52 protein-coding genes, 1 tRNA gene and 1 riboswitch (2 of these 54 running past the window's edge) are annotated in these 57,671 nt (G+C 46.8%); of the genes, 38 read left to right on the plus strand and 15 right to left on the minus strand.

All coding sequences use genetic code 11. The features are described from left to right. The 9 genes from Q3O60_RS06595 to Q3O60_RS06635 all read left to right on the plus strand — a co-directional run. Positions 1–615 carry the 3' portion of a sulfite exporter TauE/SafE family protein gene (locus Q3O60_RS06595; RefSeq protein ID WP_305893113.1) on the plus strand. The gene continues 180 nt to the left of window position 1, outside the view, so only the last 615 of its 795 coding nucleotides appear in the window; its start codon lies beyond the left edge, outside the window; its stop codon occupies positions 613–615. A gap of 19 nt (positions 616–634) precedes the next feature. After that, positions 635–1,480, plus strand: coding sequence for a prolipoprotein diacylglyceryl transferase (gene lgt, locus Q3O60_RS06600; protein ID WP_305893114.1), 846 nt, complete (start codon positions 635–637; stop codon positions 1,478–1,480). Continuing rightward, positions 1,477–2,328 (plus strand): thymidylate synthase, encoded by an 852-nt coding sequence (locus Q3O60_RS06605; RefSeq protein ID WP_305893115.1) that lies wholly within the window; start codon positions 1,477–1,479, stop codon positions 2,326–2,328. The genes lgt and Q3O60_RS06605 overlap by 4 nt, the downstream gene beginning before the upstream one ends. An 88-nt stretch (positions 2,329–2,416) precedes the next feature. Continuing rightward, positions 2,417–3,001, plus strand: a complete 585-nt coding sequence (locus tag Q3O60_RS06610; protein ID WP_305893116.1) for a FlgO family outer membrane protein — start codon at positions 2,417–2,419, stop codon at positions 2,999–3,001. Positions 3,002–3,018: 17 nt separating this feature from the next. Beyond that, a complete protein-coding gene (locus Q3O60_RS06615; RefSeq protein ID WP_305893117.1) occupies positions 3,019–3,720 on the plus strand; it encodes a FlgO family outer membrane protein in 702 nt (233 codons plus the stop codon). Next, the gene (locus tag Q3O60_RS06620; RefSeq protein WP_305893118.1) at positions 3,720–4,370 is read left to right on the plus strand and encodes a FlgO family outer membrane protein; all 651 of its coding nucleotides are present in this window, start codon (positions 3,720–3,722) and stop codon (positions 4,368–4,370) included. The genes Q3O60_RS06615 and Q3O60_RS06620 overlap by 1 nt, the downstream gene beginning before the upstream one ends. Before the next feature lie 80 nt (positions 4,371–4,450). After that, positions 4,451–4,525, plus strand: a tRNA-Arg gene (locus tag Q3O60_RS06625). Between the two features lie 333 nt (positions 4,526–4,858). After that, entirely contained in the window at positions 4,859–5,164 is a 306-nt protein-coding gene (locus tag Q3O60_RS06630; protein ID WP_305893119.1) for a helix-turn-helix domain-containing protein, read from the plus strand. Continuing rightward, the gene (locus Q3O60_RS06635; protein ID WP_305893120.1) at positions 5,161–6,420 is read left to right on the plus strand and encodes a type II toxin-antitoxin system HipA family toxin; all 1,260 of its coding nucleotides are present in this window, start codon (positions 5,161–5,163) and stop codon (positions 6,418–6,420) included. Before Q3O60_RS06630 ends, Q3O60_RS06635 begins: the two co-directional genes overlap by 4 nt. 147 nt (positions 6,421–6,567) lie before the next feature. Here Q3O60_RS06635 and Q3O60_RS06640 read toward each other — a convergent pair whose 3' ends face one another. Genes Q3O60_RS06640 through Q3O60_RS06655 form a run of 4 tightly spaced genes read right to left on the minus strand, consistent with a single transcriptional unit; the run spans position 6,568 to position 11,181 of the window. Then, on the minus strand, positions 6,568–7,686 hold the full coding sequence (locus tag Q3O60_RS06640; RefSeq protein WP_305893121.1) for an ABC transporter permease: 1,119 nt from the start codon (positions 7,684–7,686) through the stop codon (positions 6,568–6,570). After that, positions 7,686–8,855, minus strand: a complete 1,170-nt coding sequence (locus Q3O60_RS06645) for an ABC transporter permease (protein WP_305893122.1) — start codon at positions 8,853–8,855, stop codon at positions 7,686–7,688. Before Q3O60_RS06645 ends, Q3O60_RS06640 begins: the two co-directional genes overlap by 1 nt. Continuing rightward, entirely contained in the window at positions 8,855–9,826 is a 972-nt protein-coding gene (locus Q3O60_RS06650) for an HlyD family secretion protein (protein ID WP_305893123.1), read from the minus strand. Before Q3O60_RS06650 ends, Q3O60_RS06645 begins: the two co-directional genes overlap by 1 nt. Before the next feature lie 8 nt (positions 9,827–9,834). Further along, complete coding sequence (locus tag Q3O60_RS06655) at positions 9,835–11,181, minus strand: TolC family protein (RefSeq protein ID WP_305893124.1); 1,347 nt, start codon at positions 11,179–11,181, stop codon at positions 9,835–9,837. 254 nt (positions 11,182–11,435) lie between these two features. Between Q3O60_RS06655 and Q3O60_RS06660 the strand changes: the two genes are divergently transcribed. From Q3O60_RS06660 to recD, 5 genes are all read left to right on the plus strand, one after another. Continuing rightward, a complete protein-coding gene (locus tag Q3O60_RS06660; protein ID WP_305893125.1) occupies positions 11,436–13,238 on the plus strand; it encodes an ABCB family ABC transporter ATP-binding protein/permease in 1,803 nt (600 codons plus the stop codon). Between the two features lie 39 nt (positions 13,239–13,277). Continuing rightward, complete coding sequence (locus Q3O60_RS06665; RefSeq protein ID WP_305893179.1) at positions 13,278–14,462, plus strand: CaiB/BaiF CoA transferase family protein; 1,185 nt, start codon at positions 13,278–13,280, stop codon at positions 14,460–14,462. Positions 14,463–14,538: 76 nt separating this feature from the next. Continuing rightward, positions 14,539–18,054 (plus strand): exodeoxyribonuclease V subunit gamma, encoded by a 3,516-nt coding sequence (recC, locus tag Q3O60_RS06670; RefSeq protein WP_305893126.1) that lies wholly within the window; start codon positions 14,539–14,541, stop codon positions 18,052–18,054. Continuing rightward, on the plus strand, positions 18,051–21,914 hold the full coding sequence (gene recB / locus Q3O60_RS06675; protein WP_305893127.1) for an exodeoxyribonuclease V subunit beta: 3,864 nt from the start codon (positions 18,051–18,053) through the stop codon (positions 21,912–21,914). The genes recC and recB overlap by 4 nt, the downstream gene beginning before the upstream one ends. Beyond that, complete coding sequence (recD, locus tag Q3O60_RS06680; RefSeq protein WP_305893128.1) at positions 21,907–23,994, plus strand: exodeoxyribonuclease V subunit alpha; 2,088 nt, start codon at positions 21,907–21,909, stop codon at positions 23,992–23,994. The genes recB and recD overlap by 8 nt, the downstream gene beginning before the upstream one ends. Before the next feature lie 77 nt (positions 23,995–24,071). On the opposite strand, the gene Q3O60_RS06685 is transcribed toward recD, so the two are convergent. The 3 genes from Q3O60_RS06685 to Q3O60_RS06695 all read right to left on the minus strand — a co-directional run bounded on the left by Q3O60_RS06685 (position 24,072) and on the right by Q3O60_RS06695 (position 26,988). After that, complete coding sequence (locus Q3O60_RS06685; RefSeq protein ID WP_305893129.1) at positions 24,072–24,464, minus strand: type 2 periplasmic-binding domain-containing protein; 393 nt, start codon at positions 24,462–24,464, stop codon at positions 24,072–24,074. A 10-nt stretch (positions 24,465–24,474) separates the two neighbouring features. Beyond that, positions 24,475–25,611: a porin gene (locus tag Q3O60_RS06690; protein WP_305893130.1), complete on the minus strand. Its 1,137-nt coding sequence runs from the start codon at positions 25,609–25,611 to the stop codon at positions 24,475–24,477. Between the two features lie 98 nt (positions 25,612–25,709). Further along, a riboswitch (cyclic di-GMP riboswitch) is annotated at positions 25,710–25,799 on the minus strand. Positions 25,800–25,875: 76 nt separating this feature from the next. Further along, positions 25,876–26,988 carry a flagellar assembly protein T N-terminal domain-containing protein gene (locus tag Q3O60_RS06695; RefSeq protein ID WP_305893131.1) on the minus strand — a complete coding sequence of 371 codons (1,113 nt, stop codon included), beginning with the start codon at positions 26,986–26,988 and terminating at the stop codon, positions 25,876–25,878. Positions 26,989–27,309: 321 nt separating this feature from the next. On the opposite strand from Q3O60_RS06695, the gene Q3O60_RS06700 reads away from it, so the two are divergent. After that, positions 27,310–27,768 (plus strand): LPP20 family lipoprotein, encoded by a 459-nt coding sequence (locus Q3O60_RS06700; RefSeq protein WP_305893132.1) that lies wholly within the window; start codon positions 27,310–27,312, stop codon positions 27,766–27,768. 48 nt (positions 27,769–27,816) lie between these two features. Here the strand turns inward: Q3O60_RS06700 and Q3O60_RS06705 are convergent, their stop codons facing one another. The 3 genes from Q3O60_RS06705 to flgA all read right to left on the minus strand — a co-directional run bounded on the left by Q3O60_RS06705 (position 27,817) and on the right by flgA (position 29,321). Beyond that, positions 27,817–28,245, minus strand: a complete 429-nt coding sequence (locus Q3O60_RS06705) for a flagella synthesis protein FlgN (RefSeq protein WP_305893133.1) — start codon at positions 28,243–28,245, stop codon at positions 27,817–27,819. Beyond that, positions 28,245–28,589, minus strand: coding sequence for a flagellar biosynthesis anti-sigma factor FlgM (flgM, locus tag Q3O60_RS06710; RefSeq protein ID WP_305893134.1), 345 nt, complete (start codon positions 28,587–28,589; stop codon positions 28,245–28,247). The genes Q3O60_RS06705 and flgM overlap by 1 nt, the downstream gene beginning before the upstream one ends. A 90-nt stretch (positions 28,590–28,679) precedes the next feature. After that, the gene (gene flgA / locus Q3O60_RS06715; protein WP_305893135.1) at positions 28,680–29,321 is read right to left on the minus strand and encodes a flagellar basal body P-ring formation chaperone FlgA; all 642 of its coding nucleotides are present in this window, start codon (positions 29,319–29,321) and stop codon (positions 28,680–28,682) included. 218 nt (positions 29,322–29,539) lie between these two features. On the opposite strand from flgA, the gene Q3O60_RS06720 reads away from it, so the two are divergent. The 22 genes from Q3O60_RS06720 to Q3O60_RS06825 all read left to right on the plus strand — a co-directional run bounded on the left by Q3O60_RS06720 (position 29,540) and on the right by Q3O60_RS06825 (position 51,936). After that, entirely contained in the window at positions 29,540–30,469 is a 930-nt protein-coding gene (locus tag Q3O60_RS06720; RefSeq protein WP_305893136.1) for a chemotaxis protein CheV, read from the plus strand. Between the two features lie 18 nt (positions 30,470–30,487). Continuing rightward, positions 30,488–31,324 (plus strand): CheR family methyltransferase, encoded by an 837-nt coding sequence (locus Q3O60_RS06725; protein ID WP_305893137.1) that lies wholly within the window; start codon positions 30,488–30,490, stop codon positions 31,322–31,324. Positions 31,325–31,418: 94 nt separating this feature from the next. Further along, positions 31,419–31,814, plus strand: a complete 396-nt coding sequence (gene flgB / locus Q3O60_RS06730) for a flagellar basal body rod protein FlgB (protein ID WP_305893138.1) — start codon at positions 31,419–31,421, stop codon at positions 31,812–31,814. 2 nt (positions 31,815–31,816) lie between these two features. Further along, positions 31,817–32,239: a flagellar basal body rod protein FlgC gene (gene flgC, locus Q3O60_RS06735; RefSeq protein WP_305893139.1), complete on the plus strand. Its 423-nt coding sequence runs from the start codon at positions 31,817–31,819 to the stop codon at positions 32,237–32,239. 13 nt (positions 32,240–32,252) lie between these two features. Continuing rightward, a complete protein-coding gene (locus Q3O60_RS06740) occupies positions 32,253–32,930 on the plus strand; it encodes a flagellar hook assembly protein FlgD (RefSeq protein ID WP_305893140.1) in 678 nt (225 codons plus the stop codon). 38 nt (positions 32,931–32,968) lie between these two features. Further along, positions 32,969–34,267: a flagellar hook protein FlgE gene (flgE, locus tag Q3O60_RS06745; RefSeq protein ID WP_305893141.1), complete on the plus strand. Its 1,299-nt coding sequence runs from the start codon at positions 32,969–32,971 to the stop codon at positions 34,265–34,267. A gap of 120 nt (positions 34,268–34,387) precedes the next feature. Beyond that, on the plus strand, positions 34,388–35,134 hold the full coding sequence (gene flgF, locus Q3O60_RS06750; RefSeq protein WP_305893142.1) for a flagellar basal-body rod protein FlgF: 747 nt from the start codon (positions 34,388–34,390) through the stop codon (positions 35,132–35,134). A 15-nt stretch (positions 35,135–35,149) separates the two neighbouring features. Then, complete coding sequence (flgG, locus tag Q3O60_RS06755; RefSeq protein ID WP_305893143.1) at positions 35,150–35,938, plus strand: flagellar basal-body rod protein FlgG; 789 nt, start codon at positions 35,150–35,152, stop codon at positions 35,936–35,938. 15 nt (positions 35,939–35,953) lie between these two features. Beyond that, on the plus strand, positions 35,954–36,616 hold the full coding sequence (locus tag Q3O60_RS06760) for a flagellar basal body L-ring protein FlgH (protein ID WP_305893144.1): 663 nt from the start codon (positions 35,954–35,956) through the stop codon (positions 36,614–36,616). An 11-nt stretch (positions 36,617–36,627) separates the two neighbouring features. Next, positions 36,628–37,722, plus strand: a complete 1,095-nt coding sequence (locus tag Q3O60_RS06765; RefSeq protein WP_369812643.1) for a flagellar basal body P-ring protein FlgI — start codon at positions 36,628–36,630, stop codon at positions 37,720–37,722. Between the two features lie 17 nt (positions 37,723–37,739). Beyond that, the gene (gene flgJ, locus Q3O60_RS06770) at positions 37,740–38,729 is read left to right on the plus strand and encodes a flagellar assembly peptidoglycan hydrolase FlgJ (RefSeq protein WP_305893145.1); all 990 of its coding nucleotides are present in this window, start codon (positions 37,740–37,742) and stop codon (positions 38,727–38,729) included. A 47-nt stretch (positions 38,730–38,776) separates the two neighbouring features. After that, complete coding sequence (flgK, locus tag Q3O60_RS06775; protein ID WP_305893146.1) at positions 38,777–40,795, plus strand: flagellar hook-associated protein FlgK; 2,019 nt, start codon at positions 38,777–38,779, stop codon at positions 40,793–40,795. A gap of 10 nt (positions 40,796–40,805) precedes the next feature. Next, the gene (flgL, locus tag Q3O60_RS06780; RefSeq protein WP_369812644.1) at positions 40,806–42,032 is read left to right on the plus strand and encodes a flagellar hook-associated protein FlgL; all 1,227 of its coding nucleotides are present in this window, start codon (positions 40,806–40,808) and stop codon (positions 42,030–42,032) included. 213 nt (positions 42,033–42,245) lie between these two features. Further along, complete coding sequence (locus tag Q3O60_RS06785; RefSeq protein WP_305893148.1) at positions 42,246–43,070, plus strand: flagellin N-terminal helical domain-containing protein; 825 nt, start codon at positions 42,246–42,248, stop codon at positions 43,068–43,070. Positions 43,071–43,127: 57 nt separating this feature from the next. Next, positions 43,128–43,955, plus strand: a complete 828-nt coding sequence (locus tag Q3O60_RS06790) for a flagellin N-terminal helical domain-containing protein (protein ID WP_305893149.1) — start codon at positions 43,128–43,130, stop codon at positions 43,953–43,955. A gap of 233 nt (positions 43,956–44,188) precedes the next feature. Then, on the plus strand, positions 44,189–45,013 hold the full coding sequence (locus Q3O60_RS06795) for a flagellin N-terminal helical domain-containing protein (RefSeq protein WP_305893150.1): 825 nt from the start codon (positions 44,189–44,191) through the stop codon (positions 45,011–45,013). A 68-nt stretch (positions 45,014–45,081) separates the two neighbouring features. After that, on the plus strand, positions 45,082–45,477 hold the full coding sequence (locus Q3O60_RS06800) for a flagellar protein FlaG (RefSeq protein ID WP_305893151.1): 396 nt from the start codon (positions 45,082–45,084) through the stop codon (positions 45,475–45,477). Between the two features lie 12 nt (positions 45,478–45,489). Beyond that, positions 45,490–46,959 (plus strand): flagellar filament capping protein FliD, encoded by a 1,470-nt coding sequence (gene fliD, locus Q3O60_RS06805; RefSeq protein ID WP_305893152.1) that lies wholly within the window; start codon positions 45,490–45,492, stop codon positions 46,957–46,959. A gap of 12 nt (positions 46,960–46,971) precedes the next feature. Beyond that, positions 46,972–47,403, plus strand: a complete 432-nt coding sequence (fliS, locus tag Q3O60_RS06810; protein ID WP_305893153.1) for a flagellar export chaperone FliS — start codon at positions 46,972–46,974, stop codon at positions 47,401–47,403. Positions 47,404–47,409: 6 nt separating this feature from the next. Beyond that, positions 47,410–47,706, plus strand: a complete 297-nt coding sequence (locus Q3O60_RS06815) for a hypothetical protein (RefSeq protein ID WP_305893154.1) — start codon at positions 47,410–47,412, stop codon at positions 47,704–47,706. Positions 47,707–47,724: 18 nt separating this feature from the next. After that, positions 47,725–50,523, plus strand: a complete 2,799-nt coding sequence (locus Q3O60_RS06820) for a 6-hydroxymethylpterin diphosphokinase MptE-like protein (RefSeq protein ID WP_305893155.1) — start codon at positions 47,725–47,727, stop codon at positions 50,521–50,523. Between the two features lie 27 nt (positions 50,524–50,550). Continuing rightward, the gene (locus tag Q3O60_RS06825) at positions 50,551–51,936 is read left to right on the plus strand and encodes a class I SAM-dependent methyltransferase (protein WP_305893156.1); all 1,386 of its coding nucleotides are present in this window, start codon (positions 50,551–50,553) and stop codon (positions 51,934–51,936) included. Between the two features lie 15 nt (positions 51,937–51,951). On the opposite strand, the gene Q3O60_RS06830 is transcribed toward Q3O60_RS06825, so the two are convergent. Next, the gene (locus Q3O60_RS06830; RefSeq protein WP_305893157.1) at positions 51,952–52,422 is read right to left on the minus strand and encodes a GNAT family N-acetyltransferase; all 471 of its coding nucleotides are present in this window, start codon (positions 52,420–52,422) and stop codon (positions 51,952–51,954) included. Between the two features lie 3 nt (positions 52,423–52,425). After that, the gene (pseI, locus tag Q3O60_RS06835) at positions 52,426–53,478 is read right to left on the minus strand and encodes a pseudaminic acid synthase (RefSeq protein WP_305893158.1); all 1,053 of its coding nucleotides are present in this window, start codon (positions 53,476–53,478) and stop codon (positions 52,426–52,428) included. A gap of 482 nt (positions 53,479–53,960) precedes the next feature. Between pseI and Q3O60_RS06840 the strand changes: the two genes are divergently transcribed. Continuing rightward, positions 53,961–55,394, plus strand: coding sequence for a mannose-1-phosphate guanylyltransferase/mannose-6-phosphate isomerase (locus Q3O60_RS06840; protein ID WP_305893159.1), 1,434 nt, complete (start codon positions 53,961–53,963; stop codon positions 55,392–55,394). A gap of 16 nt (positions 55,395–55,410) precedes the next feature. Here Q3O60_RS06840 and Q3O60_RS06845 read toward each other — a convergent pair whose 3' ends face one another. The 3 genes from Q3O60_RS06845 to pseG all read right to left on the minus strand — a co-directional run. Next, on the minus strand, positions 55,411–55,905 hold the full coding sequence (locus tag Q3O60_RS06845) for an STAS domain-containing protein (RefSeq protein ID WP_305893160.1): 495 nt from the start codon (positions 55,903–55,905) through the stop codon (positions 55,411–55,413). Further along, positions 55,902–57,236 carry a SpoIIE family protein phosphatase gene (locus Q3O60_RS06850; RefSeq protein WP_305893161.1) on the minus strand — a complete coding sequence of 445 codons (1,335 nt, stop codon included), beginning with the start codon at positions 57,234–57,236 and terminating at the stop codon, positions 55,902–55,904. The genes Q3O60_RS06845 and Q3O60_RS06850 overlap by 4 nt, the downstream gene beginning before the upstream one ends. Before the next feature lie 80 nt (positions 57,237–57,316). Next, positions 57,317–57,671: the 3' end of a UDP-2,4-diacetamido-2,4,6-trideoxy-beta-L-altropyranose hydrolase gene (gene pseG, locus Q3O60_RS06855; protein ID WP_305893162.1), read on the minus strand. 725 nt of this gene lie beyond the right edge of the window; the window shows 355 of its 1,080 coding nt (coding positions 726–1,080); its start codon lies beyond the right edge, outside the window; the stop codon is at positions 57,317–57,319.

Raw genomic sequence — 57,671 nt, forward strand, 5'->3', positions numbered from 1 at the left:
ATCATGATCACGGCGACTTCATCCATTCGAGCGCATCATAAATGGGGTAATATTCCTTGGCCATTGGCCAGCCGAATTATGCTGGGTGCGTCTATTGGCGCTTGGTGTGTAGGCTATTTGGCTCATCTGGTCGATGGGGTCTGGTTGCAGCGTATCTTTGCGGTAGCTGTCACTTTAATCGCCTTGCGAATGCTTGGCTCTCGCTCTGTTATTGGTAAGCGTGCTTTGCCCGGAAATGCAGTCGTGGTGTGGGTGTCTGGTGTACTGGGGGGCTTAGCTAGTTTACTCGGCATTGGTGGCGGCGCTTTATTTGTCCCAGTGCTGAATTATTATTCAGTTGATATGAAACGAGCTATTGGCTGTGCTGCTGCAAGTGGTGTAGCGATTGCTGTGTTTGGTACCTTAGGCTATGTCATCGCTGGCTGGCAAAGCTATCAGCTTAGTGATGGCTTTCTTGGCTTTATTTATTTACCAGCCATGTTTGGTATTATTGTGACTTCTGTATTTACAGCGCCTATCGGTGCACGTTTAACCCAGCAGTTACCGGTGTTAAAGATTAAACGCTTTTTCGGCGTGTTTTTAATGGCGGTGGCGTTGCGCATGTTTTTTGCCTGACAAATCAATAGGGATCAGTATGTCTAAAGGTTATCTGGATTTTCCGGCCATCGATCCGGTGGCGATATCCATCGGGCCGATTGCGGTGCATTGGTATGGTTTGATGTATTTGCTCGCTTTTGCCATCGCTTGGTGGTTGGCCAACCGCGAAGCAGCTCGACCCAATTCCGGTTGGACTAAGCAGCAGGTCAGTGACTTATTATTTTATGGATTTTTAGGGGTGATATTGGGCGGGCGAATAGGCTATGTCTTATTCTATCAGTTCGATACCTTTGTATCAGATCCTTTATACCTGGTGAAAATTTGGACCGGCGGCATGTCGTTTCATGGCGGTTTACTTGGTGTGCTGGTGACGATGGCCTGGTTTGCTCGTCGCTACAACAAAGATTATTTAAGCTTAGGCGATTTTGCTGCACCATTGATCCCACTTGGGCTTGCTGCTGGTCGGGTTGGCAACTTTATCAATGCCGAGTTGTGGGGGCGCGTGACGGATGTGCCATGGGCCGTGATGTTTCCCAACGCAGGCTTGTATCCACGACACCCATCACAGCTCTATCATGTCGCTTTAGAAGGGATCTTGCTCTTTATCATCATTCTATTCGTGCGTCGTTTTAATCCACCCAAAGGTACCCTGGGCGGTGTTTTTCTACTGGGTTACGGCATGGCTCGATTTACCGTGGAGTTTTTCCGGGAACCAGATGCGCACCTTGGCGTGTTATCGCTGGGAATGACCATGGGACAATGGCTCTGTTTGCCGATGATCGCCGGTGGAATAGGGGTGATTATTTATAGTTTTCGCACCGCTCAAACGAAAGTGAAGCACAGTAGCAAAAACAGTAATAAGCATAGTAAGGGGTCGGCATGAAGCAGTATTTGGCACTCTGCCAGCGTATTATCGAGCAAGGACACTGGGTTGAAAATAAACGAACAGGCAAACGCTGCCTGACGGTGATTAATGCCGACTTGGAATATCAGGTCGCTGCCAATGAGTTTCCGCTGATCACTACCCGTAAAAGTTACTGGAAATCGGCCATTGCCGAATTGCTGGGCTATATCCGTGGTTACAGCAATGCTGCAGATTTTCGAGCCTTGGGCACCAAGACCTGGGATGCCAATGCCAATGACAACACCGATTGGTTAGCCAGCCCGCATCGCAAAGGGCCCGATGACATGGGGCGGGTTTATGGCGTGCAGGGTCGGGCATGGTCAAAGCCCGATGGTGGCGTGTTGGACCAACTGCAAAAAGTAGTGGATGATTTACAGCAAGGCATTGATGATAGAGGTGAAATCATCAGCTTCTATAACCCGGGTGAATTCCATATGGGCTGCTTACGGCCCTGCATGCATACCCATAATTTTTCCCTACTGGGTGATACCTTGTATCTGACCAGTTATCAAAGGTCGTGTGATGTACCGCTCGGCTTAAACTTCAACCAGGTGCAGGTGTTTACCTTTTTAGCACTGATGGCGCAAATCACCGGCCATAAAGCTGGTGTGGCTTACCATAAAATTGTCAATGCCCACATCTATGAAGATCAGTTGGAGCTGATGCGTGATGTGCAGTTAAAGCGCAGCCCCTTTCCCTCACCAAAATTGCTGATCAACCCAGAGATCAAAAGTCTGAAAGATTTAGAGACCTGGGTCACCATGGATGATTTTACGGTCGAAGGCTATCAACATCATGAAGCCATTCAGTATCCATTTTCGGTCTGAGCCGACGGGGTAAGGGCTGACAGTAGTGATATGGCACCGTTCTTGAATAGTACAGTGCATTATCAAAACAACTGATGGATGCAAAACCATGAAAAAATGGTATTTAATCCTTTGTCTGGTCGGCATGACTGCGTGTAGTCAATTGGCGCCAAGGCAAGAAGCTGCCGAGGTCGAGGCAAAACCACGCCTTGATCCTGTGCTTTTTTATACTGAGCGGTTGGCAGAGCAGCTATTTACTGGCTTACCACCATTGCCTCAGGGCCGGGTTACAGCTGTCACCTTTACCGATAGTGAAACCTTGCGACCCGATGCAGCCAATGTGCGGATGCGACATCTAGGCTTGCAGCTGCAAGAAAGTATGCTGACGGTGGCCAGTCAGCTGGGTTACGACGTATCTGAGTTCAGAGCCGGGCAGGGGATCCAGTTGCATGCGCATCACGATGCCTTGCTAACACGAGATGTATCTCAACTGGCAGCAGAGCAATCCATTCGCTATGTCATCACGGGTACCTTATCGCAGCATGAAGATTTTACTATAGTTAATGCGCGACTGGTCGATACAGAATCTAACCGGGTGATCGCAGCAGCGGCTGATCAGATCCCCTCGGCAGTCATAGGCTCTGCCGAGCAGGTGCAACTTCGACAACAAATGATTTATCGCAACTCACAGTAATTTCAGCGGGGGATTCTATGCACAAAATAATCGTAGTGGGGTTAGCAGTATTACTGCTTGCCGGTTGTGCATCGCAACAAAAATGGCAGGATTACCGTGAGCGCGAGCTAAAAGCGGTTGCCACAGAGCCCGCTTTGTCTGATGACGTGAGTTATTACCATACCTTACGCGATGAACAAGCCAGCTATACCAGCAATCGCATTGCTAGTGCCAAACTGCAGCAACGCTATCAGGGAAGCCATCAGGCACATTTGAATCATTACGTGCAAGCGATGATGCATGACTTGGTGGCCGTGATGGACCCACAGTTTGCGGATTCAGTATTTGCGGTAACCAGCTTTGTTTATCTGGATGGCGGCTATGACGATGCGGATTTATTAGGCAATCAGTTGGCAGAAAGCTTTATGCACGAAGTGCATCAGTTTGGCTTGATGCTGATCGACTTTAAAACCACCGATTTTATTCGGGTCACTCCGTCAGGAGACTTCGTGTTTAGCCGAGATTTTCTTGAGCTTCGCGAAGAGCAACCTATCGAATATGTCCTGGGTGGAACCTTGGTACGCCACCAATCGGGCGTCATGGTCAATGCTCGCTTGGTTGGTATTGACTCCAAACGGATTCTTGCATCGGCGCAAGGTTTTATTCCGCAACCGGTGATTGCCGCACTGCAGCCTTCACAGCGCTCCCAGCGTATTTTATTGAAGCAGGGAGCTGAGTAATGCGCTGGGCTTGGTTGTTCGTACTGGCTAGCTTTCTCGTCGGCTGTAGTCAGTTTCCTTTTTGCTCTGAGTGTCAGCAAGCAACCACAGTAGCTGAAGTGAAAAGTGAACCTGTTGATGAGCCTTGGTATCGTGTACCACCACCCAGAGCTGCCGTTGCTGACGATCAGGGTGCAAACCGTGAGCAAGCGGCACTCAACCTGCCAGTATGGCCACAAAACCAAAAGCGTTTGCAACACTATGCTGAACAACTCGCCTATCAATTGGCATCAACCGAAACGCTGCGAGGGCAACGCATTGTTATCAGCAGTTTTGTGGATTTAGATGAAGGCTTGAATCAAAGCAACCCCCTTGGCAATCAGTTATCAGAGATCCTGCGGACGGTGATGCCACAGTATGGCATGGTAGTGATTGAGCATAAGCTCACCAACGCCATTTGGGTTGGTCCACAGGGTGATTTTGCCATGTCACGTGATACCCGCTTGTTAGCCAACCAACTGGAGATGGACGCAGTACTCACCGGAACCATGATAGCCACCGACAGAGGCATGGAAATCCACGCTCGTATTGTTGCGGTCGATAGCCAGCAAATCAGTGGCACTGCCTCCGGCTTTATTCCACATACTGTACTCAATCAAATTCGTCCTTAAGGCTGTTGCGCGGTAAGCCGTTAACTTGTGCATCAGCTGCATTCCTATCAACCCAACATTCTGTTAGAATTCAACGCCATTGCCCTATAGTTAAATGGATATAACGGCCCCCTCCTAAGGGGCAGTTGCAGGTTCGATTCCTGCTGGGGCAGCCATCTTGCACTTTCTTGTAACCTCCGCAAATCCCAAAGCTAATAATCTATATTCGTATTTATTCCGGTAGTTTGATTCCGTTAACTGAGCTGTTTGGATTTGAAAACAGTAATGAACTACCGTCAAATACTAGTAGTCACCAATTATGATCTACAGCAAAAAGTGATCGTTATGACATGCTATTCGGGTGCGCTGCATTAGTAGTTAATCGTTACCACTTATGAATCAGTTTTTTATGAAGCTAAATATTCATTAAATAATAAAATATGAAAATATAGCTTCACTTTTGGTTTGGGTGTATGATTATGGAGTTGATAAATCAGCAGGTGTAAATCATGACTGATAAGAGAAAAGCGACACTATTTCCCAAGCATGAAAAGCAGTTGGCACAATTAGGTGAGAATATACGTTTAGCCGCTAAACGCAGAAAGTTAACTCAAACCCAAATATCGGAGCGTACGGGGCTTTCCAAGCCTACTTTGCGCAAAATTGACCGCGGAGATGGTTCAGTTTCAATCGGTCATTATATGCTGGTTTTATCGGTGCTAGGGCTTTCTGCTGACATGACAAAAGTTGCCGCCGATGATGAGTTAGGCCGTAAATTGCAAGATATTGAACTCCTTAAAGGGAAGGCATTATGAGCCGGGAAGTAGTGGTTTACGCCCATTGGAAAGGTATTCAGCAGCCGTTGAAGGTTGGTTTGTTGAGGGCTGATAAAGTACGTAGTGGTGAACATTTTAGCTTCTCTTATGATACGGCATGGTTAACATCCCCATACGCCCAGCAAATTGACCCCGATCTTCACCTTTATAGCGGGGAGCAACACAGCCAGAATGACCGCAACTTCCGTTCATTTTTAGATTCTTGCCCTGATCGGTGGGGACGTTTGATCATGCAGCGAAGAGAGGCTGTAAGGGCACAACAAGAGAAGCGGAAGCCAAAAAAACTAACTGAAACAGACTATTTGCTCGGTGTTCACGATATGCACCGAATGGGAGCTTTACGGTTTAAGTTGAATGAAAACGGTTCATTCTTAGATGACAACAGTGAATTATCAGCACCGCCAATGGCATCATTGCGAGAATTAGAGCAGGCGGTGTCAGAAGTAGAAAAGCCTGGGATTAACACGACACCAGAATATACTAAGTGGCTGAACATGCTGATTTCTCCAGGGTCTTCACTTGGAGGTGCAAGACCAAAGGCAAGCGTTATTGATGAGTCAGGTGAGCTCTGGATCGCTAAATTCCCAAGCCGTTATGATGATTACGATATAGCTGCATGGGAAATGCTGGTTTACAAACTAGCCATTAAGGCCGGTGTGGATATGGCTGAGTGTGACATTAAACTGCTTAATAGCCATCAACATACTTTTTTAACCAAACGCTTTGACCGCCAGCCTGGTGAACGCTTACACTTTTCGTCAGCCATGACGCAATTAGCCTATTTTGATGGTGAAGAGGGTGCAAGTTATTTGGAGTTGGCAGAATTTTTGATTGAAAATGGTGCCAATACCAAAGCAGATCTGGCTCAGTTATGGCGCAGAATCGTTTTCTATATAGCCGTTTCTAATACAGATGACCATCTCAGAAATCATGGTTTTATCCACACTGCTAAAGGTTGGATTCTATCGCCAGCTTATGACATAAATCCTGTGCCGGATGGAAGCGGGCTGCATTTAAATATTGATGAAATTGATAATCAGCTGGACTTTGAATTGGCTTTTTCCGTGATCGACTATTTCCAACTTAACCGAGAGTCGGCAGAGGCTATCTACCAAGAGGTTGTTCAAGCTGTCGAGCAGTGGCGAGACATTGCTAAAGAACTCAAGATCAGCCGACAAGAGCAGGAAATGATGGCTCCTGCATTTATGGTGAAACGTCTCTCGACTTCCAACTAAGTGCACGGCTTTTTAAACGGGTCATCTAAAGAATTAACCATGCAGAAATTACTGCTGATTGTGGATCTGGAAGTCATATGCTGGGATAGTGATGTCTCCGGTGTAAACCGCAGGCAAAGTTAGGTGCTGACCTTCTTGGCAATCGCTTTATAACCTCTGAGGTCGGTACAGTTTAATACCGACCATTATCATCACCAATGTTAGCGTGCTTAAAACACCAAACTCCCACCATACATCTATAAGTGAGGCGCCAAGCTGGTTAATGCTGACGAAGCCATGGATGCCCGATGTGGTCGGTAATAACCAACGAGCATAATACAGCAGATCAGGTAACGACTCCGCCGGCCAGCTATAGCCAGAGACAAACAACATGGGCACGGATGTGATCAGTAACAGTTGTAAACCACGCTCTCGGGTCTTAAAGAGGCGGCCTAAAATCAGGGCAAAAGCGGAAATACAAAGGCAAAAGACGATGGAGAACGCCAGTAAGGTACCAAAATGGCCTATTTTTGAGTAATGCTGCAGTTGGGTGGCTACGATAAAAAAGTACATCGTATTGAGTAAAGCAATGATGGTGAATGTCAGCAGCATGCCAAAATATGCTTTGCTGCCGGTGGGTAGTTGTTTGAGTTCTGTTTGGCGGCCGAGTAACAAGGTGACGCCAATCAGCAGTGTCTGCTGGATAATCAACACCATGACTGCGGGTACAATCGAGTGGCCATAGCCATCGTGTGGATTAAACAAAGAGCGAGTCTCTAAACGGATCGGTTGCAAACCAGCCATAGCCTGTTGCGTGGATAGGCCCATACTTTGTGCTTTTTGTAAGCTTACTGCGGCTCCCATCATCAGGCTTGCTTCTGTTGCATTCTTTAGTGCTTTGCTGCCAGCCAACAAATAACCACCATGACTGGCAATTTGCACTTCTGCTACCCGGCCTGCCAATAGATCGGTATGAAAGCCTGAAGGAATGATGATCATGGCCATCACATCTCCACGCCATAGCTGCTGCTCTATTGCGCTGGCCTGATCCGTCACTTGTTTTATATCAAGGTTGGGCGACGCAAACAGCAATCGGCTCAGCGCTCGCGATGAATGGCTGTTATCTTGATCAACCAGAATTGTCGGGACGGACTCCACTTGCTCAAAATGATAGGGTAGTGGGTAAAAAAAGGAATACACCAGACCCGCACCAAAAAGCAACAGAATGGCGCCTTTATCTTTGAAGATGAGTTTCCACGTATAAAGACTATACCCCCAAATACTCATTAACGTGCTCCCCAGCTTTCAGGTTTAAATGCAAAGCGACTTAATAGCCAAAAACCCAGACCGCTTGCGACCACAAGCATGGCAAGCAGAATAGCAAGGGGTTGATACACTGCGCTCATAGGGGCTCCCGACATCCATAATTGATTATAGATTTGCAGCCAATGGGTCAGAGGCAAAATACTGGCCCAGTATTGCGCAGCATCTGGCATAGCGACCAATGGGAAGGCCTGACCAGAGTAGGCAAACGCTGGGGCACTGTAAAAGCCAGCGAGGCTCAGTCCCATTCTAAAGTTTCTGGTTGCCGCCACAATAAGCAGGCCCATAGCAATGGCGGCGCTATTCATCAAAACCATGGTCAGCCAAATATTTAGGATATTGCCGCTGTAACTTTGGGGGGCAAGCTGTTGAAAATATATAATAAATAAAGCAGAGTATAGATTGATGACGATGAAAAAAGGCAAAACTTTTGCAGATAAGGCTATCGCAAGAGAGTTCTCTGCCGTTTGTAGCCACTGGCCAGCCGTGCCATCGCGCAACTCCCTGCCTACCGCCGACACCACAAGGATCATCGCGATAATATGAAATAATGCAGGGATCAGGGTGGCAGCTAAAAATACCTCATAATCAGGGCCCTCATTAAACAGAGGGGTAGCATTCACACTGATAGGCATCGCCATGGCTAGACCTGCGTCGATAAAGATCCCTTGCATTTGTAAACGTTCAAGGCCGATAGCGACCCCAGCAGTCAATGCAGCCCCAGATAAATGCCGTTCAATGGTCGAAGAATAGGTTGAATACTGGCTGTTGACCTGCAAAACCAGATCCGCCGGTGTGCCGCTGAAAACCTCAGCTTCAAAGCCTTTTGGTACCACTAGCACCGCGTATACTTTGCGTTTTCGCAGTGCATCTATTGCCTCAGCGTGATCAATGGAACCATGCACCAGTGCTATACCAGGTGCTGCATCTGCAAGCCGAATAAACTGCCGTGATATGCTGGTTTGATCGTAATCAACCACCGCAACAGGCAGGCTGTCTGGTTGGCCTGCTGAGAAGATCCACCATATAAAAACGCACAGCAAGGGCATCATGCCTAGGGTAAGAAATAAGTCACCTTTATCTTTTTTAAGATGACTTAATTCGCGCTTGAGGCTAAGCGCAAAAGCAGCCATTAATCCTCCAGAGCAAGAACAACGGTCATTCCTGCTCTTAGCTGTGCCTTGTTTTCTTTAGGCTTTGCTTCAATTTGAAAGGTCTTCAAATCATAGCCGGGAGTGCCTCGTACTTGCTTCCAGTTTGCAAAGGACGGCAGTGCACTTAGCTTCGTCACGGTAAACTCAAGTTGCTGTTTTATAGCAGGAACATAGGCGCTAAGTTCAGTGCCTGGCATCATGCTATTTAGTTTATCTTCCCGAATATTGAACACTACCCACGTATCGGTAGGGTCAATGATGGTCATGACAGGAAAACCTGCAGGAGCTAACTCTCCCTGACGGATCGCAATGCTCGCCACTTGCCCGGTAATAGGAGAGCGGGCTTGAATTTCGCCTCTAAACGCCTCTACTTCAGCAACAGCTGCAGCTGCCCGTCGATTCTGAGCGGAAATGGCTCTTAATTGCTCTTCTCTGGCTCCTGAAGACGCCATTGTGTAGACGGCTTCGGCTGCTTTTGCTTGATCTGCACTTGCGGCTGCTTTGGCCGTGACTTCATCTAAGTGCTGTTGTGATACCAATCCATCGTTGTATAAATTTTGAATGCGAGCGAGGGTGGTCTCCATGAGTTTTTTTTCAATGAGTGCGCGTTGCCACTCTAAACGTGTCACTTCGATTTCTTCGCTGCGCAGACCCGCTTTTGCTTCATCCTGCATCGCACTTGCGGCATCTTCAGCGGCCTCAGCTTGTGCCAGTGCAGCATCTAACTCTGGGCTAGTTAGCTCAAATAGCAGCTGTCCAGCTTCCACCATATCGCCTTCTGCGACGTGCAGATGAATTATTCTGCCGGGTATTTTGCTGGCGATACGAACTTCACGAACCTCAATATCACCATGTAAAAGTTCCTGTTGTGCTTTTGGCCATAACCACCACAGCAGAGCAAGTAATGAGATGATGATAACTAGAGCAATGATTATTTTTTTGATCTGCATAACATTCCCTAAAACGTAGAGCACATATCGTGCTGTGCCAGCGATGGTAAAATTTCAACAAGAAGCTCCGGTTGCCCCGTGAGCTGAGTTAACTGCGCCAGTGCGCTGATATATAGGAAAGCAGCATTCAGAGCCTTTACTTCGGTAGCGGCTAGCCTGAGCTGTGCATCGGTCACTTCGAGTGAGGTAGCCAGCCCTTCCTCGAACGCTCTATGTTGCAAGCGGCTATGCTCTGTAGCCAGATCAATGTCATGCTGCAGTAACTGAAATTGTTCAAGATGCTCTTGAACCGCACGATATGAACTTTCTATGGCTAGCTTCACATCCGCATCGGCTTGTTCTTTGGTCAGCTTTACCTGTTCTTGCCGCATTCGTGCCGAATCGATACTCGCATTTCTGTTGACAGGGGTCGTGAAGTTGTAGCGCATGCCTACACCCACACTCCAGTCTGGCTCGGTAAGCGGAGTGGCGGAGCGGTTTAAATCATAAGAGGCTGCGACAAAAAACTCGGGGCGCTTTTTCCCTTGTTCAATAGCGATCAACTTAGAGGTTTGTTTCAACTTTTCAGCCAGCTGTTGATAAATAGGGTTGCCACTTCGAGCCTGACTCACAAACCAGTCTGGGCTATTAGAAAGCGCAACCGGCACGGGGAGCTTGGTTGATAAACAATCAAAGGTATCTGTTTCTATTAGATTTTTCAATGCAGCTTGAATGTCACTGTATTGACGCTTTGCTAAAAGTAATTCTCTATTCGCCTCGGCATAGGCAACATCCGCTTGCATTTTACCAAGCTCTGTAATCAGGCCTTCTTCTTGAAAGCGTTTTGCTCTGTTCACATGCATGGATATCGTATCCAGCGTTTTTTCACGAACCGAGACGACTTGCCGCATCATTTGGTTCGAAAAGTAGAGATCAGATAATCGCTTTAATAACTGAAGCTGCAGTATTTTTTGCTCGGCTTGTGCTTCGGATAGTCTGGAGGATGCTAGTTGCTGGGTCGCTTTCGTTCTACCTCCTGTGTATAGAGGCCAGATCACGCTTACTTGTGAGCGTAAACCGCTTTTGTTGATGTCGAGATCAGCTCTTTCGTTTACAAAGGGAATGGTAAACGAGACGTCTTTTTCGTAAGCTATCCCTGCAACCAATATACTAACCTGAGGTAAGTTCAGGTCATCTAATGCTTTTCGCTCAGCTTCTCTGGCTTTGATGTCAGCTTGCTGGATCAATACTTGTCGTACATCAACCAATCGCTGTTCTGCCTGACTAAAGCTGAGCGTTCGCTCTGCAGCAGTTAATGATAACGACGCCAGCGACAGAGCAGCAACCAGCAAGCGGCATTTCAAAGGAGCGAGCATACAACCTCACAAACAAATCATAATGAATAACTGGACAGCAGTGTTTTGGTACCGTCGGTCATGTGTTTACTAATTTTTGCTACATCGGCTTCAATGGCTTTGGATGTTCGCTTAACTCATTCAGAACAAATAAAAATATAGTTCATATTGTTAGTAAATGTGAACATACCTACAGTATTGAAAACATCAGTATTGCATCAATACCTGTTTTGCTTTTACTGTACACCACCTTATGAATTCAAAAAGATACTGTTATGCGCGGAATGCGAAGCACAGCCAAGCAGCCAGAACCGACAAAGCGTAATTATGCCATGTCATTAAAGCAAAGTATTCAGACGCTTTGGCCTTATTTAATGGCATTTAAAGGTCGTGTGCTGATGGCATTGCTTTGTCTGGTAGCGGCAAAAGCCGCTACCTTGCTTTTGCCTTGGGCGCTGAAAGAAATCGTGGATGCCGTGGATGGTCAGCGGCAGCAGTTACTCATGATCCCTGTAGGCCTGGTGGTGCTGTATGGCTTATTACGTTTTGCTACGGTGTTTTTAGGCGAGTTGCGTGATGCTTTGTTTGGCCGTGTGACTGAGCATGCTATGCGTCAGCTGGGCTTAAAAGTATTTCAACACTTGCACAGCTTGGAGCTGTCGTTTCATTTAGATAGGCAAACGGGTGGCATCAGCCGGGATATTGAGCGCGGTACCAATGGTTTAAGCTTTTTGATGCGTTTCCTGATGTTCAACATTGTGCCGACACTATTTGAGATTTTAGCGGTCGCGATGATTTTTGCCGTGGTGTTTTCACCTATCTACGCCTTGATCATGCTGTTGGCAGTTGGCTTGTATATTTTCTTTACCATTTTTGTCACCGAATGGCGTAATGCCTTTATTCGAGCGGCTAATCAGGCCGACAACACCACCAATAGCCGGGCTGTTGATAGCTTGCTGAATTACGAAACCGTCAAGTACTTCAACAACGAAGCCTACGAAGCGAAAATTTACGATGGCTTTTTGGCCAACTGGGAGCAAGCCCGGTTAAAAAACCGCTTGAGCTTGCTGGTACTGAATTCAGGCCAGGCACTGCTGATTGCGCTCGCGATGACGGCTCTGATGTGGTTGGCGGTGGCAGAAGTGGTGGCTGGCACCTTAAGTATTGGTGGCTTGGTAATGCTCAATGCTTATTTGTTGCAGCTGTTTATGCCGCTGAATTTCCTTGGCTTTGTGTATCGGGAAATTCGCCGTGCAGTCACGGATTTGGAGAATATGCTGGGATTGCTGACTCGTAACCCCAGCATTGCAGATAAAGCGGAAGCCACTGAGCTTCAAATTAGCGGGGGGTGTATTTCGTTTCAACAGGTTAGTTTTGCTTACCAAGCCGACAGGCCAGTGTTGCATCAACTGAGTTTTGCGGTAGGAAGCGGCCAAAAAATCGCCATTGTTGGGGCTTCCGGTGCCGGCAAAAGTACCATTGCTCGCTTGCTGTACCGTTTTTATGATGTTCAGGCTGGTCAGATCCTGATTGATGGGCAGGATATTCAAACGGTTACGTTGGAGTCGTTGCGCCAAGCCATTGCCATTGTACCGCAGGATACCGTGCTATTTAATAGCAGTATTCGCGATAATATAGCCTATGCAAAACCGGACGCTGCAGCCGAAATGATTGACAAAGCCATTGACATGGCCCACTTACGGGATTTTATTAATAGCTTGCCTGATGGCGATCAAACTCAGGTTGGGGAGCGTGGCTTGAAAGTGTCCGGCGGCGAAAAGCAGCGCATTGCTATTGCCCGTGCCATTGTAAAAGGGGCGCCTATTTTGGTATTTGATGAAGCAACTTCTTCTTTGGATTCATTGTCTGAGCAAGCCATTTTATCGGCAATGCGCGATGTCGCCAGGCAGCATACCAGCCTGGTGATAGCGCACCGCTTGTCTACAGTAACCGATGCTGATTGCATTGTGGTGCTGCGCCAGGGGCATGTGGTGGAGCAGGGGACGCATCAGCAATTGCTAGCTCAAGCAGGCGAATATGCCCGGATGTGGCAGCAGCAGGCGCAGCAGAAAAAATAACCATTATGCTTGTTTAGTCGCACAACGAAGGAGCGAATGATGTCCGGCCCACTGCAAGGTATAAAAGTATTGGATCTCAGCCGAATTCTGGCCGGGCCCTGGGCCAGCCAGGTGTTGGCCGATTATGGTGCTGAGGTCTGGAAGGTGGAAAAGCCGGGCGAGGGCGATGATACCCGGCGCTGGGGGCCGCCTTTTCTAAAAGATGTTGCTGGTAATAACACCGGCCAGTCGGCCTATTTTCTCTGCGCCAATCGTGGCAAGCAATCGTTGTGCATTGATATCAGCACAGCAGCCGGGCAGCAGCAAATAAAAGCACTGGTTCGCGAAGCTGATGTTCTACTGGAAAACTACAAAGTAGGCGGCCTGAAGCAATACGGGCTGGATTACTCCAGCCTGAAAGCATTGAACCCCACACTGATTTATTGCTCCATCACCGGTTTTGGCCAGACCGGCCCTTATGCAGCGCAAGCTGGGTACGATGCCATGATTCAGGCGATGGGCGGTTTGATGAGCATTACTGGGGAACCCGATGGCTGTGCAGGGGCCGGCCCACAGAAAGTGGGGGTGGCGGTGGTCGATTTGATGACCGGTATGTACGCTGTGTCTGCCATACTGGCAGCACTGCATCATCGCCATCAAAGCGGCGAAGGCCAACACATCGATTTAGCCTTACTGGATACGCAAGTGGCTTGGCTGGCTAATCAAGCATCGAACTATTTGGTCAGTGGCGAAATACCCGGTCGGTTAGGCACTGCTCATCCGAATATCGTGCCGTATCAGGTGATGCAGGTGAACGATGGCTTTATTATGTTGGCGGTTGGTAATGATGCTCAGTTTCAGCGCTGCTGTCAGGCGCTGGGTTGTACTGAATTGGCGGTGGATCCTCGTTTTATTAGTAACAGCAACCGGGTCCGGCATCGGGAGCAATTGATCCCATTATTGGCTGGTTATCTACTTAAAAATAGTATGGCTCACTGGTTGCAAGCATTCAGCAGCGCTAAGGTGCCATGTGGGCCAGTCAATGATTTGGCGCAGGTGTTTCAGCATCCACAGGTGCAAGCTCGGGCCATGCAGTTTGAGCTGCAGCACGCCAAAGGCTATAAGGTACCGATGGTAGCCAATCCGGTAAAGTTCTCGGCCACACCGCTGAGTTACCAGCAAGCCCCACCGGAGCTGGGGGAGCACACCGATCAGCTTTTAAACAAACAGCATAAAACGCCATGAAAACGCTGATGTTTACTTTTTGATTGTGGTAGCCTAAATCTTCGTTTAAGCATTCAACGTTGGATACAGCAAGCAGATGACAGCACAGCACTGGCCGACCGGCTTTATGGTATTGCAAAGCAACCGACTTGAAGCCATGCGTGATGTGATGGTGAGCTGGACTCAACAGTACCCGTTAAAGCCGCTGGAGTCTGAAGTCTTTCTGGTGCAGAGCAATGGTATTGCTCAGTGGCTAAAACTGGCTTTGGCAGCGCCAATCGCCGAGGGTGGGCAGGGCATTGCGGCGGCGGTGAAAACCGAGCTGCCCGGCCGTTTTCTATGGCAGGCATACCGCGCGGTATTGCCGGAACTTCCCGATAGTTCGCCTTACAGCAAAGAAGCGATGAGTTGGCGGCTGTATCGATTACTGGCCGACTTGCCTGATGATGCCTTGATGCAACCGCTGAATGGTTTTTTAGCCAAAGACCCAACCGACCCAAGACGTCGCTACCAACTGGCATTAAAGCTCGCGGATCTGTTCGATCAGTATCAGGTGTATCGGGCCGACTGGCTGCAGGATTGGCAAGCAGGTCAGGATCGTATCGATCACAAAGCCATCCCTGCCAATCAAGGCTGGCAGCCTGTGCTATGGCGTTTATTGCTGCAGGATATCCAGCAAGCGGGCATCGAAGGCTTGAGCCGCTCTCAGGTGCATCAGCAATTTCTAACCCGCTGCATGCAGTTAACCGAACGGCCCACCGCGCTGCCACGACGAGTTATTGTCTTTGGCATCTCTTCTCTGCCGAAACAAACGCTGGATGCACTCAAAGCCATTGCTGCCTTCAGTCAGGTGCTGCTCTTTGTCAATAATCCTTGTCAGGAGTACTGGGGCGATCTGGTGGATGGTCGCGATCTGTTCAAGCAAGAATACCGCCGCTCACGGCGCAGCAGTCAGCACCGCTTAAATACCTTAACGGAAGATGCTTTGCATCTTGCGGGCCATCCGTTATTGGCTTCGCTGGGTAAACAAGGGCGGGATTATTTGCACCTGCTGGATGAACTGGATCAGACCGGGGAGTACCACAGCTACTTTGATGGCAAAATCGATTTGTTCGAATCGCCCGGTGAAGATAGCATACTGCAACAGTTGCAGTTCGACATGTTGCAGCTGCATTCAGCACAAGAGCGCGCCGAGCTGCAAACTGAGCCGGTAGCGATTGACGATAGTTTACAATTTATTCGTTGCCACAGCCCGTTGCGTGAAATTGAAGTGCTGCACGATCAATTATTGGCCACTTTTGCACAGGCCAAAGCCGCGGGTCAGCCTTTGCAGCCAAAAGATGTGCTGGTGATGGTGCCGGATATTAATCAATATGCCCCCTATATTGCGGCTACCTTTGGGCGATTAGAGCGCGACGATCCACGTTATCTGCCCTTTCATATTGCCGATCAGGGCTTACGCCACCGCAATAGTTTGTTGGTGGCATTTGAAACCCTACTGGCATTGCCTGAGGCGCGCTTTCATGTATCAGACATGCTGGATTTTCTCGATACGCCGGCATTATGCACTCGGTTTGCGCTAAGCACGGCAGATTTAAAGCGGCTGAAACACTGGATCAAAGGCGCTAACATTCGCTGGGGGCTGGATGCTAAGCAGCGACAGAGTCTGGGTTTGCCGGCTGACTTAGAGCAAAACAGCTGGCTCTTTGGTTTAAAGCGCATGCTGCTTGGCTATGTCAGTGGCCCGAGCGAAAGCTGGCATCAGATCCAGCCTTATGATGAAGTGACTGGATTGGATGCGGCCTTGGTTGGCCCTTTAGCTCAGTTACTTGAACAGCTGCAGCACAGTTGGCGAACGTTGCAGCAAAGCCATGTGGTCGCTGAATGGCTAGAACTGCTGCACGGTTTGCTGGAACAATATTTTGTGCCAGAAAGTCAGGACGATGTAGCGGCGGTGAGCCGCATTAAAACGCAGCTGACGACGTGGGCAGAGCAAGTAGAGCAAAGTGGTTTGACAGAAGAGCCATTGGCGCTCGACATTGTGCGTGATGCGCTATTGGCTGATTTGGATAAACCGAGCTTGCAGCAACGGTTTTTGGCCGGTGCTGTCAATTTTGCCACCCTGATGCCAATGCGGGCGATCCCATTTCAGCAGATCTGGCTGCTTGGCATGAATGATGGTGACTATCCGCGCAGTGTAAAGGCGGCTGACTTTGATTTGATGGCATTGCAATACCGCCCGGGTGACCGCTCGCGGCGCGATGATGATAATTACTTATTTTTAGAAGCTTTATTAGCTGCCCGGCAAAAGCTGGTGATTAGCTGGGTCGGTTTTAGTATTCGCGATAATACCGAAAAGCCGCCGTCGGTGCTGGTAGGGCAATTACGGGATTACCTGAAAGCGGCCTATCCACAACAAGATATGCTGCAGCAATTGACGCTGGATCAGCCGTTGCAACCCTTCAGTCGGCGCTATTTTCTATCCGACAAACAATCAGAAAGTCAGCCCGGCCGTGATAAGCGGCTGTTTAGCTACGCTCACGAATGGCGTTCTGCACTTGAGCCGCAGCATGTTGTGTATGAGGATGCGTCCACACTTTGTTTTGCCGCGCAACCGGCAGAGATCAGCCTGCAGGATCTCGCGGGTTTTTTACGCCACCCGGCACGCGTCTTGCTGCAAAAAAGGCTTGGGGTGTATCTGCGTGATGGGGCGGATGAGCGAGTTGATGATGAAATGTTCCAGTCTGCTGGACTCGAGGGGTGGGCGCTGGATGATAAATTAGTCTTGGCGGTATCGCAGGCATTGCAGCACACCTGTTCGCAACACGATAAAGCGGATCAAAGCTCAGCACAGCAGGCGATGACAGAACAAGTCAGCGCCGTAGTGGCAAAAGAAGCCACCCGACTGCGCGAAGCTGGTGAGTTTCCGTTAGGTGCTTTTGGTGATGTGCTGTGGCAGCAGAAAACCAGCGAATTAACGCCGACCTTTCAGCGCTGGATGGAGCTAAGGCAGCAATCGACCCCACTTACGGAGCGGGTGAGTTGTAAGCTGCTGCTGGATAAGGCGTTGCCAGTTTTGTTTCAGGATAGCCTGAATGATTTACGTCACACCACGGATGGTCAGTATATCCGGGTGCTGGTGCAGTCGAGCCGTTTGCGCGATCAGAAGCAGCAATTGAAATGGTATCACTTGTGCCGTTACTGGCCAGCGCACCTGATGGCGCAGCGCTTTGCTCCAGTCAGCACTTATCTGGTTGGCCCCGATGGCGTCGAGTGCTTGCCACCGGTAGCTGCTGAGCAGGCAGATACCTGCTTGATGACCTTGCTGTACTGGTATCAGCTGGCGTTACGGCGTCCTTTGCCCATTGCTTGTAAAACAGCTCTGGCGCTGCTGACGTCCGATAAGCCGGAGGTGGATGCCAGTAAAACCTATGAAGGTAGTGACTTCGTCGGTGACTTTGCCATGACGGCGGAAGCCAGTGATTATCCACTGTTACAACGCTTCTGGCCGGATTATGCCAGCCTGCAGATCGAGGATGAATTTCATACCTTGGTTACCGAGTTGTATCAGCCTTTGGTAGCCTCTTTAGGTCGTGAAGGAGGGCGCTCATGAGTCAACTCGATTTACTGCGTTTTCCACTGCATGGCAGCCGGTTAATTGAAGCCAGCGCGGGTACGGGCAAAACATTCTCGCTGGCGTTTTTGTATCTGCGTTTGGTACTGGGGCATGGGGCAGAAGCTGAGCGCTTTATGCGGCCCCTGACACCAAAAGATATTCTGGTACTGACGTTCACCGAGGCAGCGACTGAAGAGCTGCGTTCACGGATCCGTGAGCGTTTGGTGGAAGCGGCCGATGCGTTTAGCCAGCCATCCGCTGCACTGCCGGGCCAGAACGATGGCGAAGACCCGTTGCTCGCCCTGCAACGCAGTTATCCGCCAGCCGATTGGCCGGGCTGCGCTTTGAGATTACGCCGGGCGGCTGATGCCATGGATGAAGCGATGATTTCTACCATCCATGGCTGGTGCAATAACATGCTGACTGAGCATGCTTTTGATACCCGTGGGCTCTTTAATCGTGAATTGGTGACAGACCAAACGGCGTTGCTGGATGAGATCATCAAAGATTATTGGCGTCAGCATTTTTATACGCTTGATCCCGAGGCGGCAGAAGCCATTAGCGATTGCTTTCGCTCGCCACAACGGTTGCATCAAGCACTGAATAAGTTACTGCATCAGATCGATCCTCAGGTCTTTTTTCAGGGCCAGCCTTTCGTGGTAGAAAGCCTGACTGACTTGCTGTCCGCTTACCTGCCAGCGAAACAGCAACAACAGCAGCAGCAAGCGGCGTACGAACAGTATCAGCAGCAAGTGGCAGCCTTGACGGAGCAGACACAAAGGGCGTGGCAACAAGAGTGGCCGAGCATTGAGCCCTTTTTGTGGTCGGTGCAGGAGTTGCTGCTGGCTGGCAAACATGACTCAGCATCAGCCGACAAGTTCGCTACGATGTTGGATAGCTTGCAAGCATGGAGTTTGGGCAGGGCGAAGCTTAGCGCGAAAATGAAAAACTTCGCCAAGGGGCGTTTTGCTTTTAAACAGAAAGTCACTATACCAGCTATCCCCGACTTAAATGCTTTTCAACGTATGGCAGAACTGGCTGATTTTATCGACAGTGAAAAACCAGCTGCGGTCAGCGAGATTGAGGTACCGCTTAAACAAGGGATCTTATGCCATGCGCTGGCTTTTGCCCGCAAAGAGCTGGATCGGCGTTTGGCCCGCCGTGCGCAGATGGGCTTTAATGACTTGCTGACTGAGCTCGATAGAGCGCTTGATCAGCAGCAATCTGGCGAGCACGCTCGCCAACTGGCCAGCAGCATCAAAACCGCTTATCCGGTTGCCATGATCGATGAGTTTCAGGATACGGACCCGCTGCAGTATCGTATTTTTAATCGTATTTACCAGATCGCCGGGAACCCGGCAGACAGTGCCGTAATTTTGATTGGCGACCCAAAGCAAGCCATTTACAGCTTTCGCGGCGCTGATATATACACCTATTTGCAAGCCAAAGCTGATACGTCGGGGCGGCATTACAGTTTAAACCGTAATTTTCGCTCGACAGAAGGGGTGGTGCAGGCCTGCAATCAGTTGTTTTTACGTGGTGAGCAGCATGAGCGAGGGGCCTTTCGTTTTAAGCAACCAGAGCAAAACCCACTGCCTTACCTTGAAGTTGCCGCTCAGGGCCGAAAGCAGCAGTTGATGCAACAGCAGCGGCAGGTTCCAGCGCTCAGTATTGTGCATTTACCAAGCGATGAGCCTTATAGCCTGAACGATTACAAAGCCTTGGCCGCCTCCTGGTGTGCCAGCCAGATAGCCTCTTTATTGAACGATGCTTTAGAGCATGCCTGCTACTTTGCCGATGAGCATGAGCACACGGCTGTACAGCCAAAAGATATTGCAGTGTTGGTGCGCAGCCGCGCGGAAGCGCAGTTGATCAAAGATGAGCTAGCCAAAGCCCGTATCCCCAGCGTTTTTTTATCGGATCGGGACTCTGTATTCAGCTCTTCAGAAGCCAGTGATATGGTGCACTGGTTACGTGCTTGCGCGGACCCAACCGATTTAGGGCTGGTAAAAAATGCCTTGGCGACCACTACGCTGGCCATCCCTTTAACACAGCTGGCGTTATGGCAAGACAATGAAATGGCGTTGGAGCAACAGGTGCAGCGCTTTATGCAGTTGCATCAATGCTGGCGTCAAAACGGGGTATTGGCGATGGTGCGACAGTTGCTTGACTACTATCAATGGCCAGCGAGGGTGTTATCCCAACTGCAGGGCGAGCGCTCGCTGACCAATGTGCTGCATCTGGCCGAGTGGTTGCAACAGCAAGCCGAGCAACTGGATGGAGAGCAGGCACTGATCCGCAGCTTAACCGAGCACATTATCGATCCTGGTGAAGAGCAGATCATGCGTTTAGAAAGTGATGCCGCCTTGGTCAAAATTGTCACTATTCATAAGTCGAAGGGATTGGAGTATCCGCTGGTATTTTTGCCCTTTATTGTCGGTTGGCGACAAGTGACCGGCAAAGATCGTCAGGTGAGTTACCGTATCGGTGATCAGCTTGGGCTGGAAATTTCTGATAAAAAGCTCTTTGCTGAAGCCTGGCAGCAAGCGGATGATGAACGTTTAAGTGAAGACATGCGCTTGCTGTACGTCGCCATGACTAGGGCTCGCCATGCACTATGGCTGGTGACTGCTGCTACTAAAGTGGGTCAGGCCAAGGCACCACAAAATCAGCTGGGCGCTTTGGGCTACTTGCTCAATGGCGACGAGTCGTATCCAGATGCGGCCGCGGTTGCGGAGCAGATGCTGTCGTTGCAGCAGGATGCCATTGTTCAGGTGATGGAATGCACGGACTGGCCAGAGCAACCTTATCAGGGCCGACAGCATGACGATGTGTTGCAGCCAGCGTTAACGCCTGCAGATCTGGCCATTCAGCCGTGGTGGATCGCCAGTTATTCTGCCATTCAGTTTGGTGGCAGCTCTGAATCAAAACGTGCTGAGGGGCTGCCGATGGAGCCAGAGCAAGCCGATGATGAAGTCGCGAATGAAATGCGTGATGAGCAGGGGCAGCCTGGCCAACCGATAGCCGCTGTGGAGCTAACAGCCCATACGGTGTTGCATGCGTTACCGCGAGGCGCTGAAAATGGCACCTTTATGCATAATCTGCTGGAGTGGGCGGCAGAGCAGCGCTATCAAGATGAACAGGGCCAGATTTTTCAAGGTTTTGCCGCGACGGCTCTGCATCATGAATTACGACTGCAGGAAGTGACCAAGCGCTGTCAGCAGCAACAGATCGAACATTTGGCCCCAGCTCTTAGCAACTGGTTACATGACTTCTTGACCACTCGCTGGCGTTTAACCGCGCTCGCCTTGCCAGATGGTGGTACAGCAGAATTTGCCTTGGCCGAGTTGGTACCAGAGCAACTGGCGGTTGAACTGGAGTTTATTCTGGAGAGTCACGCCGTCGATACCCGCCAGCTCGACCGCTTGGTCACTGCGCAAAGCTGGCAAGGGCAGGCCCGACCGCAGGCGCAGCCCAATCAGCTGAATGGCATGCTCAAGGGGTTTATCGATTTAGTGGCAGAGCATCAGGGCCAGTATTATGTGATTGATTGGAAAACCAACTGGTTGGGTGAGGGCGATGACGCCTATTCTCAGCAGGCGATGCTGGATGCCATGCTGCATAAACGCTACGACATGCAATACGTGCTCTACCTGCTGGCTTTGCATCGATTATTGCAATGTCGGCTGGCTGATTACGATTATGACCGCCATGTGGGTGGAGCCATTTATGCGTTCTTACGCGGCAGTCATCACCCGGAGACACAGGGCTTATTGATGGATAAACCGCCGAAGTCACTAATACTGGCGCTGGATGCACTGTTTCGGGGGGAGTATAAGGAGTGCGCGAATGGCTGATACGCTGTTGTCTCAAGCCTATAACTGGGCAGAGCTGGGTCTGATCAGACGGTTGGATCTGATGCTTGCGCGCTTTTTTTCCAACGAACAGCCGGATATCACGGCTGCCGAAGTGCTGGCCATTATACTGACGAGTGAAGCCAATGGCCGTGGTCATGTCTGTTTGGATCTAAAGGCGGTGAGCGAGTCCCCTGATCAGGTGCTGTTGCAACCGGGGCAAGCCATGGGTGATGAAAGAGCCGTGGCATTGCAGCAGCTTAGCCAGTACCTTCATGCCTTGGCAGTCGAAGACTGGTTGGCGGCGTTAAGCCACTCTGAACTGGTTGAAAACCATTTAAGCAACACAGTCGTTGAGCCAAATCACCGGCCTTTTGTACTGGCTGGTAGCGCAGCGCAACCCTTGTTATATATGCGGCGCTATTGGCAGTATGAAGCGGACATCAGCCGGGCTATTCAACCGCGACTGGCTCTTCAACAACACCCAGCTATTCAGCCGGGACTGGCAGGCCAGCCATTGCCCACAGCTTTGATGCGCGCTTTATTGGCAGGGTTATTCGCGTCAGCACATGACAGTTCAGAGTTCAATTGGCAGCAAGCCGCCTGTGCCTTAGCGGCGCGTAGTCAATTTGGTATTATCACCGGTGGGCCGGGTACCGGTAAAACTACCACAGTAATAAAGTTATTGGCGCTACTTCAGGCTCTTCGTCTCGCCAGACAACAGACTCCTTTGCATATTTGCCTGGCCGCACCGACAGGCAAAGCCGCCGCCCGGCTCAATGAATCGGTGGCGGGTAGTTTAGCCAAGATGGATTTTAGCCGCTTAGCTGACTCCGGCAGCTTAGATCAGCAGGCATTAAAAGCCTGTATTCCAACCGAAGTGACCACTTTGCATCGGCTACTGGGTGCCCAACCCGATAGCCGGCACTTCAAATACAATCAGACCAATCCACTGCCAGCAGATGTGGTGGTGGTTGATGAAGCATCCATGGTGGACGTTGAGATGATGGCGGCATTGCTGCAGGCGTTGCCAGCACAGTGCCGCTTGTACTTGTTAGGAGACAAAGATCAACTGGCTTCGGTTGAAGCGGGCTCTATTTTAGGCGATCTATGTCGTGATGCTGAAGCAGGGCGTTATAGCACTGAAACGGCTGATTATCTGGCGGAAGTCTGTAATCAATCCTTACCCTTAGCGTATCTGACAAGTAGCGAACCAGCCCCTGCATTGGCACAAGCGATTACCATGCTACGAGTCAGTTATCGCTTTCATCAGGGTGGCGCTATTCATCAATTGGCGACGCTGGTTAATACCGGCATGCTGGCTGGTGAGTGGCAACCAAAGCGGATAAAAGCTTTAAAACAAATCTTCAGTTCAGCCGATGCGAAAGGGAAATTGCAGCTGATCCAGCAATCACAGCAGCAGCCGCACTTTAATAGCCAGCTGAAATCCCTGCTGATTGAAGGCTATAAGCCTTATTTGGCGGCCGTAGCCAGCTTTGATGCTGCAGCTGAGCCAGCTCAGCGCGATCAGGCGGCGCTGGCGATATTGCAATTACAGCGTGACTTTCAATTACTGGCTGCGGTCAAGCAAGGAGACTGGGGGGTTAGCGGTTTAAATCAGCGAATTGAACATTTGTTGCAGCAGCATCAATTGCTGCAAACCGATGGCTACCACTGGTACGCCGGTCGGCCGGTGCTGATGACGCGTAACGATTACCATTTGAAGCTGATGAATGGCGATATTGGTATTTGTCTGCCCTATGTAGAGAATGAGCAACACTCATTACGGGTTGCTTTTCCAGATACTGAACTCGGGATCCGCTGGGTACTGCCCAGTCGATTGGATGATGTTGATACAGTATTTGCCATGACGGTGCATAAATCACAGGGATCGGAGTTTCAGCATGCGGTGCTATTATTGCCAGCAAGCAGCAGTCCTTTACTGACCAGAGAGTTGTTGTACACCGGGATCACCCGTGCCAGTCAGTGTTTTAGTTTGATTTACGACCATGAGTACGTAGTTGAAGCGACCATGCAGCAGCAGGTGCAGCGAGCCAGTGGCATAGTGATAACTACGTTATAAACTTCGTACAGATAGCTGCGCTATAAAAGATTACCCTACCATGCAGAATGCAAGTAGGGTAAGTAAGTGCGGCAGAATTACTGCGCGATGGTTGCAATGACTTTGACTTGATCCGTCACATCACTGGCGGGGATATAACCAATGCTGTTTGGGTTGGCAGCAATAAAGTCAATTTTCTCAGCGCTAGTGGCGACTTCTACCGGCGGCCGGCCTTTGCCGGTAAACACCAACCGTGACCAATAAGCTTTCATTTGCGCTGGGCTGCGGCCTAAAAGCTCTTGTTCAAAATGGTCACGTAGTGGGTTGCCATCAGGCAGGTTCACAGGCATTAAACTACCGGCACGACCCATGTATAGTCGTGATATTTCGTCTTCAGAAATATCGGCTGCTGAAGGGTGAGCAATCACCACCATATCTGCCAGTGATAAAGTCGGTACACAAAGTAGTACAGCTAATAGTAACTTTTTCATTCAGGGCTCCTTAAAAGACCAAATCAACGCCAACAGTAACCAACTGATCGCGTTGATCAGACACTTTATCTTTTTGCGAACTGAACTGAACTTTCAGTGCTGCAGATGGGTGAAAATCATAGCGACTGCCGATATTCCACGTGTCACGCTTGATGGTAAATGACTCTACTACGCCTTCAACTGCAGGGCGGAATGGGTTGCCACTACCAAGTGTTTGATAGATCTCAGCTTTGCCATCGTTATCACGGCTCTCAAAGCTGATAAAAGGCGTATAACTATTGATACGGTAGCCAGCAGAGACGTAGTAGCCATTTTGAGTTGGAATAACGGTATCTTTAACTTTGGAACGAACGATTTCCCCACCGAGCACCAGACTGCCATTATCGTAGCCTAGAGCAAGCCCCATAAAAGTACTGCTGGCATCCTCAATTCGGATCTGATGAGCAGTCTCGGCAAACCCTGATTGTTCCAACAAACCGAGTAGCCCAGTGAGTTCACCATCTTGGTCAACCATGGTTAATTTACCGGTTAAATAAGCCAGCCGGGCGCTGAAATTGCCCTGCATCAGCTCCCAGGTTGCTCCAGCCACACGATCAATGCTGACATCCGCAGGTGCTGGTGTGATGTTGGTTTCCCCGTTGTAGCTGCCGAAAATCAATTGGATGGTTGAGTCTACGGTGCCGAGTTGGCCAAAACGAACCAGTGATACGCCCTCAAGATTATTAAAATCGAGGTTATAGACCGAGTTGGGTACCCGAGCCCAATCATAGGCGTATCCTACATCCATAAAATCGGAATAACGATAGAATGGAGTACGAAGACGGCCAGCATTAATACGCGTCTGGCTATTTAACTCATAGGTCAGGTAAGCCCATTCAAACTCGGCATTAAAGTCATTCTCGCCGCGGCCCATCAATTGGGCGGTAACGGACAAACGGTCCGCTAAGTCAGCTTGTACTTGCAAAGCAAACAAGGATTCATTTTTAAAGTCGACTTCTTTGTCGTAGCCATACAATGAGTCCGAGCTGCTTAAGGTACTGCCAGCTTTGATGGATGCAAAGCCATTGAAGCGAATATCTGCGTGTACGGCTGTGGCGGTTAGTGCCAGCAGAACACCCAGACTAAGTTGTTTGATTTTCGATACCATGATGAACTTGTACCTCGATAGTAGGTTGCATAACCGTGCTTTGGATGTTCCAACAGCAACACGGTGAAGTTTCCATCGAGGCAAGCCAATGCTTGAAGAGATGCAGTCTGGCAACCATAAGAACAAATATTCTGTTAGGCCCATGACTTTGCGCGTTCAGCTTTTCAGCTGACTTGCCAAGTGGAGGCGCGGATTGTACAGATAGTGTTCAAGCCTGTAAAGGATATCTCAAATAAATACAAAGTCGTAGAGTGCAGGGTTCAGTTAACCTTGAGGGGAAGCCAATACAGTCACTGCATCACCAATCTGTACATTACTGAGGAGGGCTTGATCGATACTTTCAGCCATGGCCCAATCAAAACCTACCTGACTCACTTTAACTGTCAGTGGGCTTACGCGATACATGGTAGCGCCTTCACGGACACTTTCCTGGCGAAATAAAATCGTCAGCTCGGTACCGGACTTAACGCCAACGTTTTCACCAGCATCCAGTCTTATACGGTTGTTGGCAACTTCCGTAATGGCTGCCTGAAAGGGTTCACAGCGTAATGTATCATCAATATCCACTACTGCCGCGTTGAGAACGCGTTGAATGGACTCACCATAAGCAGTTTGCCAGAAACGATGATTTTGTGGGCTGATGGTTGTGCGCTTGCGGAAATCCCAGCGTGCCTGAGTACGATACTCTTGCTGAAACAGTACGCGGCCAGTGCTCAATTGCTGCAGTTGCAGCCGCATATGAAAGAAGCGATCTCTGCGCGCATCGGACCAGAATCGGAGATTCCTATCGCTGCGCTCACCGAGCGAGACATCATCAATCGATGCGGTAACCAGATAGTCGGAGTTGGTTTGTCGCAGTAAGCTGCTGCGCTCTTGTTTAGTCAGTGGGCGGGCAAGAGTGGGGTTGTCATACCAATGCACGACGGAGCTAGTAGATAAATCCTGCAATTGTCGGAATATTTTTTCGGCGCTAACGAGCCCTAAACTTTGTAAATCACCAATGACACTGTGTTGACTGTGACGAAGTAAGAATGGGCTGATCACCAGTGGTTTTTTAAAATTAGCGCCGTGACATTGTTGCTGTTGTGGAAAGATATCGGCCCGAATGGTGACCTCCATCACGCCACCAATACGCTGCTCACTGACCAGTTGGATTTGGCGGACTTCAGCTTGGCTGGACAGTACCAATTCATCTTGGGTGAGCAAGCCATCGGTTACTTGTTGCACGCTGCTGATGGAGGCACCTGCATACAGCAAAGCTCGTCGAACCGCATCTTCCGTTGCACGTGCTTTTGCATCATTGAGATTGCCCTGACGAATCGGAGCCTGACCTGTGGCCTCAAACCAATCGGCGGTGGTTGTAGAACTAAACATCATGCAAAGTATTACCAGACCCAATAGTAATGGGCTCTGTCTGCTTGATAAAACAGAACTCAAACATCCGACTAGGGTGGAATGTACCTGCATGAATGCTTCCTCTGACTAATGGCCGTCGTAACTTTGACGTTTATAAAGCGATTCCGATCCTTAAAGCAAATTACGTACCATAGCTAAAGCAAACGACCTGCCAGAGTCGACGTTGGTGGCTGAAACCTTATGATTTTGAGGGGCTAGATCAAAGGTGATGCTCTAAAGGGCATAGTTTTTGCATTGTTTTGATAAGATAAAGGGTACTATGATTTTCCCGTGGAGGGTGTGATGCAGAACTATTTTTTGCTGGCTGTGTTGACGTTGCTATCGCTAACCGGTTGTAGCCTGGTGGCTGATCGCTATGTCGAGTGGGAAGCTGTGCCGCCAGAGGAGTTTCCTGTACTTCGTGCTGTAGGCTATGCACCGCTTTCGTTGCAACCTGGCCAGAATGAACAGCATAAGATGTTGATGGCATTGCAGGCATCAAAGTTAGATGCCTACCGTGAATTAGCCGAGCAAGTGTATGGCCAGCGTATTGATGCACGAACCAGTGTGCAACAGATGTTGGTCAATAATGAGCAATTGCAATCATCGGTGCAGGGGGTTATTCGTGGGGCCAGAGTGGTAAAAAGTTACCCTGTGGGTGACAGTTATGCCACAGAGCTTGAGTTGGATTTCCGTGACGTGTATCAACTGTACCAGGCTCAACAACCACAACGCCGTATCCGTCATGTGCGGTACTATTAATTAAGGTACAATTAATTATGGTACTAGCAATGTTGTGTCAAAGCATGTTCAGGCTTTGAAGCCTTTACCTTTACTATCAACGGCAGGTTTGCCTTTGCGATTATAGGTTAAACCGGATTTGCCATGCAGTTGCAGCAGCTCATTTTTGAATTGCTGTAGATTGATTTGGCTCTGCTCCAGCGCGAGACGATTGACTTCATTCTGCTGTTTGCAGGCATCCAATTGCTCTTCAAGAATGCTAATAGCTTGCTTGAACCAATCCGCTTCTTTATGTGCTGCCAGCATGGGATGTTGAGCCACTTGTTGATCAAGGGATTGTAATTTTTCCAAACATTGTACTTTGGTCTGGCTGGAGGATTCCAGTTCATCAATATTGCGATCACTAATGGCGGAAATTTCTTGCCGCAATAACGAAAGGAGCACATCCAGGTGCTCCTTTTGTTGAGTAAGTAAGGTCTTTAGCTCGGTATCAGTCATCAGGACTTGCGAAAGATTTCGCCCTCAAATTGCATAATACGTCGAGCCAGTTGCTCAACATTAATCTGGTACTTGCCATCAGCAATAGCTTGCTTAATTTTGCTTACTTTCTCCTGATCGATACCAGAGCTGTTGTTTGCTTTTTCCTGCAAACGAGCCATTTGCTTAGCTTGTGGTGTAATCGACACAGAATCTTGCTTCGCTTGAGCTGCCGTTTGCTGTGGAGCAGGTGCAGCTTGTTTTTGCTGGGTGACCTGCTGACGCTGATTGGTTTGCTCAACCGTTTCTTTTTTAACCTGAGTACCACCGTTGGCGGGTGGTGTATTATTAATTTGACTGACCATGCTATAGACCTCTTCTTACTTACGTCAAACTCCCTATGCTCACAGTAACGGCAGGAAAAAAGAAAACTTTAGAAATTTTTTCAATTGTCTTCAATAACGCACCTGAACTTCGTTTACTGCGATGACCTGAGCTTCAATCAATTGATTGGATTGTCGATTGCGAATACTAATCAGATCGCCCAGACTGCCATCCTGCTCTGCGACACCAGTAGCACTGACATTCAGAGTCGCATGGTTAACGTTAATTGTAACAATATCCCCGCGACATACAAGACAAAGATCTTCCAGGCTGACCATCTGACCTAAGCTGATAGAGCGGCGATTACGAGCACCAATGATCTGCTGCGGGTCGGTGACAATGGTTCCTCGCAATAAGCGTCTCTCTCTTTGTTCAATTTGTAGCATCTCAGCGGTGATAGGGGTCCCTGGCCTGAGGTTCTGCCGAGCGACTACTGCCTCAATGACATCACTAAAGCGAGCAGGAACATACAATTGCCAGGGAGCAGGCGCATTGCAACGAATTTGTACTGTTGTCTGGCGGTTACGTAGTTGGCCGGGTAAACTCAGCTCAAGCGGATGTTGACACTCTTTCTGGCCAATACGGGCATCCAGCGACTGCACTTGCCACTGTCGCTCTGATTGTTCGGTATGCTGTTGCTCGCTATCCAGCCACTGTTGTACTAAGGCGGTCAGTTCTTCCGTTGTGTAAACATCGGTTGCAGCCTCAGCCATTGCAGTGCTTTGCAGGCTAAAAAGCAGCATGAATATAGTTATATTTTTGGCAATGACGCTGATTTTATCGTACATTTTCATATGGTTTCGGCTATGCTTAGGGATATGTTGTGTCTACCGAGCTACCGTCAATATACTGCCGGTTTGTACTCGATACATGGTATCTACACAGTAAAAGCAAGAATCGATCCTCTTTGCCTGACTAACAGGAGCTGCAGATGGCAACTATTTTAGACTCGGTCAATCAACGGACCCAATTGGTAGGACAAAACCGCTTGGAGTTGTTGATGTTTAAGTTGTCGGGTCGACAGCGTTACGGTATTAATGTATTTAAAGTACGTGAAGTGTTGCCTTGTCCGGCATTGACTGCTTTGCCAAAACGAAACAAATGGGTGCGAGGCATTGCTCACATCCGGGGACAAACCATTTCAGTGATAGATTTAAGTTTGGCTACCGGTGGAAAACCTATCGCTGATTTGGAGAGTAGTTTCATTATTATTGCCGAGTATAACCGGTCTGTGCAGGGCTTTTTGGTGAATGCGGTCGACCGAATCATCAATATCAACTGGGAGTCCATTATGGCTCCTCCGAAAGGAACCAGTGGCAAACAAAGTTATTTAACGGCGGTCACTGAAGTAGACAATGAGCTGATAGAGATCCTTGATGTAGAAAAAGTGCTTGAAGAGATTTCACCATCGCCTACCAATATCAGTGATCGTGTGTCATCGGAAATGGTACGCCGAGATTTGGGTGAGCGTGTGATTCTAATCGCTGATGATTCCGCTGTGGCACGTAATCAGGTCAAGCGAGCTTTAGAAAATCTTGGCGTAAAAATGCATCTGGTGAATAATGGCCGGGAGGCCTTGGACTTTCTTATGCAAACAGCCGATAGTTGCGCGGACTCCATTACTGAAAAAGTTGGTTTGTTGATTTCTGATATTGAAATGCCAGAAATGGATGGTTACACCCTGACTGCAGCTTTAAAAGCAGATCCTAAGCTGCAAAAGTTGCATGTGATCTTGCATACATCGCTCAGTGGGGTGTTTAATCAGCAAATGGTGAAAAAAGTTGGTGCAGATGATTTTATTGCTAAATTCAACCCAGATGAGCTGGCAGAATCTGTTCAGAAATGGTTGCATGCAGATTAACTGGCGTTAAGGATGGCAATGGTACCTAATCGTGATCTGCAAGACAGCGAGTACAAGATGTTCCGTGACTTTTTGGAGCAGCAGTGTGGCATCGTGCTGGGTGACAATAAGCTATACCTGGTAAAAAGTCGGTTAGGGCCTTTAATGGCTCGTTTTAATGTTGGCTCTTTATCTGAGCTGGTCACTAAAACATTGAGTCCTTTTGAGCGTCAATTGCGCTCGGCTGTGATTGATGCCATGACCACTAATGAAACCTTATGGTTTCGGGATTCCTACCCATTCGAGCTGTTAAAAAAACAGGTTCTCCCTGAGCTTGAAAAAACGACGCGGCAATTAAAGATATGGTCAGCTGCCAGTTCATCTGGTCAGGAGCCTTATTCAATTGCTATGACCGGTCTGGAGTATCAGCAGTCACGCCCCAATGCGTTTAATATGGGGCTGCACATCCTTGGGACAGACATCTCCAATACGATGCTGGAGTACTGTCAACGCGCTGAGTACGATGGTTTGGCACTATCGCGTGGTTTATCGCCTGAGCGGCGTAGCAAGTTTTTTGAAGATAGTGGCAATGGCATGATGCGGCTAAAAGCTGCCGTACGGAAGAATGTCAGTTTCCGCCATCTTAACTTATTGGACAGTTATACCCTGCTGGGTAAGTTTGATATTATTTTTTGTCGTAATGTTCTTATTTACTTTTCTCCCGAAGTGAAAGCCAAAATTATCCGGCAATTTGCCGGGGCGCTTGCTCCACGTGGCTTCTTAATTCTCGGGGCCTCCGAGTCTCTTTCCAGCATCAATAGCGATTTTGAAATGATCCGCTGCAACCCCGGCATTATTTACCGTAAAAAAGTCTGATGACGTTTAAATTTTCCTAAATACCATCCTAAAGAATATTTGGCCCATCTTTTGCTTCACTAATCCCAGTTAGGTGATTAGTGAGGCAACTGTCATGTCAATTAGCTTTGATAAAGCATTCGGAATGCATCCTGAAGCGATGATGATCCGCGAAAAACGCACGCAAGTACTGGCTGAAAATATTGCCAACGCGGATACTCCTGGCTTTAAGGCCCGCGATATGGATTTTCAACAAGCACTTGCCAATGCACAGCATCGCCAAGGCCGCACTGTTGCTCGTACCCACGAAAAACATTTTCACATCGATAGCTCCGTACGAAAAGAAATGCAATATCGCAACCCGGATCAGCCAGATACGGGAGATGCTAACAGCGTAGATATCCACCGTGAGCGCAACGAGTTTATGCAAAATGATTTAGCCTACCGCACCAGTTTGCAGTTTTTGGATGGCCGGATCTCCGGTTTAAAAAAAGCAATTAAAGGACAATAATCATGAGTTCCTTCAAGGTATTTGATATCGCCGGTAGTGGCATGTCCGCTCAGTCTGTGCGGTTAAACACCACAGCAAGTAATATTGCCAATGCCAACAGCATCAGCAGCAGTGTGGAAGAGACTTACCGAGGTCGTCATCCGGTATTTGCTGCAGAGCTGGCTGAAGCTAAGCGCATGCAGGGGCAGGTATCCGGTGTCAATGTACTCGGGATTGTGGAGTCGGATGCACCGCTGAATGTGGAATACAACCCGAACCATCCGTTGGCAGATGAAGATGGCTACATTTACAAACCGAACATCAACGTGATGGAAGAGATGGCGAATATGATCTCCGCCACCCGTTCTTATGAAACCAATGTCAATACTGCAGATGCGGCAAAGAAAATGCTGATTAGAACCCTGCGGTTAGGTCAGCAACAATAACGGAGTCTGAGTGATGACGACTATCAATTCAGCCAGTGGTCTGGAACGTTGGGATACCGATGATAAGGTACCAGACAGAAATAACGGTGCCTTAACTCAGGCTGACTTTTTCGCTTTGTTAACGCAGCAACTGGCGTTTCAGGATCCAACCAGCCCGGTAGAAAATGATCAAATGATTGCTCAGATGACCAACTTTACCATGGCAGATGGTATTAGCTCGTTGAATAAGAGTTTTGAAAGCTTTGCCGATAGCATGAGTTCAAATCAGGCACTGCAGGCATCCAGCCTGGTCGGTCGCTCGGTGCTGGTTTCGTCGGATGAGATCGTGTTCAACGGACAAGATATCTCTCGTGGCATTATCGACTTTGAACAGCGAGCGACCAACGTGAAGGTTCGCATTGAAAAGCCGAATGGGGAATTGGTACAGACGGTTTCTATCCCGGAAGTCGCGGCTGGTAAGTTTGATTTTGTCTGGGATGGTACTAACGCCAATGAAGAAGAAATGCCGCCAGGAGTTTATAACATCAAAGTGGAGGCTAACATGAGTGGCGAGAATCAGTCGTTGCCTGTGTATGTATATGCCCCCGTATCCAGTGTGAGTCTGGGACAGGCAGGTAAAGGCATCACACTTAATTTAGTTGGGCTTGGCGCCTTTAAATTAGCAGATGTAAAAGAGATTTCGTACGGTTAAGCAGGCCAATGTTATTACCTAGTATAATGAGGTGAGTTATGAGTTTTACTATCGCGTTAAGCGGCTTGGCCGCAGCACAAAAAGATTTGGATGTAACCGCAAATAATATTGCTAACGTTAATACCACTGGTTTTAAAGAGTCGCGCGCTGAGTTTGCGGATGTTTATGCAACATCCATCTTTGCTTCCGGTCGAACCAAGGTCGGTGATGGTGTCACTACGTCTGTTGTAGCACAGCAATTTAATCAGGGGTCATTGTCATTTACCAATAACTCATTGGATTTGGCCATTACTGGTGAGGGTTTTTTTGCTACCACACCAGATCGCACGGCCAGAGACATGACTTATACCCGGGCGGGTAATTTTAAGCTTGATAAAGATAACTTCATTATTGATAACCGGGGTAATTTCCTTCAAGGGTTTTCTGTTGACCCTTCAACCGGTCAAAATCAATCTGTCAGTTTAAGCACCACTCAACCTATTTCGATACCAACTACTGCCGGTGCTCCACGAGCGACCAACAATATATTTGTCACCGCTAACCTAAACTCTTCAGAAATTGCGATTGCAGCACCTTTTGATGCAACGGATCCGGCGACGTATAGTCACTCAACATCAGTAACGGTTTATGATAGTTTAGGTGAGTCTCATATTGTTTCGATGTACTTTGCCAAGACGGCGGTGACAGGTGAATGGGATGTCTACGCGGTGTGGGATGATGTCACAGCTGCTCCTTTTGGCCCTCAAACACTTCAATTTGACTCCAGCGGTGAGTTAGTCATTCCAGGTCCGCCGCCTGCACCACCTGTTTTGACACTGCCTGCAGCCGATCTAAATGATCCGTTGAATGGGTACTTAACCAATGGTGCAGAGTTTATAAATGATATGGTGATCAACTTCCGGGATCCATCCGGCGTTCGGACACCTACGCAGTACGCAGCACCTTTTGATGTGACTAACCTCAGTCAGGATGGTACCACGGTTGGTAATCTGACCGGGGTCGATATTGACGCTTTTGGTCGTGTCTTGGCCAGCTACAGCAATGGTGATGAAGAGTATTTAGCTCAGGTGACGCTTGTACAATTTGCCAATGTGCAGGGTTTAAAGCAAGTGGGGAATACCTCGTGGCAACAAACCATTACCTCGGGTGAACCCATTGCAGGACAGGCCAATGTGGGGACTTTTGGTGCCATCAACTCTTCTGCTTTAGAGCAGTCAAATGTCAACTTGACGACAGAGCTGGTTGATTTGATTAGTGCACAACGTAACTTCCAGGCCAACTCCAGAGCACTTGAAGTTAACAGTACCTTGCAGCAAACGATCTTGCAGATACGTTAATATTAGTTATGTTTACTTAAGAGCCACCTTCGGGTGGCTTTTTTATGGCAATGTTTTTGGCATTAAGATTGCATCGTTAATCCATAAGATTGTTCGTAAGTAATAGCTCGGGAGTCAACCATGGATAGTTTGTTGTATATCGCCATGAGCGGGGCCAAAGAAAACCAGCACGCCATTGCGGTACGAGCCAATAATTTGGCGAATACAGGTACCACAGGTTTCAAAGCTGATTTTGAGCAGGCCCGGGCCATGCAAGCCTTTGGTGCCGGTTTACCAACCCGTGTTTTTTCAATGACGGAGCGGCCAGGACATAGTTTTGAAGCCGGACCTCTGAAGATGACTGAGCGTGAGTTGGATGTGGCTATTAAAGGCGATGGTTGGTTTGCTGTGCAAAGTGCCGATGGTTCCGAAGCCTATACACGGTCTGGTAGCCTGCAAATTAATGCCTTTGGCATGCTGGAAACTGCCTCTGGTTTGCCTGTGATGGGGGAGGCCGGCCCTATTCAGTTGCCACTGCCTTTAGCCAAACTAGAGATTGGGCAGGATGGCACTATTTCTGTGTTGCCTCAGGGCGCTCCGCCAGAAGCTTTATTTGAAGCAGGCCGCATTAAATTAGTGAAGCCCGAGTTGACTCAAATTGAAAAAGGTACTGATGGCTTATTTCGGCGTAAAGACGGCCAGCCGGAAGAAGAAAGTATTGAAGTCGCCATCATCAATCAGGCACTGGAAGGCAGTAATGTCAATGCCATTACCGAGATGACGCACATGATCAGTTTACAGCGTCAGTTCGAAATGCAAGTCAAGATGATGAAAACTGCACAACAAATCGATCAGAAGCAAGATTCGCTTCTGTACATCATGGGTTAAGCTGAGGAGGCTGTTATGCATCCAGCATTATGGATCAGTAAAACCGGTTTAGACGCCAAGCAGCGTGATATTTCGGTGATTTCTAACAATCTGGCCAATGCCAGTACCGTTGGCTTTAAGAAAAGTCGAGCAGTGTTTGAAGATCTTCTGTATCAGAACGTCAATCAGCCTGGTGGGCGCTCGTCGCAGAACTCAGAGCTGCCGAACGGTTTAATGATTGGTGCGGGTACTAAGGTGGTAGCGACACAAAAGAACTTTACGCAAGGCAACATGATCACCACCGAAAACAGCCTGGATATGATGATTCAGGGCCATGGTTTTTTTGAAATCTTGATGCCAGATGGCAATATCTCTTATACCCGTAATGGCCAATTTACTGTTGATCAAGACGGCAATTTGGTGACCTCTGGTGCAGGCTTCCAGTTGGAGCCAAATATTGTGGTGCCGCCAGAGGCTACTGGAATAACCATATCACAAGATGGTGAGGTCTCCGCGCGTTTACCAGGCCAGGCTGATAATGCGGTGCTGGGGCAAATTACCGTCACCAACTTTATCAATCCAGCTGGCTTAGAGCCGATTGGCCAGAACTTATTTCGTGAAACCGCCGCCAGCGGCGATCCGGTGCAAGGGATTCCAGGTCTAGAAGGCCTCGGGCTGATTGTACAAGGTGCGCTGGAAACATCTAATGTGAATGTGACCGAAGAGCTGGTGAGTCTGATTGAGAGTCAACGCGTGTATGAGATGAACTCAAAAGTGATTTCAACCGTTGATCAAATGCTTGGCTTTGCAATTCAGCAATTGTAAGTCTGCGAGGTGTGTATGCGTATTTTTATCACTATATTGGCATGGGTCTCATTGGTGGGGTGCTCCAGTGTGCAACCGCCTCTGCCGGATGACCCTTTTTATGCACCAATGCCTGCCGGGCCGGCAGCCCGACCGATTGAACATACCGGTTCTCTATTTGCTCAGCGCTATTCCAGTAGCTTGTATTCCGATACCCGTGCTCGCTTTGAAGGGGATATTATTACGGTTGTATTACGCGAACGAACTCAGGCATCAAAAAATGCCCGTACTGAGACTCAACGAGACAGTAGCAGCCAGATTGATCCGATCGTTGGTTTTGGGGGGCGACAGCTCAATACGATCCAACTGGGAACGAACAGCACCAATGATTTCAAGGGTGATGCTAAATCAAACCAAAGCAACAGCTTGACAGGTGATATTACTGTCAATGTGGTTGAAGTGCAGCCGAATGGCAATCTGGTGATACGGGGCGAAAAATGGCTTCAGCTGAACACAGGCAAAGAATTCATCCGCTTAACCGGGATCATTCGGCAAGAAGATGTTGACCTGAACAATACGGTTGAGTCGACAAAAATTGCCAATGCCCGTATCGAGTACAGTGGCACCGGAGCTCATCATGGTGGTCAGTCGCCCGGCTGGTTAACCCGGTTTTTCTCCAGTCCGGCATGGCCGTTTTAAGGAGTTTTCTGATGAAACTGTGGCAATGGTTGTTGATTATTCTGGTCACTATTGCGTTAATGCCGGCGCATGCCGCACGCATTAAAGATGTGGCAGATGTTGAAGGAGTGCGGAGCAATCAACTGGTTGGTTATGGCTTGGTGGTTGGTTTACCCGGCACCGGTGAACAAAGCCCGTTTACTGAGCAAAGCTTCCGTACCATGCTATCTAATTTTGGCATCAACATGCCGCAAGGGATGCGGACACAAATCAAGAATGTTGCCGCTGTAGCTGTTCATGCCGAATTGCCAGCTTTTGCCAAACCAGGACAGAGTATTGATGTCACCGTATCTTCCGTTGGCAGCGCTGCCAGCTTGCGTGGTGGCACTTTAATGCAAACCTTCCTGGTTGGCCTCGATGGCAAAGTCTATGCTGTGGCGCAGGGCAGCCTTATTGTGAGTGGGCTAGGAGCTGAGGGCCTGGATGGTTCTCGTATTCTTGTGAATACACCGACCGTAGGCCGTATACCCAATGGAGCCATGGTGGAGCAAGAGGTACCTACGCCTTTCGCTGAAGGGGACTTTATCACCTTTAATTTGCATCGATCTGATTTTACCACCTCGCGTCGTTTAGCTGAGGCCATTAATGACTTTATCGGCCCGGAAACAGCTTACTCACTGGATGCATCCTCGGTTCGGGTACGTGCGCCACGTGATATCAGCCAGCGAGTGTCATACATGTCAACGCTGGAAAACTTAACCTTTGAGCCAGCAAACAACTCGGCCAAAATTATTATCAACTCACGGACAGGAACTATTGTGATTGGTCAGGAAGTACGCTTGTTTCCTGCAGCAGTCACTCATGGTGGTTTAACTGTGACCATTGCTGAAAATCCACGAGTGATACAGCCAAACCCGTTAGCTGGAGGAGAGACCATGATTGAAGAAAGCTCGATCATTGATGTTAATCCAGCACAATCGCGCATGTTTAAATTTGATCCTGGCGTGACCCTCGATGATCTGGTTCGGACGGTAAATGCGGTTGGGGCAGCACCCGGTGACTTGATGGCGATTTTAGAAGCACTGAAAGAAGCCGGTGCGATCCATGGCGAACTGGTCGTTATTTAAACAGCGAGAGGCATAGTATGGACTCCATCAGACAACCCTTATCGTACCATGATATTAATAGCTTACAGCAGATCCGTCAGTCGGCTGGCCAGGATGAGGGGACGGGGCTGCGTCAGGCTGCTGAGCAATTTGAAGCCATTTTCATGAATATGCTGCTAAGCAGCATGCGTAAAGCCAACGAGGCATTTAAGGATGAAGATGGTTTTATGCACAGTGAGACCACCAAGTTCTATGAAGATATGTATGACAATCAACTGGCCTCTGATTTATCCCGCAGTGGGAGCTTAGGGCTAGCCGATATCATCGTACAGCAACTAAGCCCAGAGCATATTGCTCAGCAATCTCAACGGCCCAACCCGGAACATTTGGTGATGCCGTCAGCCATATCCACCCGAACAACATCACTGAACCATACCAAGAACCATGAAGCAGTTGAGGCACCAACAGCCAGAACAAAAACGCAGGCTGCTGATATGGTTAAAGAGGCGATGGCAACCGTAGAGCCTAAACCTGTTTGGTCGGTGGATTCGCCTAAAGCTTTTGTTGAACGTTTATTGCCTGCTGCCCGTGAAGCAGCATCAGCCCTTGGCTTAGACCCGGTTGCATTGGTGGCGCAGGCAGCACTTGAGACGGGCTGGGGGCAACGTATGATCCCAACTGCGGCAGGTGAAAATAGTTTTAACTTGTTTGGTATTAAAGCCAGTCGCGGCTGGCAAGGCGATACTGCAGTGGTGGATACACTGGAATACCGCCAGGGCGTGGCTCAAAAAGAGCAAGCCAAGTTTCGCGCTTATGACTCCCCTGAGCAGAGCTTAAAAGATTATGTTGATTTTATTCAGAGCAGTCCACGTTATCAGGAGGCTGTTAAAGTGGCTTCGGATAGTGTCGCGTACTTCCGTCAGTTGCAAGCTGCAGGCTATGCTACCGATCCGAATTATGCAGAAAAAATCAGGTCAGTAATGAACAATCCGGTCATGCGTGTGCTTAAAGCATCCGCTCAAGAATAATGCAGTCTGGCCGATACACAGTGTAAGCAAGGTAAGCGGAGTTAATCATGTCAGACAATTTACTCAGGATCGGTTCTTCAGCTGTGCTGGCTAGCAGTACCTTGCTTAACACCACCAGTAATAATATCGCCAATATCAACACCGAAGGCTATGTTCGGCAACGCACTGAGTTTGAGGCACAAATTCTGGGGCTTGGTGTTGGGCGTGGTACTACTGAGCGCTTGGTCAATGAGTTTACGCTTAAACAATTGCGTCGTGATACATCCGCCTATTCTTATTCTGAGCAGTTTCTCTCTGAAGCAAATCGTGTGGATGCTTTATTTTCAAACCCGGCCAATAGCATCGCGACCGGCATGAATGAGTTGTTTGATCAATTTCAAATTGCTAATAACGATCCGACTACCTTAGCCAATCGTCAGTTAATTATCGGCAGCTCAGAAGCTTTGTTGGATAGATTCAGCACTATGTCGACCTTGGTGCTGGATCAAGATTTATTTATCAATCAGCAGTTGGATATTTTTGTTGATGAGACCAATGGGTATATTAAGCAGATCGCCCAGCTCAATAGAGAAATTGCCAGTTATGGCACTGGCTCTAGCCGTCCAATTCCTTTAAACCTGCTGGATAAGCGGGACGAGGCCATCCGAAAACTTTCCGAAATGGTAGAAATCCGCACGCTGGATGCAAAAAATGGTGAGAAGCTGGTGTTTATGGCAACCGGTCAGTCGTTGGTGGTCGAGAATGGAGACTTCTCACTGCTATCGACCCGTGGCAACCCAGATCCATCGCGTAAAGAATTGCAATTGCAACTATCTAACAAAGATAGTGTGGTGCGCGATATCAATGTCAAAAAGCTGGGCGGTAAGTTGGGGGCACTGATCGGCTTTCGTGAAGAAATACTGGATCCAACGCAAAATAAACTGGGTCAGGTCGCGTTATCGCTGGCCGATGCATTGAATGAACAGAATAAGCTAGGCATGAACCTGAATGGTGAAATTGGCGGGCCACTTTTTACATTCCCTTCTTTTTCAGGTTTCCCTTACACGGGGAACTCGGCCAACTCAACGTTATCAGGGACAGTTGAAGCAGGTAAGGGGAGTCAGATCCCCCCCAATGACTTGCGAGTGACCATTATTTCTGCAACGGAAGTGTTGGTTCAGGCGGTTGATCTAAAAGGCAATGTGATTGCCGGCTCTGATATCACTGCTACGGTTGCAGGTTTTCCAGCGACGATTACAGCTGATGATGCAGGTGGCGACTTGTATGGTTTCACGTTCGACATCGATGGTGCCGTTGGTGATCAATTTGAATTTAAGCCGTTAGCAACAGCCGCTCGTCAGCTTGGGTTAGCGACTACGCGGCCAGAAGATATTGCGTTGGCATCACCAATTCGTATTGATCAAACTTTGGAGAATTTAGGTAACGGCAAAGCTGAAGGTCTGCAAATTAAAGATACCACGCCAGCGACTCCACCGGATTACGGTTTTACTGCACCTGGTGGTTTAGTCAATGGACCTTGGGAAGTCACTTATTTGGGCGGTGATAGCTTTCAGATTGAAGATAACGGCGGGAACGTCATTGGAACAGCCAACTTCGGCTCAGCCAATTATCAGAGCTTGTTTGAAGAAGCTGGGGTGGATGTTGGCTTTGATTTTTCCATTACCGGTATTCCAAGCGTGGGTGATACATTCACTATCGAATTTAACAGCGGCGGTTTCAATGATAACCGAAATGGCCTCAAGTTAGCGGCACTACAGACCGATACATCGACAACACGGTTAAATGCCCTATCGACACCTGGCGGGGTAAATAGTGGCAGTTTCAACCAAACCTATGCGTCGATGGTGAGTTTAATCGGTGAGCGCACCAATCAGGCTCGCAACAGTGAGGCGGCAAACAGCGCCTTGTTGGAGCAAAGCCAAAACTGGTTTGAATCGTTATCAGGAGTGAGCTTGGATGAAGAAGCGGCAAATTTGGTACGGTTTCAGCAAACCTATGCAGCCGCGACCAAGATCATCTCTACGTCGCAAACCATTTTTGACACCCTGCTTGCAGCAGTGAGGTAAGAGCATGAGAATGTCATTTAATATGAAGTTTAATATGGGCTTAAATGGTGTTATTAACACCAATGCCAAGATGAGCCGTGCTCAAGAGCAATTGACCAAGCAGACTCGTATTTTGACACCTGCCGATGATCCGGCTTCATCTGCCAAGGTGTTGGGGTTGGATCAAAACCTGGCTCAGACCGAGCAGTATCAGAAGAATTCGGTACTATTGAAAAATAACCTGGCACTGGAAGAAACCGTGCTTTCAAATATGCAGACGTCAATGGATCGTGCTCGGGTTTTGGCCATTGCATCAGGAAATGGCACTTATGCTGAGCAAGATTTGCAGGCTGTGGCAGCAGAGCTTCGACAGATTCAAGTAGAATTGCTGGACTTAATGAATACCAAAAACTCCGAGGGAGGCTATATTTTTTCTGGATACCAGGACAAAATAACATCTTATGCTTTCAATCCTGTAACCAATAGCTATGAATTTCAAGGAGATGATGGTCAAAAAGCACTACAAATATCGCCAACCATTGCACTACCCGGCAATGATAGTGGAAAAATGGTTTTTGATGACGTAAATGCACGCTTTAAAACTAGTGATTTAGTCGTTAGTGCAGGTGGGGCAACTTCAGCATCCATTAAAGTTAATAATCAAACACAGTTTGATGCTTTTTATCGCAACACCTACGACAGTCTTGTTCCAGCGAACAATACTTTTAATTTAGTGCTATCTGCACCTGATATCTATGAAATTCAGCAAAATGGTACCTCCTTAGTGCCTGCAGTAACCGGTACATTTACGCCAGGCGAAAAAATTAATTTCCAGGGTTTGGAACTAGAGGTGAATGGGCCGGCCTTACCTGGTCAGCTTGATTTTAGCCTGAATCCACCGCTGAAGAAAAATGTGCTTAATACATTGCAAGACTTTATTCAGGTACTTGAAACACCAGGGTTAGCTTCTTTTGACCGATTTGAAGCCATTAGTGATGCAACGGTGCAGTTAGAGAATGCAATGGCGACATTGGGAAATTCCATGTCTAGCATCGGAGGCAGGATCAATGTGCTTGATAGTGTATTTGAAACCAATGAAGACTTGAAAATCAATAACAAATCCTACCGAGCAGATTTATCCGAAGTCGATTATGCAGAGGCGCTCACTGAAATAACGAAACAAGAAATAGCTCTCCAGGCAATTTCTGCTACTTTCACAAAAGTATCTTCTATCTCTTTATTTGACTTTATTCGCTAATTATCTTTTTTGAGTAAAAGCATCCAGACCTAGTGCTGATTTTCTCCAGTGCTGGTTTCGGGCTTTTTAGTGCAAAAACGATCTCAAAAACATATTTTTTCAAAATATCTAAAGTTCTTCTGCTTTAAACCGATACATTAAGTAACAAGATATGACGCTGGCAAATAAAGAGTTAATCATGCCAGAATTGTTTAAGCAGCAGGAGAAAACACCATGTCACTTTATGTCAATACAAATGTTTCATCATTAAACGCGCAACGTCAGCTTTTTAATTCTGGTAACTCTTTGGATGTTGCTTTTAAGCGATTATCTTCAGGTTTCCGTATCAATAGTGCGGCTGATGATGCGGCAGGATTACAAATCAGCAATCGCCTAACCAGTCAGGTCAATGGTTTGGATCAAGCGGCTCGAAATGCTAATGATGGTATTTCACTAGCTCAAGTTGCCGAAGGGGCAATGGATGAAATCACTAACTCATTACAACGTGTTCGTACCCTAGCCATTCAATCACAAAATGGTATTAATAGTGCGGATGACCGCGCTGCCCTGCAAAAAGAAGTTTCTGCTTTAAAAGCTGAAATTACTCGTGTTGCGGATACCACCCAGTTTGGAACCACCCTTTTACTTGATGGTAATTTAGACGTAGATTTTTTGGTTGGTGCTAATGCGGGGCAAAATATTAACGTTGCTTTAACTAATGCCGATGGTTATGGTACAGACGCCTTAGGCCTGAGTGCTCTCAGTGTTAACACAGTCGCTGACGCAAGTGCTGCATTGGCACTGATTGATACTGCAATTGGTACAATTGATGGAGCTAGAGCTGATTTGGGTGCGATTCAAAACCGTTTTCAGTCGACCATTCGTAACTTAACCAATATTTCTGAAAATGTCTCTGGTGCACGTAGCCGCATTCGCGACACTGATTTTGCCAAAGAGACGGCAGAGTTAACCAGAACACAGATCCTGCAACAAACCAGTACTACTGTACTTGCTCAGGCGAATCAGCGGCCACAGGCGGCTTTAAGCCTTCTTCAGTAAAAACGATAAGTAGTCGGGGTTAACCCCGGCTACTTATTCATGCGTAGGGGGAGTTTCATGACGGTCGTTGTAAACAATAACCAGTCCTCTCTTGCATCGCAGCGTTTACTTAGCAACGCTTCTGCCGGTTTATCCACAAGCTTTGAACGTCTTTCGTCCGGTTTTCGTATTAACCGTGCGGCAGACGACGCTGCAGGTTTAGTGATTTCTAATGTTCTGACTAGTCAAGTAAACGGGTTGGATCAGGCGGTACGTAACGCAAGTGACGCTATTTCCCTGGTGCAGGTAACAGAAGGAGGTCTGGTCGAGACACAGGCTATCCTTCAGCGAATGCGAGTATTAGCTATACAGTCAGAAAATGGTATCTATAGTGATGGCGATATTTTTGCCATCCAAAAAGAATTTAACGAGTTAACTGCGGCTATCCAAAGTATCGCTGACAACACCGAGTTCGCTGGTATTCAGTTGCTTGATGGCTCTGCATCTGCGGCGGTGTTTCAGGTTGGTGCCAATACAGGGCAAAAAATTAGTATCGATTTATCAACTAATTTTGGGAGTAGTGCTAGCGGCTTAAATATTGGCGATATAGCTTTAGGCACGGATGATATAGAGGATACTTTACAGAGGTTAGATAATGCTTTACTGACCTTAGGTAATGCACGCACTGATTTTGGTTCCTGGCAAAATGTGCTTGAAACCACAATACGCAATCTAAGTAATATTAGTGAAAACGTTTCAGCTTCGCGAGGTAGGATCCGAGATACTGATTATGCCCAGACTACTGCTGAGTTAACCCGAACCCAAATCATCCAACAAAGCAGTACTTCTGTTTTGGCTCAGGCGAATCAAAGGCCGCAGGCCGCACTGCGAGTTCTTAATGCTTAACTGAGCTAAAGTTCATCATTATGCCTCCAAGCCATTCAAAATATTCACTTTGAATGGTTTTTTTATGCTTATAAAAATAAATCAAAAAAATAATTTTTTTTCCTAAAGTTCTTCATTTTACTGCCGATAACCTAAATAAGCCAAGTTGCAGCTTGGCCAAGCTAACGGCTAAACCGTATTTTTAATAATCAGGTTTTCAGTCAATGTAGTGCTGAAAACTTAAGGAGTGACTCATGTCTCTATACGTAAATACAAACACCTCATCACTGAATGCTCAGCGTCAGCTGTTTAACTCAGGCAACAACCTGGATACAGCTTTTAAACGTTTGTCTTCAGGCTTTCGTATCAACAGCGCTGCTGATGATGCGGCCGGATTACAAATCAGCAACCGTCTAACCAGTCAGGTGAATGGTTTGGATCAGGCTGCGCGTAATGCAAATGATGGTATTTCTGTGGCACAGGTGGCAGAGGGTGCCATGGAAGAAATCACCAACTCTTTACAGCGTATCCGTACTTTGGCTATTCAGTCGCAGAACGGTATTAATAGTGCGGACGACCGTGCTGCACTGCAAAAAGAGGTTTCTGCATTAAAATCTGAAATGACTCGGGTTGCATCAGATACTCAGTTTGGTACTACAAACTTATTAGATGGCAATTTCTCAGCTGCCTTCTTGGTAGGTGCCAATGCAGGACAAAACATTACTGTTGCTTTAACTAATACTGATGGTTATGGTACAGACGCCTTAGGCCTGAGTGCTCTCAGTGTTACCACAGTCGCTGAAGCAAGTGCTGCATTGGCACTGATTGATACTGCAATTGGTACAATTGATGGAGCTAGAGCTGATTTGGGTGCGATTCAAAACCGTTTCCAGTCGACCATTCGTAACTTAACCAATATTTCTGAAAACGTATCAGGTGCACGCAGCCGGATTCGCGATACAGACTTTGCTAAAGAAACTGCTGAGTTAACGCGTCAACAGATCTTACAGCAAACCAGTACTACAGTATTGGCGCAGGCCAATCAGCGGCCACAGGCAGCTTTGTCGTTATTAGGTTAAACTAATAAGCGCGGTGGTGAGAGCTTTAATTAAAGCTTTTACCTCTCGCGCCGATAAGGAGTCTGAATATGAGTAGTATAAATCTTGCGAGTGTTGGAGGGTTACCGCTTTCGTCTCAAGCAGCTGGTTTGAACGTACAAGATGATAACCAAGAAAAGCAGACGGTTGACATAGATAGCTCAAAAACAGTGGGCTTTGCTCAGCCAAAAACTGAAATATCTCGTAGCGAATTAGACGAGGCAATTGATGTTTTAAACACAGCAGCAGTGATTGAATCGCGTTCGTTGAGCTTCTCAATTGATGATCTGTCTGGTCGTGAGGTAATAAAAGTCGTAGACTTAAAAAGCTCTGAGGTGCTAAGGCAAATCCCATCGGAGGAGCTGTTGAAAGTAGCTCAAGACATTCGGCGCTTGCAGGATGAAATGGGGCAAACAATCGGCTTGCTGGTTGATAACAAAGTGTAGGGGTAAATGATTATGTCACAAATTAATTTTCTCGGTTCCGCATCTGGTTTACCGTTAGAGGAACTTGTTAGCACTCTGGTTAAAACTGAGCGCGACAGCAAGCTGGGCAGAATTAATACGACGAAATCTACTCTTGAATCCTCACTATCTGGCATTGGCCGGCTCAAGTCGGCCCTTGCCTCTTTTCAGGATGCAGTAAAAAAACTCGGTGGTAATAATTTAAATGCCCGGGTTGCAACTATCACTCAGCCGACTGAAAATAAAACCTATTTAGAAGCATCCGCTACCAATAGCGCGCTGGCAGGGAATTACGATGTTAAAGTCTCACAGTTAGCGCAAGGTAGTCGGTTAGAAACTGCGGATGGTGCTTTTGGTGCTGTTAGTGACATTGTTTCCACTTCAGACGGAACGCTTACGTTTAATGCTGGTGGTCAAAGTTTCGATATTGACGTAACAGCTGGTATGACGCTTAGCGAGCTTAGAACAAAGATAAATGAACAAGGTGATAATTTTGGTGTTAATGTCAATTTAATTAACGCCGGTGGTGCAGTTGGCACTAAATTGGTGTTTAGCTCCACCATCACTGGTGATGGTAATGACCTTGTAGTAACAAATAATAATGCTGAATTAGATGCCATATCATCTGTGCCTACTGGTGCAAATGCTGGGTTAGCTGTGGTTGGTACCGCACAAAATGCACTGATTGAAATTGATGGTATCGTTGCGACCAGTAGCTCAAATGTTTTTACTAACGTCGTACAGGATCTTAGCCTGACAGTTCTAGCAGTAACACCTGAGGGTAATAACGCAGGTGTAAGTATTGATACAGACAAAAAAGCTGCGGAAGAAAACATTCAGAATTTTATTAATAACTACAATAACTTGGTAGATCAAATAGCCGATATTACAAAAAATCGCACATTAGGCTCTGATGGTAAAACCGTCACCGGTAAAGGCGGCCCTCTAGCTGGTGATCCCTTACCAAGAAATATTATGTCTCAACTACGTTCAATCCTGGGGAACTCAGTTGGTGCTGCGGACGATAGCTTATCTACCTTGTATAGCATGGGAATCACCTTTACCGATCAAGGAAAGCTAGAGATTTCTGCAACATCTAATTTTGGTGCGGACTCAGGCCGTGTACGTTTTAACCAAGCTCTATCGGAAAGTTACGATAATATTGGTAAGTTTTTTGGTGGGGACGAGGGTTTAAGCGCTAATTTGGATAATTTTATTAAGCAGTTTAATGATCCGGGTGGCATTATTGCTTCAAAAGAAACTTCCATTAAATCTCAACTAGATAAAAATACTAAAGATTTAGAAGCTGCTAACCGATACATAGATAGCTTTGAACAAACTATGCGAAAGCGTTATACCGCTTTGGATGCATTACTTGGTTCGATGCAGAATATGGCTTCAATGGTAACTTCTCAGTTGTCGAATTTGCCTGGTTTTAGCACGAAATCTTCTAGTAAAAATTAAGTGGGGTTATCTATGAGTTACGGAATTAAAGCATATAAAGCTGTTGGTATTAAAGATGACTTAGCTGTGGCAGATCCTCACCGCGTTATTCAGTTACTGATGCAAGGTGCTTTGGAAAATATGGCTAAAGCTAAAGGTTGCATAGAACGCAAAGATTATGCGGGGAAATCGGCAACACTTTCAAAAGCAATGAACATTATTTCTGCTTTGAAAGGTTCACTTGATATGTCGGCCGGCGAAGTTTCTGAAAACTTGTTTTCTCTCTATGATTTCATGCTAAATCATTTAATTTTAGCTAGTCGGGAAAATAGCCTTAGTAAGGTAGATGACATCGTTGAATTGTTATTATCAATTAAGAGCGCATGGGATCAGATACCCGTTCAGGATAGAGAAAAAGGGTACGCACTGCAGGCACAACGCCAACAAATTGCAGTTGGTAGTTAAGCGTCAATGTCGCTATCAGATAGAAAAGCGAAAGCTATAAGCTATCAGTCGAAAGTCAAGCTATTGCTTTCTAAAGACGAGCTTGCTGAAGATGAGTTGCAATCGTTATTAAAGGACTGGAATGACTTACTAGCATTACCAGCGGTTGAGCCACTAGATGATTTTGCTGAATACTTGCAGCAAAATTTGAGCTCACTCCAACAAATGATGTTACTCGTCAAGCAGCAACGCTCTGATAGTGCTGCAGAAATATTGTCAATACAACAAGGAAGAAAAGCAAAACGAATGTATAATAATACATAAAAAAATTTTAAGGTTTTTATGCTGAAATACATTAGATATCAAACTTGTGCAGATCAAAACTTACAAAGAAAAAATGAAGAGTCTGAGTCTGTAAAAATTAGCAGACGTTACAAGCATAACATGGCTGCATTCAGTCGAACTATTCCTTCCGTGTTACCACTCATTGCCTCCCATGACCCTGAAAATTTATCTATTTTTGTCACCAATGCCAAGCAAATTAATATAGTAAATTATGGCACCGGTAAAACATGGTATAGCGAAACTCCAGAGCAAGATATGCAGGCTGAAGTAAGTGCTTTTTTAGCTTCATCTCCTTATTTTGATCTACGCCATGGCTCGGAAAGTGAACATTGGCTAACACAACCTATATCAGAGCAAGTTGAAACAGTGATCATGTTTGGTCTTGGTCTTGGGTACCAACTGCAATACTTAATTGAACAGATTGACATAAAATATCTGATCATTTATGAGCCATCACTAGATGTGGTGCATTGTTCATTACAAGCTGCAGATTGGCATCATATTCTACAAATGGCTGAAGAGAAAGGGACTCAGCTGTTTTTGCAATTGGGTAATGATGGTAGCTCGCTCCCTGAGGATTTTGCAGAGTTGTTACCATTGCTTAATGACGATAAAGTCTTTGTATATCGCCATTATTTTCATCCCATCATGGATGAAGTTATTCGGTTTGCATTCTGCCACAGTAATCAATATAAGCAGTTAACAAATAAAAACCATGTTTTTTCGCCAGACTACTCGTTATACAACTATATAGCGGAGCACAACCAAAGCGTGCTTGGTAATTACACTCCAGAACGCTTAAACAACTCAGATTTATTTGAACAAAACCTGCTTACTCTCAAGGAGTATTACCCGCAGGTTTTTTCAGTCATTTCAGATTACAGCCCGGTGAGCTGGTACTTGGTGAAAGACGGTAAAAATCAAGCTAACTTATTACACAAAAAACGAAACGCATTGTTTTATGACAATTTAGAAAGTGAGTCTAATTCATTAGTCAGTGATTTTGAAAGCAACCCTTTAAAGGACGATGTGGTACTGGGACAGCAAGTATCAAATAAACTTGGTCATTACATACACTTTCAAGCTGTACAAAAAGTACAAACTGAATTACAAAATATCATTACCAGCGATACTGTGTTGCCGGAGCATGTTGAATCAATAATTATTTTTGGTATAGGACTTGGTGTTCATATAGAGTCATTATGTGATGGTCATGAGATAAGTAATCTATATATTTGTGAGCCAAACCTGGATTTTTTTCTTGCCAGCCTACATGTAGTGGATTGGAGTAAGATTATACGAAGGGCAGATCAGGCTGGCCAGCGGATATATTTTAATCTCGGAGGTGATGGGGCAGATTACTTTAGTGATTTAATGGCGCAATTTTATCAAGTTGGTGCTTATTCAATTGCGAATACCTATTTACTTAGCTCATATTTTGATGCCGAGATGCATCAGTCTATTTCAACCTTACGGTCTGAGCTCAGTATCGTTTTGGCTTTAGGTGAATACTTTGACCATGCTCGGTATGGGATAGCACATACATACTTCAATCTTAAGTACCGGTGTAGGTTTTTGAAGCTTGGGTCAGAAGATTATGACAACGAGCCATTGCTAAGTAAACCTCTATTTATTGTGGGAAATGGTCCAAGCCTTGATGATTCTATCGATTATCTTCAGCACTATCGTGATCAGGTAATCCTTATTAGCTGTGGTACGGCATTAAAGTCATTGCACAGCAAAAAAATCACCCCAGACTTTCATGCTGAGATTGAACAAAACAAAGCTACTTTCCATTGGATCTCTCAAGTTAATGACGCTGAGTATTTAAAATCTATTCGTTTACTTAGCATCAATGGCATTCACCCTGATACTGCCTCACTATTTAAAGAGGTATTGCTGTGCTTTAAATCTGGTGAACCTGCGACCGTTTTGTTTCAACCTGAAATTACTAAAGCTGGCTATAAGACTAAAAGTCTTAGTTATGCCTACCCAACGGTCAGTAACCTTGCTGTTAACTTTGCACTTATGGCTGGCTTTAAGTATATCTACCTGTTTGGTATAGACTTAGGTTATACAGATATAAACTACCATCATTCAAAATTATCTGCCTATTATAAAACTGATGGAAGCCAAATTTACGATTATAAAAGTGCTCATGGTGATGGAATAGCAGCTGAAGGTAACTTTTTACCTTTGGTTTATACTAAAAGAGAGTTTGATGTTTCACGTAAGCTCATTGAAAAAGCATTGATGCAGTACAGTTGTAAGGTTGAGGTGTATAATTGCAGTAATGGTGTCAAAATTACCGGAGCAATTCCTCTTCATCCTGAGTGTATCTTACTTAATGAACCGAATGTCAGTCCGGCTGATATCGAGCATTTTATCAAAAACGCTTTTTTTGACGATCTTAGCAAATTTTCTGATGAGATATTTTCATCAATGGATACACTAGAATTAAGCGAAGCTGTATTCAGATGGTTAGAATATTTTGACACGCCAGTGTGCTCCATTGAAGATGCAAGACGCTTTATTGATGAGCAATGGATTTTTTTTCGATCAAAAATATCAAATAGAAATAGCCTGATCTTCTTTTTGTTTTCTGGAACCTCAAATTATTTTAGTAGTGTTCTTACAAAGATACTCGCATCTAGTCATGAAAGTGAGAGTACCTGTTTGCATTCATTTAATATTGCACGTAAGATTTGGCGCGATTGTATTCAGCAAGCACATGACAGTTTTATAGAGCAGCCGTTAGAGCTTGATAATGTTGATGTATCCCATCTTTTTAAATAGAAATAATCGATATAAGGTTACCTGAAAATGAGTTATCAATTGGGACCCAGAGCCGAAGGTGTCAAACAAAATATAGCTTTAATAAGATTGCACCTTGATAACAATGCGCGCTCTGCGATTGATATTGGTTGCAATGAAGGCGTTATCACAGCATATCTAGATGCTCTAGGGCTTAACGTTGTTGGATTTGAAGCAGATGAAGGTTACGCTAAAACTGCAGAGCAATTCCAACAATCAAATTATAGCAATGCTGAAATATGCCATCACGCTTTATCATTAGATGATTTGGATGAGTTGCCAGACGTTGATGTAATTGTATTTCTTTCCGTTAATCAACAGCTATCAAAAATTTATTCTAATGAGTACGCGGAGAGTTTCTTTATTAAGTTATTTGAAAAAGCCAAATCACAATTGTTTTTTCAACCTTGTTTGTTGCATGATAAATACGGTTCTCAACAGGGTTTTGTTGAGAACGATGCTTTATCAGCTAAAGAGTATTTTGATAATATACTACATGAAAAAGGACTTCTATTTATCAGTCAGTTAGTTGGTATTTCAATCAATAACATACCGAAAAGCGAACCATATCGCCCCTTAATCGTTTATAATAAAGAATCAGGTCAGTCCGCTAAAACCAGATTACCTTCAATGGATAGCCCAAATATAGAGCTACTTCGCTCTCCATCACAGTTATGTCATATACAGATAGAGCGAGCAATCGGAACTAGAGACTTGCAGTGTTTTTCTTTAGTATCTGGTTGGCATCGATTTACAGCAACTGCTTATTTTATTTATCAACAGTTGCAAAATTCAATACCGATTAAGTACGAGGAGTCACCACTCTACGATTATTACAATACCGTACAGCCCAAGGTCTTTTCTGATGTATGGCTTCAATCGGGTAATGATGGGGATATAGGTGTTCTGGCAAATATGCCTTTGAATCGCTATGTAAGCTGGCTTCCTTGGTTTGAAACGATAGATCATGTTGATGATATGTTGGCAGGTATCTCTCAGGCGCCGTTAATCCCAGACTGGGATCTCCATGCTTTTGGGCCACAAACAAATGCTCAAGTATTAACTGAACTTAAAAGAATTCGTGATTTAGTCGTAACTTTTAACCAGAGAGGCTATGAGCCTGAATTAAATGCAGATGGATTTATTCGTGGTTATATATTGAAAAACGGTGAAAGCTCACGTTTTATTATCACTGCAGGACAGCATAGGTTAGCTGTTATGGCAGCATTAGGGTTTAAAACTGCATTAATCAAGTTTCAGCCGGGTTATAAACGGGTAATAGACAGTAGCGAGGTTGAAAGCTGGCCTCTAGTAAAAAAGCAAGTATATACTGTGCAGCAGGCGTTGAATATCTTTAATGGTATTTTTAATGCTACAGGTTTAGGTTTTAAATAGTTGTATGATGTCTTTCTATTGTTTGATTAATCGCTTATTAGTAATAGGGTTTGTACGCACGTAATACATTACATTATTTTGAGTGTACTCGTATGATAAACCTGCATATTCTGCTACACGTATTGATGGTGTGTTACCCGGTAGGATTTTTGCCATAATGAGACCTTCAAGCTGAATCACAAACAAGGCTACCATTTCTTTTGCTAGCCCCTTACCCCTGTGATCCGGTGATAGTGTCCAAGAAATAGTATTGATTTTTTTTTGTGAATCAGCTCTGACGGTACCGAATGCATTGCTGCCAATCTCGGCGATCAATAGCAGCCGTTGTTTGTTTATGAGACTGTTTTGCAGCCATACCATATGTTCCTGCTGGGTAACTGGTTTTGGATTCAAACTAAACAGTCTGGTTAATTCATCATTACGCCATTCGAGCAGTCTGTCTGCATCAGTCAGTGTTGCTTTGCGTAACATAATAGATGAAGGCATTATCTAGAGCATCTCCCAGTTTAATGGTGTACCTGTAGCCACATCCTGCTTAACCTTACGCCCAAGAAACTGCGATAAGTATTTTGGTGCTAACCCAAGCCCTGGCCGCACTGAACGTAGATTCTCTGTAGTAAAAACATCACCTGCTTTCATGTCCTTCGCGATGTAGAGCGAGCGTCGATGCAGCCGAGAGGCAATCTCTTTCTCAGTGCAGCCATAATGCACACGACCGAGTGCATCGTGGGCACGTGCGGTTTCCTCTACCAGCATTTTTAGTTCATTGGGCTCCAGTGAAAACTCGGCATCGACCTCACCACCACTTCTATCCAAAACAAAGTGTTTTTCAACCACGGTAGCGCCAAGTGCTACTGCAGCAACGGATACGCCAACACCTGGGGTGTGATCAGAAAGTCCAACCTGACAATTAAACAGTTCGGCCAAGTGCGGTATGGTTCGTAAATTGGCATCAACAGGACGTGCCGGATAGTTGCTGGTGCATTTGAGTAGAATAAGTTCACTGCAGCCGTTACCACGCAATACTTCAACCGATTCCGCCAGTTCAGCCTGAGTTGCCATACCTGTTGACATGATCACCGGCTTGCCGGTTTGGGCCACGGCGGCTAAAAGTGCATGATCACTATTTTCAAACGAGGCAATTTTATAGCAAGGCACATTCAACGACTCAAGGAAGTCGACTGCGGTTAAATCAAAAGGTGAACTAAATGCCAACATGCCTTTACTGGTGGCATAGTCAAAAATTGGTTGATGCCACTCCCAAGGTGTCATTGCTTGTTGGTATAGGTTATACAGCGAGTTACCTTGCCAAAGGCTATTCTTATCTTCTATAAAAAACTCACCCTCATGCACATTAAGAGTAATGGTATCCGGGGTGTAAGTTTGGAGTTTTAATGCATGAGCGCCTGCAGTTGCAGCGGCATCCACCAGTGCCATGGCTTTTTCAAGCGACTGGCCATGGTTACCTGACATCTCCGCTATGATAAAAGGCGGCTGGTCAGATCCAATTCGTAGATGGCCAATTTGAATAGTTGCAACCATTAGAAATAGTATCCTCAATAGTCAGTAGCACAATCAGAGAGGTTATTATCAGCTTGATTGTTTTGTCGCAAATTAGCAAAGGCTGAGCCAGCTGTATCTTCATTGTACTGCAATACAGGAAGTTAATTCACCTTTCTGGCTCAGCCGTCGTTGGTTTCTTTCAATAAAAAGCACTATACGTCATTGCCTTTAGTCGTCAACCGTTGGAGTGGTTAGCTACTAATTAAAAGAAACATCTTAATAGAGTGCTTGTCAGTAATGAGTCGAACCTGACATTGCAGCACTACTTAATGCATGCTGTACACACTCTGCGAGCAAGACCTCATTTTGAAGACTTTGGTGAACGCTCATAATTATATCGGCTGAAATACATAATGATTTAGATAAAAAAGAAGCATCGCGTTTTCACCCAGTAAAATAATTTTAAGAGCGGTGGTTATGGCAATGGTATAGTGGGGCATGATTCAGTATCGTGTTTATTTATGATTGTACCTGTTATTTTAGCTGGTGGAACCGGTAGCCGGCTGTGGCCGCTTTCGAGAGAGTTATTCCCTAAACAGTTTCTTACGCTGCATGGTTCTGAGTCTATGCTGCAATCTACCTTAACGCGCTTGTCTGGTTTGCACTGTGAGCCACCTTTGGTGGTGATCAATGAAGAACATCGTTTTATTGTGGCGGAACAGTTACGTCAGCAGCAACTGCTTGATCATAATATTTTGCTGGAGCCTGAAGGGCGCAATACTGCGCCTGCAATTGCGCTGGCAGCGCTTCTGATGCAGCAGCAAGGGAAAGACCCACTATTGTTGGTGCTGGCAGCTGATCATGTGATTGAGCAGCAGGGTGCATTTCAACGTTCTATAACGCAAGCGATCCCTCACGCTGCCGCTGGTAAGCTGATTGTTTTTGGTGTTTCACCGCAATCGGCTGCAACCGAGTTTGGCTACATTAAACGAGGCGCCTCAGTTGCTGTGGCTGAAGGTTCAGCTGAGGAGAGGTTACCGACGTATCAAGTGGATCGCTTTGCTGAAAAGCCTGATTTGAAAACGGCAGAGCGTTTTATACAAAGTGGCGACTACTACTGGAATGCAGGGATGTTTTTGGTAAAGGCCAGCAAGTACCTCGCTGAACTGAAACAATTCCGGCCAGACATTTATCAGGCTTGTCAGCAGTCGATGGAGCAACCTCAGGCGGATATGGATTTTATTCGTATCAATACCGCTGCGTTTGCAAGCTGCCCGGTGGAGTCAATCGATTATGCCTTGATGGAGCAAACCGACGATGCATTGGTGGTACCGCTGTATTCGGATTGGTGCGATGTTGGCTCTTGGTCGGCATTGTGGTCTCTCGCAGGCAAAGATCAGCATGGCAATGCTTGTCATGGCGATATCATCAGTCAACACAGCAACGACAATTTCGTCTACAGCGAAAGCGCACTGGTAGCGATGATAGGGGTGCACGATCTTGTGGTAGTGCAAACAAAAGATGCGGTATTAGTGGCGGCAAAAAATCAGGTGCAGCAGGTAAAGCAGCTGGTCGAGCAATTAAAAGTAGATGGTAGAGACGAGCATCGCACTCATCAGCGAGTATTCAGGCCTTGGGGGCACTATGAGTCGTTGGTTCAGGAAGCACGCTATCAGGTGAAGCACATTACGGTGAAGGCGGGTGAGCGGTTATCCAGCCAATTGCATCATCATCGGGCAGAGCACTGGGTCATCGTTTCTGGCACGGCTAAAGTTACCATCAATGGAGTGGCTCAGTTGTTGGCAGAAAACGAGTCAGTTTATATTCCGTTAGGAGCCACGCATTCGCTGGAGAATCCCGGTAAAATAGCCTTGCAACTGATTGAAGTTCAAAGTGGTAGTTACCTGGGCGAAGATGACATTGTTCGCTTTGAGGATCGCTATGGCCGTGGTTGATGCCTCTGTTGGATGATCATTTCAATTGCTGTTTTAGTAAATCAACCACAGAGCGAAACTCAGATTCATTTTTGTTATTTAACTCAATCAGTGCTTCGTGAGCTCGCAGGATCATGAGCCCTTGCTCATTATCGGTGTTCGCTTCAGATTGGACTGCTGTCAAATCAATGGATGGGTTGGTCGCTTGTTGCACAAAATCAAAGGCATCGTCTAAGCACAAACCGAGCAGTAACTCGTTGATTTCTGGTTGTGTGGAAAATAAGGTTGGCTTTGGCAAGTCGTGTTGCTGACAATGTCTGGCCAGGCTGGCCAGCAGGCCGATATGGGTGCTATCCATAAAGGTAGCTTCGTTTAAATCTACTACTACTCTGGCACAAGCAGGTTGCTCTTGCTCGAACAGCTGCTCAATCAAATCGTCCATCCCGCTGGCATTGGTATAGCGTAACTCGCCGGATAATTTAAAGTAACAGCTGTCTTGCAGACAAGCGAAAAGGATTTGATCCTGACTCATGCGGTGCTCCGGTAGTCTAGTTTCAGTATGGTCATATCATCGGGTAGTGATTGTGCTGGCTCAATACGCAATGAATGCATTAATTCAGCAATACTGATGTGTGCTGAGCAGCTTTGTTGCAAGCGTTTGAGCTTTTCTGCCGAGGTTTGCTCAGGTAATACATCGAGTATGCCATCAGAAAAGATAAACAATGCGCTATTTTCAGTCAGCGCCAGAGTTTGATTTTGGTAATTAGAAAAGTCGAACATTCCAACGGGCGTACTTTTCAGCTCAAGAAACTCTGCTGGTTGCTGATGCTGGCAGAGCAATGGCCATGGGTAAGCGCCGGCATTGGCATAGGTAATTTGCTGCTTGCTTGTATCGAGCACTCCGTAAAAAAGCGCGATGTATTTGGTGATATTTTCGCGCAATAACTCGCTGTTCAGTGCATCAAGCAAGGCTGCAGGATTTGCCAAAATGGTAGAGTCCCCCCGCTGGTAACGTTCTAGCAGTGCTCCTATAAAGCGCTTTAAATACACGGTAACAAAGGCGGAGGCAACGCCGTGGCCGGAGACATCAGCAATGTAAAACACGATCTTGTCTTGGTCTAAGGCAAAGTAATCGACAAAATCGCCACTCATAAAGTCTGATGGCTGTAAGGCATGGCTGAGCTGGTAATCACCATGAGTAAAGACTTGCGAAGGCAAGAGTTTAAATTGCACTTGCTTACCAGCTCGCTCACCGGCTTCAAGTTCAGTCACTGTTTTCTTCAGTTGCTGGTTTGCGGCTTCCAATGCTTGCGTGCGTTCGGCTACTTTAGCCTCAAGCGAGTGGTTCAGTTGCTCCAATTGTTGGATGGTCGTAAAAGAGCGCAGTGCTGAGACGACGGTCGTGGTTAGGCGCTGTACCGTCAATTCTGTTTTGGAACGATAATCATTGATGTCGTAATCTTTGATCACACGCTGCTCCGGAGCTTGTCCCGGCTGACCGGTGCGAAGAATAATACGAGCCAGATGATTTTGCAGCGTATCACGAATGTACTTGACTAGCGTTAAACCCGCATCATCGGTCTCCATCACTACATCCAGCAAAATAAGTGCGATCTCATTATCTTGTTGCAACAATGATTTAGCTTCAGCGGCACTGTACGCACTAATAAAGTTCAGCTTGCGCTGCTGAAAGCTAAAATCTCGCAACGCCATCAGGGTGACCTGATGCATCTCTGGCTCATCATCAACGATTAAAATAGTCCATGGATTAGTTTCTTCATAGTCTGCTTCATCATCCTGTGAAAAAACCATGGGCGCATCATCTTGGCTTAATCTCTGATCGTCGTGAGCGTGTTGATCCATAAAGGAGAACCTCTTACTGATTACGCTTAAATTCACTATATTAACTATAGCTGTAATTGGCCAGCTGCACTGCGTTCTGTTTACACCTTCAGATGTTGGAGAATAGTCCGAGCCCCCTGATTGGATGCCATGATTTTTTTTGCTTGCTCACCCATTAACCTAAGTTGCTCAGGTTTGCCTAGCCAGTCGCAGATGGATTGTTCTAGCTGACTTTGCGTGATGGTATCACCATCGCCGAGCCAGGAACAGGCGCCTAGCTCATGCAAGTAACGGGTGGTAGCTAATTGATTATTGGCCACAGTGACGACCAATGCGGGCAAAGCACAGATGCACCGCTCCCAATGCGTTGTACCGCCGGCTCCAAGCATCAGTTGAGCTTGATGCATCAAGCTGGCCATATCATTGCTTTGAATATGAAGCTGCATAGTTGCTTGA

This window comes from Alkalimonas collagenimarina (genome assembly GCF_030717845.1).
In the GTDB taxonomy this organism is placed as follows: Bacteria; Pseudomonadota; Gammaproteobacteria; order Enterobacterales; family Alteromonadaceae; genus Alkalimonas; species Alkalimonas collagenimarina.

Bases quoted from the DNA above. Each gene is read 5' to 3' on its own strand.
- Q3O60_RS06645 (WP_305893122.1), bottom strand. From the start codon at position 8,855: ATGGCTGCTTTTGCGCTTAGCCTCAAGCGCGAATTAAGTCATCTTAAA.
- flgM (WP_305893134.1), bottom strand. From the start codon at position 28,589: ATGGTCAGTCAAATTAATAATACACCACCCGCCAACGGTGGTACTCAG.
- Q3O60_RS06640 (WP_305893121.1), bottom strand. From the start codon at position 7,686: ATGAGTATTTGGGGGTATAGTCTTTATACGTGGAAACTCATCTTCAAA.
- Q3O60_RS06720 (WP_305893136.1), top strand. From the start codon at position 29,540: ATGGCAACTATTTTAGACTCGGTCAATCAACGGACCCAATTGGTAGGA.
- lgt (WP_305893114.1), top strand. From the start codon at position 635: ATGTCTAAAGGTTATCTGGATTTTCCGGCCATCGATCCGGTGGCGATA.
- Q3O60_RS06685 (WP_305893129.1), bottom strand. From the start codon at position 24,464: ATGAAAAAGTTACTATTAGCTGTACTACTTTGTGTACCGACTTTATCA.
- Q3O60_RS06705 (WP_305893133.1), bottom strand. From the start codon at position 28,245: ATGACTGATACCGAGCTAAAGACCTTACTTACTCAACAAAAGGAGCAC.
- flgB (WP_305893138.1), top strand. From the start codon at position 31,419: ATGTCAATTAGCTTTGATAAAGCATTCGGAATGCATCCTGAAGCGATG.
- flgL (WP_369812644.1), top strand. From the start codon at position 40,806: ATGTCATTTAATATGAAGTTTAATATGGGCTTAAATGGTGTTATTAAC.
- Q3O60_RS06740 (WP_305893140.1), top strand. From the start codon at position 32,253: ATGACGACTATCAATTCAGCCAGTGGTCTGGAACGTTGGGATACCGAT.
- fliD (WP_305893152.1), top strand. From the start codon at position 45,490: ATGTCACAAATTAATTTTCTCGGTTCCGCATCTGGTTTACCGTTAGAG.
- flgE (WP_305893141.1), top strand. From the start codon at position 32,969: ATGAGTTTTACTATCGCGTTAAGCGGCTTGGCCGCAGCACAAAAAGAT.
- Q3O60_RS06630 (WP_305893119.1), top strand. From the start codon at position 4,859: ATGACTGATAAGAGAAAAGCGACACTATTTCCCAAGCATGAAAAGCAG.
- Q3O60_RS06665 (WP_305893179.1), top strand. From the start codon at position 13,278: ATGTCCGGCCCACTGCAAGGTATAAAAGTATTGGATCTCAGCCGAATT.
- flgJ (WP_305893145.1), top strand. From the start codon at position 37,740: ATGGACTCCATCAGACAACCCTTATCGTACCATGATATTAATAGCTTA.
- Q3O60_RS06700 (WP_305893132.1), top strand. From the start codon at position 27,310: ATGCAGAACTATTTTTTGCTGGCTGTGTTGACGTTGCTATCGCTAACC.
- Q3O60_RS06650 (WP_305893123.1), bottom strand. From the start codon at position 9,826: ATGCAGATCAAAAAAATAATCATTGCTCTAGTTATCATCATCTCATTA.
- Q3O60_RS06795 (WP_305893150.1), top strand. From the start codon at position 44,189: ATGTCTCTATACGTAAATACAAACACCTCATCACTGAATGCTCAGCGT.
- fliS (WP_305893153.1), top strand. From the start codon at position 46,972: ATGAGTTACGGAATTAAAGCATATAAAGCTGTTGGTATTAAAGATGAC.
- Q3O60_RS06790 (WP_305893149.1), top strand. From the start codon at position 43,128: ATGACGGTCGTTGTAAACAATAACCAGTCCTCTCTTGCATCGCAGCGT.
- Q3O60_RS06840 (WP_305893159.1), top strand. From the start codon at position 53,961: ATGATTGTACCTGTTATTTTAGCTGGTGGAACCGGTAGCCGGCTGTGG.
- Q3O60_RS06825 (WP_305893156.1), top strand. From the start codon at position 50,551: ATGAGTTATCAATTGGGACCCAGAGCCGAAGGTGTCAAACAAAATATA.
- Q3O60_RS06785 (WP_305893148.1), top strand. From the start codon at position 42,246: ATGTCACTTTATGTCAATACAAATGTTTCATCATTAAACGCGCAACGT.
- Q3O60_RS06615 (WP_305893117.1), top strand. From the start codon at position 3,019: ATGCACAAAATAATCGTAGTGGGGTTAGCAGTATTACTGCTTGCCGGT.
- recD (WP_305893128.1), top strand. From the start codon at position 21,907: ATGGCTGATACGCTGTTGTCTCAAGCCTATAACTGGGCAGAGCTGGGT.
- Q3O60_RS06725 (WP_305893137.1), top strand. From the start codon at position 30,488: ATGGTACCTAATCGTGATCTGCAAGACAGCGAGTACAAGATGTTCCGT.
- Q3O60_RS06695 (WP_305893131.1), bottom strand. From the start codon at position 26,988: ATGATGTTTAGTTCTACAACCACCGCCGATTGGTTTGAGGCCACAGGT.
- flgF (WP_305893142.1), top strand. From the start codon at position 34,388: ATGGATAGTTTGTTGTATATCGCCATGAGCGGGGCCAAAGAAAACCAG.
- Q3O60_RS06830 (WP_305893157.1), bottom strand. From the start codon at position 52,422: ATGCCTTCATCTATTATGTTACGCAAAGCAACACTGACTGATGCAGAC.
- flgC (WP_305893139.1), top strand. From the start codon at position 31,817: ATGAGTTCCTTCAAGGTATTTGATATCGCCGGTAGTGGCATGTCCGCT.
- Q3O60_RS06765 (WP_369812643.1), top strand. From the start codon at position 36,628: ATGAAACTGTGGCAATGGTTGTTGATTATTCTGGTCACTATTGCGTTA.
- pseI (WP_305893158.1), bottom strand. From the start codon at position 53,478: ATGGTTGCAACTATTCAAATTGGCCATCTACGAATTGGATCTGACCAG.
- Q3O60_RS06815 (WP_305893154.1), top strand. From the start codon at position 47,410: ATGTCGCTATCAGATAGAAAAGCGAAAGCTATAAGCTATCAGTCGAAA.
- flgG (WP_305893143.1), top strand. From the start codon at position 35,150: ATGCATCCAGCATTATGGATCAGTAAAACCGGTTTAGACGCCAAGCAG.
- Q3O60_RS06660 (WP_305893125.1), top strand. From the start codon at position 11,436: ATGCGCGGAATGCGAAGCACAGCCAAGCAGCCAGAACCGACAAAGCGT.
- recC (WP_305893126.1), top strand. From the start codon at position 14,539: ATGACAGCACAGCACTGGCCGACCGGCTTTATGGTATTGCAAAGCAAC.
- Q3O60_RS06605 (WP_305893115.1), top strand. From the start codon at position 1,477: ATGAAGCAGTATTTGGCACTCTGCCAGCGTATTATCGAGCAAGGACAC.
- Q3O60_RS06620 (WP_305893118.1), top strand. From the start codon at position 3,720: ATGCGCTGGGCTTGGTTGTTCGTACTGGCTAGCTTTCTCGTCGGCTGT.
- Q3O60_RS06690 (WP_305893130.1), bottom strand. From the start codon at position 25,611: ATGGTATCGAAAATCAAACAACTTAGTCTGGGTGTTCTGCTGGCACTA.
- Q3O60_RS06760 (WP_305893144.1), top strand. From the start codon at position 35,954: ATGCGTATTTTTATCACTATATTGGCATGGGTCTCATTGGTGGGGTGC.
- Q3O60_RS06635 (WP_305893120.1), top strand. From the start codon at position 5,161: ATGAGCCGGGAAGTAGTGGTTTACGCCCATTGGAAAGGTATTCAGCAG.
- Q3O60_RS06800 (WP_305893151.1), top strand. From the start codon at position 45,082: ATGAGTAGTATAAATCTTGCGAGTGTTGGAGGGTTACCGCTTTCGTCT.
- Q3O60_RS06655 (WP_305893124.1), bottom strand. From the start codon at position 11,181: ATGCTCGCTCCTTTGAAATGCCGCTTGCTGGTTGCTGCTCTGTCGCTG.
- recB (WP_305893127.1), top strand. From the start codon at position 18,051: ATGAGTCAACTCGATTTACTGCGTTTTCCACTGCATGGCAGCCGGTTA.
- Q3O60_RS06845 (WP_305893160.1), bottom strand. From the start codon at position 55,905: ATGAGTCAGGATCAAATCCTTTTCGCTTGTCTGCAAGACAGCTGTTAC.
- Q3O60_RS06820 (WP_305893155.1), top strand. From the start codon at position 47,725: ATGCTGAAATACATTAGATATCAAACTTGTGCAGATCAAAACTTACAA.
- flgK (WP_305893146.1), top strand. From the start codon at position 38,777: ATGTCAGACAATTTACTCAGGATCGGTTCTTCAGCTGTGCTGGCTAGC.
- Q3O60_RS06850 (WP_305893161.1), bottom strand. From the start codon at position 57,236: ATGGATCAACACGCTCACGACGATCAGAGATTAAGCCAAGATGATGCG.
- Q3O60_RS06610 (WP_305893116.1), top strand. From the start codon at position 2,417: ATGAAAAAATGGTATTTAATCCTTTGTCTGGTCGGCATGACTGCGTGT.
- flgA (WP_305893135.1), bottom strand. From the start codon at position 29,321: ATGGCTGAGGCTGCAACCGATGTTTACACAACGGAAGAACTGACCGCC.